The sequence below is a fragment of the Streptomyces sp. NPDC085900 genome, from assembly GCF_044540925.1.
GTDB classification, from domain to species: Bacteria; Actinomycetota; Actinomycetes; order Streptomycetales; family Streptomycetaceae; genus Streptomyces; species Streptomyces gilvifuscus.
On record NZ_JBITSP010000002.1, the window covers coordinates 678,642 to 733,519 of the forward strand.

A 54,878-nucleotide genomic window follows, 5' to 3' on the forward strand; every position below is an offset into this window, starting at 1 on the left:
CTCCGGCATCGGCGCCCTCAACGGCTGGACCATGCTGTGCGCCGAGATGCCGTACGCGGCGGCCCGCGACGGGCTCTTCCCGGCCGCGTTCGCCCGGCTGCGCGGCGAGAACGGCGTCCCGGTCTTCGGCATCGTCGCCTCCACCGTGCTCGCCTCGCTGATCACCGTCTTCAGCTACACCCGCTTCGAGGACGTCTTCACCAAGATCGTCCTGCTGAGCGTGCTGACCGCCGTGATCCCCTACCTGTTCTCCGCGGCCGCCCAGCTCCACTGGCTGCTCGTCCGCGGCCGCGAGGGGCTCGGCCGCGGGCGGCTGATCCGGGACGCCACGGTCGCCGCACTGGCCATGGCCTTCTCGTACTGGTCGATCCAGGGCAGCGGCTACCAGACCGTCTACTACGGCCTGTTCGTGCTGCTTCTCGGCCTGCCGGTCTACCTCTGGCTCAAGCGCGACAGCGGCGGGTACGGCGAGAGCCCGGCCCTGCCCGCCGCAGAGTCCCGCGCGCCGGAGACAGCGCCGCTGAAGCCGGCCCCGCGCATTCCGCGGCAGCGCGGACGGCAAAACGGGAACGTCCTGCGCCACCACGACTGACACCCGGGAGTCACGCCATGACCACGTTCCACGTCGACTCCGAGGCCGGCCGCCCGCGCCAGGTGATCCTGCACCGCCCCGGACCCGGACCGCGCTGCATGAGCTGCCCGATCGAACGCGAACCGGCCGACTGACCGGCAAGGAGACCTCCATGAACATCGACCTGCGAGGCCGCTCCTACCTGAGCGAACTCGACTTCACCTCGGCCGAGGTGCACCACCTTCTCGATCTCGCCGCCGAGCTGAAGAATCCCAGGGGCGCCGGCATCGAGCGGCCCCGGCTCACCGGCCGCCACCTCGCGCTGATCTTCGAGAAGAGGTCCACCCGCACCCGGTGCGCCTTCGAGGTGGCCGCCGCCGACCAGGGCGCCGCCACCACCTGCCTCGGCCCCGGCGACACCCACCTCGGCGGCAAGGAGTCCGTCGCCGACACCGCCCGCGTGCTCGGCAGGATGTTCGACGGCATCGAGTACCGCGGCTCCGCGCAGTCCACCGTCACCCAACTCGCAGGTCACGCCGGCGTACCCGTCTACAACGGGCTGACCGACACCGCCCACCCCACACAGAGCCTGTGCGACGTGTTCACCATGCGCGAGCACAGCCCGAAGCCGCTCACCGACATCAGCTACTGCTACCTCGGCGACGGCGGCAACAACATGGCCAACTCCCTGCTGTCGATGGGCTCCCTGCTCGGCATGGACGTGCGGATCGCCGCCCCCGCCGCGCTGTGGCCCGACCGCGGCCTGGTCGCCGACTGCCGCTGGTTCGGCGAGCGCACCGGTGCGCGGATCACGGTCACCGAGGACGTCGAGACCGCCGTACGCGGAGCCGACTTCCTGCACACCGACGTCTGGGTCTCCATGGGCGAACCCGCCGACACCTGGCGCGAGCGCATCGACCTGCTGCTGCCCTACCAGGTCACCGCCCGGACGCTCGCCGCCACCGGCAACCCTGACGTGCGGTTCATGCACTGCCTTCCCGCGCTGCACGACCACAGCACCCGGCTGGGCCGCCAACTCCTGGACGCCTACGGCCTCGACGGCCTGGAGGTCACCGACGAGGTCTTCTCCTCGCCCGCCTCGATCGTCTTCGACCAGGCCGAGAACCGGCTGCACACCATCAAGGCCGTACTCGTCGCCACCCTGGAGGACTGAACCATGCGCATCGTCGTCGCCCTCGGCGGGAACGCCCTGCTGCACCGGGGCGAGCGCCCCGACGCGCAGGTCCAGACCGCCAACATCGTCCGGGTGGCCACCGCGCTGGCCGCGCTCGCCCAGGAGAACGAGCTGGTGATCACCCACGGAAACGGCCCGCAGATAGGCCTGCTGGCGCTGGAGAGCGCCACGGACCCCGCGCTGACCGCCCCCTACCCGCTCGACATGCTGGGCGCCCAGACCCAGGGCATGATCGGGTCCCTGCTGGTGCGGGCCCTGCACGACGCGCTGCCCGGCCGGAAGATCGCCGCACTCGTCACCCACACCTGCGTACGCGCCGACGACCCGGCCTTCGACCGGCCGACCAAGTTCGTCGGCCAGGTGTACTCGCGGGCGCGGGCCCAGACGCTGGCCCGCGAACGGGGCTGGAGCGTGGCCCGGGACACCAAGGGCTGGCGCCGGGTCGTCCCCTCGCCGGCGCCCGAGTCCTTCGTGGAGACGGACACCATCCACGACCTGCTCGCCGCCGACACACTCGTCGTCTGCGCCGGCGGCGGGGGCGTCCCCGTCGTCGCCGACCCGGACTGCGGCGGGCTGACCGGGGTGGAGGCCGTCGTCGACAAGGACCTCGCCGCCGCCCTGCTCGCCCAGGAGCTCAAGGCCGACTTCCTGCTGATCCTCACCGACGTCCCGTGCGTGTACGCCGGCTTCGGCACCCCGGACCAGCGGCCCGTACTCGACGCCACCCCCATCGAGCTGCGCCGCGGCGGCTTCCCCGCCGGGTCCATGGGACCCAAGGCCGAGGCCGCCGCCCGCTTCGTCGCCCGCACCGGCGGCCTGGCCGCCATCGGGGCCCTGGACGCGGCCTACGAGATCGTCCACGGCCGCTCCGGCACCCTGGTCCGCCCGGACCTCACGGTGGGCTGACCGGCCGTGAGACGCCACCGTCGCCGGATCCGTCGCGAGCACGAGAAGACGCGGCGCCGGGCCCCCGGCCGGAAACCCGGCCCGGGCGCCCGCGTCATGGACGTGAGGAGGCCCGTGCACCGATGTGGTGCACGGGCTCCGCGGCCGCCGGCCGAGTCCCGCCCTGTCGAGCTCGGCGGTGCCGCGCGGAGATGGTCCTCAGCCGCTCCGGAGCGGGGGCGGTCATCCGGTCTTGTGCCCCCAGCGCGGGCCGACCATGGCCCATTCGGTGTCCCATCCGTCGAGACGTCGCCGGTCCAGCCGCCAGCGGACCACGGCCCCGGCGGCGAACACGACGCCGGCGGTCGCCAGCGAGGCCGCCGTGCCCAGCAGACCGGCCTCGAACCCCGCCTCCACGCGGCCGGGCGGCTGGGAGGTGAGCCGGCCCTCGGCGTCCAGCCAGACCGGAACCCGGGCACCGGCCTTCTGCCCGGCGCTCACCAGGGCCCGGCCGGTGTGGGCCGTGCCGTCGGAGGTGGTCCAGCTGACGTTTGCCGATATCCGTTCGGCCGTGTCCCCGCTCGAGGCGGCACTGGGCAGGTCGGTGAGGAGGACGGCCCGGACGGAATGCCGTTCGGCGCGCTGCCGGGCGAGCACGTCGTCGGCCGCGTGAGCGGTGACCAGTCCGGCGATCGCGCCGCCGACGGCGATGACCATCCACATGGCCAGGACGACCCAGGCCTCGACGATGTCGTCGTGCCGGCGCAGTGGGTTGTTCCGCCACCGCCACAGCCGCTTCTTCACGGGCTTGCCGCTCATCGGTCCGCACCTCCTCCTCGTGGTCACGGACAAGACGGTGACACCCTGAAGGGCGCGCCGGGATGGGCCGACCAGGCGCTTTCGGGGGTCCATACGGGACCTGCTGCCCGGCACCTTTGGGCCGTTCAGCCCCCTGCCCCGCCTCGGCCCGCGGCCGGACGGACACCACCGCGGCCGCTGCCCACCGTCGCTCTGCCGCGGCGACCCACCGCGGCAGCCCGCCCGTCCGTCCGTCGGACGGCGACTTCGCGTCGCTGTAGCAGTCGAGGCGCCTCGTCCGCCCGTTGGCCGGCGACCTCGCCGTCCCCGCCGTCGCGGCCGGTCCGCACGTCAATGCCGCGGCCGACGGCCTCGCCTTCCCAGCTCTCGCGGTCTGTCCGGCTCGTGCGCCCGTTGGCCGGCGACCTCCCTTCCTCGCTGTCGGGGCCGGTCCGCACGTCATTGCCGTGGCCGGCGGCCTCGCCCCTTCCTAGCTCTCGCTGTCGGGCCGGCTCGTGCGCCCGTTGGCCGGCGACCTCGCCGTCCCCGCTGTCGGGGCCGGTCCGCATGTCACTGCCGTGGCCGGCGGCCTCGCCCCTTCCTAGCTCTCGCTGTCGGGCCGGCCGGTGCGTCCGTTGGCCGGCGACCTCGCCGTCCCCGCTGACGGGGCCGGCTCGCACCTCAACGCCGCGGCCGGCGGCCTAGTCCTCGCCGCCGGCGTCGGCGCGGTGTGGGCGCTCGCCGCACCATGGCCGGCGATCAGCCCTTCGCGCCGGCCAGGTGCCCCGCGTCCGCCGCAGGGGCGAGGGCCTCGCAGAGTCGGGTTTCGAGGTCGAAGACGCCCGCCAGGCCCACCGGGGGCAGCAGCCGCCGGAACTCGGGGCTGTCCGTGACCAGCCGCAGTCGGCCCTGGTGTGCCATGACACGGTTGCGTGCCCGGCACAGCATGCCCAGTCCTGAGCAGTCGATGAAGGTCACGTCGCGCAGGTCCACGACCAGGTCGGGACATGGACCCGCGGTCAGCTCGTCGAGCCGGGCCGAAAGCGACGGCACCGTGAGCAGGTCGATCTCCCCGCGCAGCACCACGACGGTCCGGCCGGCGACGACGCGTACCGCCGGCGGTGGGGGATCGGAGTGCGTTTCGGCCATGGGAAAAGGCAATCGGGCACACCCGGGGGGCGGGTAGGGCCGTTCGGTCCAGCAGGGTCCTCCCGGGGTGGGCCGTACGGGCACGGCAGGAGCCGAGGACCCGTCCGGCGGGACCCTGGGGGCCGACCGGCCCAAGCGTCCGCCCGGCACGGCCGGACAAGCTGGACCTGCGGGGCAATCCCGGCGCCGTACCGGCTCGCGGCCCTCCCGGACCCCGGGAGCGACAGGCCGAGGAGGGAAGGAACGACATGAAGGGCTTCGTCTACCACGGACTCGGCAAGTCCTCCTGGCAGGAGGTCCCGGACCCCGGCATCCAGGACCCCACGGACGCCGTCGTCCGCGTCGACGCCGTCACCATCTGCGGCACCGACCTGCACATCCTCAAGGGCGACGTCCCCGAGGTCCGCCCCGGCACCGTCCTCGGCCACGAGGCGGTCGGCGAGATCGTGGAGATCGGCACCGACGTGCGCACCGTACGCCCCGGCGACCGGGTACTGGTGTCCTGCATCACCGCGTGCGGCCGCTGCGCCTACTGCCGGCAGGCCATGTACGGCCAGTGCCGGGGCGGTGGAGGCTGGGCCCTCGGCCACCTGATCGACGGCACCCAGGCCGAGTACGTGCGCGTGCCGCACGCCGACCTGTCCGTGCACGCGCTGCCCAGCACGCTGGACGCCAAGGAGGCCGTCCTCCTCGCGGACATCTTCCCGACCGCCTACGAGGTCGGCGTCCTCAACGGGCGCGTCCGCCCCGGGGACACCGTCGCCGTCGTCGGCGCCGGCCCCGTCGGGCTGGCCGCGATCGCCACCGCCCGGCTTTTCAGCCCGGAACGCGTCGTCGCCGTAGACCTGGCCGCCGCCCGCCTGGACGCCGCCAAGGGGCTGGGCGCCGACGCCGTGGCCGACGCCCGCGAGGACCCCGAGCAGCTCGTCGCCGATCTCACCGACGGACTCGGCGCCGACGTCGTCATCGAGGCGGTCGGCACCCCGGAGACGTTCGAGATGTGCACCCGGATGGTCCGCCCCGGCGGGCACGTCGCCAATGTCGGCGTGCACGGCGCTCCCGCGACCCTGCACCTCGAGGACCTGTGGATCAAGAACGTGACCATCACCACCGGCCTGGTCGACACCAGCTCCACGCCGACCCTGCTGCGCATGGCGGCCGCCGGCCGGCTGCCCGCCGGGGCCCTGGTCACCCACACCTTCCCGCTGAACGCCATGGAGGAGGCGTACGACGTCTTCGCCCGCGCCGCCGACACCGGCGCCCTGAAGGTGGTGCTCGGCGAGGAGTCGCACGAGGCCGTCGCCGTCCGGACGACGTGACCGGACCTGACCTTAGGGAGTGACGGGCCATGACCGCACCGATCCCGTCCAACGCGCACGAGACCACGGCCCCGGGCGATCTCGGGCGCCGACTCGCCCGGCGACGCGAAGACCTCGGCCTCACCCGTGAGGAGACGGCCGTCCGCGCCGGCATGGCCCTCGGCTACCTCCAGTACCTGGAGGAGCAGCCGACCGCCGCTCCCGGCACCAGCACGCTGCTCAGGCTCGCCGGGGCGCTGCGCACCACCCTGACCGAACTGACCGGCGGAGAGGTGGAGGTGCCGCCCGGTCCCGCGCGGGCGGCACCCCACGCCGAGTTGACCGAACTCACCCCCCAGCAGTGCCGCGCCCTGCTGGCGACCCACGGCGTCGGACGCATCGCGGTGCCCACCGCCGAAGGACCTCTCGTCGTCCCCGTCAACTACAGCGTGGTCGACGGCGCGATCGTCTTCCGCACGGCCCCCGGCACCCTGCCGGCCCAGGCCGCGGGCTGCCGCGTCGCGTTCGAGGTGGACCGCATCGACGACGTGTTCAGCCAGGGCTGGAGCGTGTTGGTACGGGGCCTGGCGCGGCTCGTGACCGACCCCGCGGCCGTACGCCGGCTGACCGAGCAGGCGCGCGGCGAACCCTGGGCCGGCGGGCGGCGGGACACCTGGGTGCGCATCGAGCCGCTCGCGCTCACCGGACGCCGGATCACCGCCTGAAAGGTCCCTTGGCCCGGCCTGTTCGGGACCGATGGCCCTTAGCCCGCGGTCCCGCCGCGCCAACCATGGAGAGACACATCCCGACCGCCCCGTCCGGGCGGCATACGACGGGCCGAAAGCGACTGGCTGATGTATCCCAATGACGGATTCCGCGAACTCGAACGGCAGGAGTGCCTACGTCTGCTGGCGAAGGCGCCCGTCGGCCGTATCGTGCACACGCGCCAGGCCCTGCCCGCGGTGCTCCCGGTCAACTTCTCCCTGGACACCGACGGTGCGGTGCTGCTGCGCACCTCGGCCACCTCGGAACTGGTCCGCGCGATCGACGGCGCCGTGGTGGCCTTCGAGGCCGACGAGGTCGACGCCGAAGCGCACGCCGGCTGGAGCGTCGTGGTCACCGGCCACGCCGCGATGGTCACCGACCGGGCGGAGCAGGAGCGCCTGGCCCGCACCGGACCCCGCTCCTGGGCGCCCTCCCCGAGGGAGGTCTTCGTGCGCATCGAGCCCGAGCTGGTGACCGGGCGCGAACTGATCGCCGGGCGCAGCCTGTACGGGGTCGATCTGCAGGCCCCCCGCTGAGCGAAGCGCACGCCCCTGCTGAGCGAACGGCACGGCCCCTTGCCGTAGGACCGCACGGCCCTACGGCAAGGGGCCGTCCGGCATCACCGCCGGGTTCGCGCGGTCCCTGCCCCCGGCTCCCGCACGGCACGACCATCGAGGTGATGGCCGTAGCGGGATCCCCGCGAGCCGCACGGCGGCGTACGCGCCCCGGTCCCGGCGGCTCCTTCCCGCCGCACGGGAAGAGCACGGCACAGAAGGGAAACGGGACATGACTCTCCAGCACGTCGTCGTCGGAGTCGACGGCACACTGGTCGCCGTACGCGCCCTGGACCGGGCCGCGGACGAGGCCGCACGACGCGACGCCGAACTGCGCGTCGTCTACGCCGTGCCCGACCGGGACGAGGCCCCGCCGATCCTGGCGTCCGCCGTGGCCCGCGTCCACGCCCGGCGCCCCGGCCTGCGGGTGACGACCCAGGTCGTCCAGGGCAACGCCGTACGGGCATTGACCGACGCGAGCGAGGGCGCCGCCCTCACGGTCGTCGGCACCCGCGGGTTCGGCGGGGTCACCGGCACCCTGTTCGGCTCGGTGAGCCTGCGGCTGGCCGCGCACGTGCACGGCCCGCTGATGGTGGTGCGCGGGGACCACCCCGTCGACCACGCCGCCGAGCCGTTCGACGCCGGCCGGCACGTTCTGCTCGGCCTGCAGGGCGACGGCGACGCGGACGTGGCCGCCTACGCCTTCGAGGAGGCCGAGCGGCGCGGTGTGTGGCTGCACGTGCTGCACTCCTGGAACCACCGGCACGTCGCCCCCGAACTGCCCTCGCTGATCCCCGCGACCAGCCCCGGCCAGGAGCGCCTGGCCCAGCACGACCGGGCGGAGGAGGCCGTACCGCGCTTCAGCCTCGCCCGGCTGCAGGAACGGCACCCCCGGGTGGGCGTCGACGCCCGCACGGTCCGCGGCGGGCCGGCCCACGCGCTGCTGGAGGCCACCGCGGACGCGTCCGTCGTGGTGATCGGCGCGCACCGCCGCACGGGCCGTGTCGGCCCGCACCTGGGCACGGTCGCGCACACCCTGCTGCACCACTCCCACTGCCCCGTCGTGCTGGTGCCGGCGGACGAGTGACGGCCCCCGCCGCCGGGATCCAAGTGGTCCCGTCGGCGGGGACGTTCGGACCGGAGGCCGGGCCCTGCAGCCCATGCGACGACCGTCGCAGGACCGGGATATTTGAAAACGTGACGAGGGCTTGGAAGGCCCCCGTGAGACTCCTTCGAGGGGATGAAGATCATGGCAGTGCACGACCACCCGCAGCGTCACCAGGGATTCCACTTCCCGTCCCTGCGCCGGACCGGAACGGCCCCCCGCACCACGGACACCACGACGGCGGCGGCCGTGACCGGCGCGCACGTCCTCGCCGGGCTGCGCCTGCTGACCGGGTTCGTCTTCCTGTGGGCGTTCCTGGACAAGACGTTCGGCCTCGGCTACGCGACCCCGTCCGGCAAGGGCTGGATCGACGGCGGTTCGCCCACCAAGGGCTTCCTGAGTTCGGTGGCGGCCGGACCGATGGAGTCGACGTTCCACGACTGGGCCGGCGCCGGCTGGGCCGACTGGCTCTTCATGCTCGGACTGCTGGGTATCGGCCTCGCGCTGATGTCGGGCGTGGCGCTGCGCCTCGCCGCCGTCGCGGGCACGCTGATGATGGCTCTGATGTGGATGGCCGAATGGCCGCCGGCCAAGCACCTCTCGGACGGTTCGCCGAGCATGTCGACCAACCCGTTCGTCGACTACCACGTCATCTACGCCGTCGTGATGATCGCCCTGGCGGTCGTGGGCGCCGGCGCCACCTGGGGCCTGGGCAGGCTGTGGGCACGGCTGCCCTTCGTCAGCCGTAACCGCTGGCTGCTCTGACCGCTCGATGCACACCTGGTCAGGGGCGCCGCCGCTGAGGGGATCCGATTCCCGCAGCGGCGGCGCCCTTTCGCGTGCGGCAGGGCGGGACCGATCGGTACCGGACAGGGACTTGTGGACCTTCCCGCCGCGGGCCGCCGCCGACGACAGTGGTCGTGACACGAAGGAGGCTGCACACATGTCCCGAACCCTCACCGTCGGCCTGGACGGCTCGCCCGAAAGCCTCGCGGCCGCCGAATGGGCCGCGCGGGAAGCCCTGTTGTGGCCGGCCGCGCTGCGCGCCGTGTACGCCGGGGACCAACAGCCCTCCAGCTACCGGCCGTTCGCCGGCGAGGCCGTGGCGGCGCCCGGCGAGGACCGGGCCGAGCGCCTGCTGCGGGAGGTCCGCGCCGTGCTGACTCACCGTCACCCGGGCCTGGACGTCACCACGGCACGGCTCGACGGGCGCCCCGCCGCGGCCCTGCTGGAGGCGGCCCGCGAGGCCGACCTCCTGGTGCTCGGCTCCCGCGGACTGGGCCGCGCCGCCGGCCATCTGCTCGGCTCCGTCGCCGCGGCCGTGCTGGACCGGGCGGAACGGCCCGTGGTGCTCGTACGCGCCGCCGACGACACGTCGGACGAGGAGCCGGCGCGGGACCACGCGGGCGCCGTGGACAGGGACGTGGTGCTCGGCCTGGAACTGCACGACCACGCCGACGACGCCCTCCTCGCCTTCGCCTTCGACGCCGCCTCGCGCCGCGGTGCCGTCCTCAGGATCGTCCACGGCTGGCGGCTCCCGGCCTATCCCGACGTGCTGTCCGCCGGCACGGACGAGCTGGAGGTCCTGGACACGCTGCTGCGGCCGTGGCGGGAGAAGTACCCCGCGGTCGAGGTGACCCGCGAGGCGGTCGTCGGAGGGGCGGGACCGCATCTCGTGGACGCCTCGCGGGACGCGGCCCTGGTCGTGGTCGGCCGCCGCAACCGCCGTACGGCGGCCGTCGGTTCACCGATCGGGCCCGTGACGCAGGAGGTCGTCCGGCATGCCGTGGCCCCGGTGGCGGTCGTACCGCACGACTGACCGCGGGCCGCGCCCCCGCCGCGCCCGGCTCAGCCGTCGGCGGGGGCCAGGCGGATCCCGGTCACCAGATCGGGGCGGATGCGCACCGCGTAGTCCATGGCACGGCCGACCCAGGGACGCAGCAGCTCCTGGTAGCGGGCCAGCTGCTGCGGGTCGGTGACCAGATGGGCGTAGCCCGTCACCACCACGCTCCAGCCCAGATGCGTGTCGGGGTCGATGACGTCGGCCTCGTAGGCGACCACCACGCCCTGCCCGTCGGCCTGCCGGGTGCGGGAGGTCAGGGCCGCGCGCTCGTGGGTGCGGATGACGATGTCGCCGTCGTCGAGGACGTGGTTGACCGGGCGGACCGTCGGCAGCGCGTGCTGCGTGAAGACGATCCGGCCGTACGAGACGCTGCCCAGCAGCCGAAGGGCCTCCGCACTGTCGAGCGCGATGCTCTGGCGGGGTCCCGTGGGAACCGGCTGGGCTTGGTCCAGGGCCATGGGCGGATTCCGTAGATTCTCGTCGTTCGGTCGGTCGGTCGTCCGTCGCCGCCTGGCGCGGCTGTGTCCGATCGCGTCATGGAAACCGGTACCGGACATGGCCCGCTAGGGCCGTTCGGGCCCTGTCCCGGCCCCGGTGGACCCTTCCACCGCGGCCGGCCACCCGCGGGCGTCAGCTCTCGCGCGCACCCGTGTCGTCCACCTCGTAGGTGAGGCCGTTGACGACGCCGACGACCCCCTCGATCTTCCACGCCGAGCGGACGGCCGGTGCCGTCTCGCAGCTCCTCGGCACCCGGCCGGTCAGCGTGACCATGCCGTCCCGGACGGTGACGTCGACGGAGTCGCGCGGCAGGCCCAGCACGCCGACGACGATGCCGTCGACGATCTCGCGGCGGATCGTGTCGTCGGTGCGCGCGAAGACCCGCAGCAGGTCGCGCCGCGTGGCGATGCCGATCAGCCGGTCCTCCTCGTCGACGACGGGCAGCCGCTCGATGCCGTGCCGCTCCATCACCCGGGCGGCGTCCGAGACGGCCTGCTCGGGGTGGACGGTGACCGCGGGAGTGGACATCAGGTCTCCGGCGGTGAGCTTGCCGTTCCCCGCGCGCGCCAGATCGGTGCCCGAGACCACGCCGAGGACCTTGTCGTCGTGGTCGACGACCGGCAGCCCGCTGATGCGGTGCCGGTCCAGCAGCCCCACCAGCTCCTGGAAGGGCGTTGTGCGGTGGGCGAGCACGACCTCATTGGTCATCACCTCGCCGATGATGTGCGGTTCCACGGCGCCTTCTTCCTGGTTCCGGCGGATGGCGGGCAGGGTGCCCTGCCCGCCATGGACGTCCTAGCCCTGTCGCTCCTGGCCGGGGCCGCCTCGCCACGGCGGCGGAGTGGCCGTGCGCCGGGCGGTCTCCCAGCGGTCGGCGAGCCGGTCCAGCCGGGTGCGCAGGCGGTCCTGCAGCCGGTCGGCGAGTTCATGTGCGCTCGCCTCGTTCGCGTGGACGACGAGCAGCTCGCCGCCCACCCGGATCTCGGCGCCCGCTGACCAGGGCTGTTCGACATGGTGGGCGGCCGCCTTGGCGACCCGCACCTCTCCGTCGACTGCGGGCAGGCCCGGCCGTTCGAGCGCCGCGGCCACCTTGGTCCGGACGTAGGCCAGAGCCGCCTCGTCCACATCGCCCTCGGCCCGTACCCGCACGGCGAAGGCAGTGGCGGCCTCGGTGCCGATGTCCCTGGGAGTCATGTGCTCCACCCCTTTGATCGTCTGTGAGCAGTTACAGGCTCCCTCCGGTGTCCGCTCCGCCCCAGGGGCCGCCCGGCCCACGAACACGGGCCGGGGGTCCTCACAGTGGCCGAGGTGCGGAGCGCGGTGGTCCCGGGTACCCGCGCGGTACGTGGAAGGGGAGGGAATCAGGGCCGACCGGCCCTGGCCATCGGACCCTTGGGCGAGAAGGATCTCGTGATGGAACCGGTTCCGCGCCCCCGCGGGACGCGGTACGGCGGAACACGACAGACACGGCGAGGAGCATCTGATGGCGGACAGCCGGCGGCCGGGACCCGACGAACCGATTCGGGTCTTCCTGCTGGACGACCACGAGGTGGTGCGTCGCGGGGTGCACGACCTGCTCGACGACGAGCCGGACATCTCCGTGGTCGGCGAGGCGGCCACCGCCGAACAGGCCCTGGTCCGCGTCCCCGCGCTCCGTCCCGACGTGGCGGTCCTCGACGTGCGCCTGCCCGACGGCGACGGCGTCAGCGTCTGCCGCGAACTGCGCTCGCGCATGCCCGAGTTGAGCTGCCTGATGCTGACCTCGTTCGACGACGAGGAGGCCCTCCTCGACTCGATCATGGCGGGCGCCTCCGGATACGTGCTCAAGCAGATCCAGGGCTCCGACCTGGTGTCGGCCGTGCGCACCGTCGCCTCGGGGCAGTCCCTGCTCGACCCCAGCGCCACCACCCGGCTCATGGCGCGGCTGCGCCACGACCAGCGCCAGGAGGAGGAACCGGACGCGCTGCCCGGGCTGACCGACCGCGAGCGGGAGATCCTCGCGCTGATCGGGGAGGGACTGACCAACCGGCAGATCGGCCAGCGGCTCTTCCTGGCCGAGAAGACGGTGAAGAACCACATCTCCCGGCTGCTGGCCAAGCTGGGCGTGGAGCGGCGCATCCAGGCGGCCGTCATCGCCACCCAGGCCCAGGACCGGCTGCGACAGCAGGGCCACTGATCCGGCCGAGCGGGGTCCGATCGGCCCTCGGCCGCCCCCGTACGGCCCATGCCGGACCCGGCCCGCCTCCCGCAGGCTGGCAGTGCAGCCCGGACACCACCGGGCACCCGAGGAGGGACGGACATGAACGTGCGTGTGGGCATCAACGGCTTCGGCCGCATCGGCCGCAACTACCTGCGCTGCGTGCTGGAGCGCGCCGCGGCCGGCAGCGGCACGGGCATCGAGGTCGTCGGTATCAACGACATCACCTCGCCGGCCACGCTGGCCCACCTGCTGGCCTTCGACTCCACGTACGGCCGCATCGGCCGCACCGTCGAGCACGACGACACCTCGATCACGGTCGACGGACACCGCATCGCGGTCACCGCCGAGCGGGACCCGGCCGCGCTGGCCTGGGGCGAGATGGGCGTGGACGTCGTCATCGAGTCCACCGGCCGCTTCCGCACCCGCGAGACGGCCGGGGCACACCTGAGGGCGGGAGCGCGCAAGGTGCTGCTGTCCGTACCGGGCAAGGACGTCGACGCGACCGTGGTGATGGGCGTCAACGAGGGGACGTACGACCCCGAGAACCACCACGTGATCTCGAACGCCTCCTGCACCACCAACTGCGTGGCCCCCATGGTCAAGGTCCTCGACGAGCACTTCGGCGTCGTCAAGGGCCTGATGACGACCATCCACGGCTACACCAACGACCAGGTGGTCCTGGACGGCCCGCACAAGGACCTGCGCCGCGGCCGTAGCGCCGCCGTCAACATCATCCCCACCTCGACCGGCGCCGCCCGCGCCGTCGGCCTGGTCCTGCCGGAGCTGGCCGGGACCCTGGACGGCATCGCCGTCCGCGTGCCCGTAGAGGACGGCTCGCTGACCGACCTGAGCATCGTGCTGGAGCGGGCGGTGAGCGCCGAGGAGATCAACGCCGCCTACCGGGAGGCCGCCGACGGACCGCTGAAGGGCGTCCTCAGGGTCTCCGACGCGCCGATCGTCTCCCGCGACATCGTGGGCGACCCGGCCTCCTGCGTCCTGGACGCCCCGCTCACCCAGGCGCACGGCGAACTCGTCAAGGTCTTCGGCTGGTACGACAACGAATGGGGCTACACCAACCGGCTGCTGGACCTCACCGAGCACGTGATCGCCCGGCTGCCGCGGAGCTGACGGCCCGAAGCGGTCCCTCCCACCCGAGATCCCGTATCGTCCCCTCGCCAGGACCGTTACCGTGGCACATGACGTCGAGGCCGGTCGGCGACACGCACAGGGGATGTGGAGGATCACGGGTGGGACGCTCCGAGGAGCCCGCGGAGGCTCGCATGCGGCTGCCACAGCTCAGGCTCGACGAGCTGCTGGAGGAGCTGCAGGCGCGGCTGGACGCGGCTCGCGGTACCCGCGACCGGGTGCACAGCCTGCTGGAGGCGGTGCTCTCGGTCGGCCGGGAGCTGGAGCTGGAGCAGGTACTGCGCAGCATCGTGGAGGCCGCGGCGCTGCTGGTCGACGCCGAGTACGCCGCACTGGGCGTCATCGGCCCGGACGGCAAGCGGCTGTCGGCCTTTCACACCGTCGGCGTGGGCCCGGAGGAGATCGCCAGAATCGGTCCGTACCCCGAGGGTCACGGCATCCTCGGGGAGCTGATCCGGAATCCCGAGCCGCTGCGGCTGGCGAAGCTCTCCGAGCACCCCGCCTCCTACGGTTTCCCCGCCCACCACCCGCCGATGAACTCCTTCCTCGGAGTGCCCATCCGGGTGCGCGACCAGGTCTTCGGCAACCTGTACCTGACCGAGAAGCGCGGCGGGGCACAGTTCGACGAGGAGGACGAGTCGGTCCTGTCGACGCTGGCCGTGGCGGCCGGCGTCGCGATCGACAACGCCCGTCTGTACGAGGAGTCCCGGCTGCGCGAGCGCTGGCTGCAGGCCAACGCCGAGATCACGCACAGCCTGATGTCGGGCGGTCCGAGCAGCGAGGTCCTCGGGCTGATCGCCGAACGGGCCGGCGAGATCACCGACTCCGCCCTGGCGGCGGTCGCCCTGCCCATGGAGGACACCGACTCCCTCGCCGTGGAGATCGCCTTCGGCCTGGACGCCGACGCCCACCGGGGGCTCGTGCTGCCCTTGGACCGCAGTCTGATGGGGCTGGCCTTCTCCGGCGCCGCCCCCGTCACCAGCTCCGACGCCGCGCACGACCAGCGGATCTCGCCGGAGCCGCGGCGCTTCGAAGGACTCGGCCCCGCCGTGGCCGTACCCATCGGCGCGGGCGAGGAGGGGCCGCGCGGCGTCGTCCTGCTGGCCCGCAAGGAAGGGCGGCCGGTGTACTCGGCCGCGGAGATCGAACCCCTGCAGTCCTTCGCCGCGCAGGCCGCCATCGCGATGGAGCTCGCCGAGCGCCGTCGGGACGCGGAGGAGATCGCGGTGCTCAAGGACCGCGACCGGATCGCCCGTGACCTGCACGACCTGGCCATCCAGCGGCTGTTCGCCACCGGTATGACGCTGCAGAGCGCCGGCCGCTTCATCGAGCACGAGGAGGCCGCCGAGCGCGTGGTCCGCGCGGTCGACGACCTGGACGAGACCATCAAGATCATCAGGTCGACGATCTTCGGTCTGCGGGCCCGAGACGGCGGGGCGGGCACCGGACTGCGCGCCCGCGTCGTCCGGGCGGTGGGCGAGGCCGCCCCGGTCCTCGGCTTCGCGCCCAGCGTGCGGATGGAGGGGCTGGTCGACACGGACGTACCGCAGGAGACCGCCGACCATGTGATCGCCGTGCTCTCCGAGGCGCTGACCAACATCGCCCGGCACTCCGGCGCGCAGCGCGCGGACGTGGCCCTGGAGACCGACGGGCGCGAGGTGCGGCTGACCGTGGCCGACAACGGCAGGGGCATCCCCGCCGGCGGCCGCCGTAGCGGACTGCGCAACATGGCCGAACGCGCCGAACAGCTCGGCGGCTCCCTGCGGATGGACTGCCCCGAGGGCGGCGGTACGACGCTGGTGTGGCTGGTGCCGGTGGAGCGCTGAGGCGGCGCGCGTCGGAGAGTGCCCGCTGAAGTCGGGCCCAGCGGCCGCCCGGCATGCCCGGGTGGCCCCTCCCCGTGAACCCGGCGCCGGGCCAGGCTGAGAGGCGGAACGCGAAGGGACAGCCCCGTCGCGCTCATGTGTCCGGACGGGGTCCGAGCGGCCCTGCCCCGGGGCCCTTCGGCCTCTGCAGGCCGCGCGGCGCACGCCCGAGGCTGGGGTGACCCGACCGGGAGGAAGCCATGCGGGAGGTGCCATGGACGCTTCCACCGCCGCCTCGCTCTCCGCGTCGCGCACCGCGCACGAGCGGTTCATCGCCTTCCCCGGCACGGCACCGGGAACCCGCGGCCTGGTGGCCGAGTCCTGGCGGCGGTGCGCGCAGTGCGCGGTACGCCCCGACGGCAGCCGGCTCCCGCCGCTGCTGAGGACCACGGAGGAGCTGCGCGCCTACCGCACCGCCCACCCGCTCGCCGCCGCCCTGCCCATGCTCCGCGAGGTGCTGGGCACCGGGGCCGCCGACGACGGGCACGTGTTCGCCGTCGGTGACGCCGACGGAACCCTGCTGTGGGTCGAGGGCGACACCAAGGCCGTCGGGCGCGCCGAACGCATGCACTTCGTGGCGGGCGCCGGCTGGTCCGAGCGGCAGGCCGGCACCAACGCGCCCGGAACGGCACTGGAGTTGGGGCGCGCCGTGCAGATTGTGACGGGCGAGCACTACAGCGCCGCCGTGCACGGCTGGTCCTGCGCCGCCGCACCCGTCCGCGACCCGCGGACCGGCCGCGTCGTGGGCGTCGTCGACCTGTCCGGCGGGCCCACCATCGCCACCCCGCCGGCCCTCGCGGCGGTGCGGGGCGCCGCACTGGCCGCCGAGGCTGAACTCGCCCGCCTGCGAACGCCCCAGGGGGACCCGATGCGCCTGTACGCGCTGGGCCGGGACAGTGTCCTGCTGGAGGGCGCCGGACGGATGCACCGGCTCAGCCCCCGGCACAGCGAGATCGTCCTCGCGCTCGCCCTCGCCGGCCACGGTGCGACCGGTGAACGGCTCGCGGTGGACCTGTCCGAGCGGGAGGTGCCCGCCTCCACCCTGCGGGCCGAACTGACGCGGCTGCGCGCCGTGCTGGGCCCCGAACTGCTCGGCTCACGGCCGTACGCCCTGCTGCGCCCCGTACGCACCGACTTCGGCGACGTGGCGGAACTCCTCGCCGAGGGCCGGGTGGCCGAGGCCCTCGCCCACTACGCCGGCCCGCTGCTGCCCCGCTCCGACGCACCGGTGATCGTGGAGCAACGCCGCTGCCTGGAACAGCAGTTGCGCGGCGCCGTCCTGGCCAGCCGGGACGCCCGGCTGCTGCGCCGCTGGGTCGACGCCGGCTGGGGCGGAGACGACGCCCCCGCCTGGTCGGCGCTCGCCCACACCCTGCCGGGCGGCTCCCCGCAGCGCGCCGCGGCGGCCGCCAGGGCCCGCGCCCTCGGCCTGGAGAACGGAGTGGTCCCGCAGGCCGGACGGCATGCAGCGGTATTGCAGCGTCCCCGTTCCTAGCGTGTCGAGCATCAGCAGATCGTCGTCATCGAAAGGGGACGGTCATGAAGTACGAGTCTCCGGGCAGGCCCGGCAGTCCGGTCGACGTGGCGCCACGCTACGAGAACTTCATCGGAGGGAAGTGGCAGGCGCCCACCACGGATCAGTACTCGGTCAACCTGTGCCCGGCCACCGCCAAGCCCATCTGTGAGATCCCGCGCTCGGGGGCCGCCGACATCGAACTCGCCCTCGACGCCGCCCACGCCGCCCAGGGCAAGTGGGGCGAGGCCTCCACCGCCGAGCGGGCCGCGGTGCTGAACAAGGTCGCCGACGCCATCGACGCCCACCGCGAGGAACTCGCGGTCGCCGAGAGCTGGGACAACGGCAAGCCGGTCCGCGAGACCCTGGCCGCCGACATCCCCCTCGCCGCCGACCACTTCCGCTACTTCGCGGCCGCGATCCGCGCCGAGGAGAGCGAGATCACCGAGATCGACAAGAACCTGATCGCCTACCACTTCCACGAGCCGCTGGGCGTGGTCGGCCAGATCATCCCGTTCAACTTCCCGCTGCTGATGGCCGCGTGGAAGCTCTCCCCGGCACTCGCCGCCGGCAACGCCACCGTCATCAAGCCGGCCTCGCCCACCCCGTGGTCGATCCTGAAGCTGATGGAGGTCGTCGGCGACCTGCTCCCGGCGGGCGTCCTCAACGTCGTCAACGGCCCCGGAGCCGAGATCGGCAAGGCCCTCGCGACCAGCAAGCGCATCGCCAAGGTCGCCTTCACCGGCGAGACCTTCACCGGCCGCCTGATCATGCAGTACGCGGCGGAGAACATCATCCCCGTCACCCTGGAGCTCGGCGGCAAGTCGCCGAACATCTTCTTCAACGACGTGGCCGCCCACGACGACGACTTCCTCAACAAGGCCGTCGAGGGACTCGTCCTGTACGCGTTCAACAAGGGCGAGGTCTGCACCTGCCCCTCCCGCGCGCTCATCCAGGAGGACATCTACGAGGAGTTCATGGCCCGTTGCCTGGAGCGCATCCGCGCCATCAAGCAGGGCGACCCGCTCGACACCGGCACCATGATGGGGCCCCAGGTCTCCAAGCAGCAGATCGAGAAGATCGCGTCCTACGTCGAGATCGGCCTGAAGGAGGGCGCCGAGCTTCTGGTCGGCGGCCACCGGCCCACCATGGAAGGCGAGTTCGAGGACGGCTACTTCTTCGAGCCGACCGTCCTCAAGGGCCCAAACAGGATGCGGGTCTTCCAGGAGGAGATCTTCGGACCCGTCCTCGCGGTCACCACGTTCAAGGACGAGGCGGAAGCCCTGGAGATCGCCAACGACACGCTGTACGGCCTCGGCGCCGGCGTGTGGAGCCGCGACACCTCCCGCACCTACCGGATGGGCCGCGCGATCAAGGCAGGCCGCGTCTGGACCAACTGCTACCACCAGTACCCCGCGGGTGCCGCGTTCGGTGGCTACAAGATCTCCGGCATCGGCCGCGAGACCCACAAGATGATGCTCGAGCACTACAGCCAGACCAAGAACCTCCTGGTCAGCTACAGCGACAAGCCGCTCGGGCTGTTCTAGGAGGGGTACGGCGACATGTCCGAGAAGGTGGAAAGCGGCACCGCCGGGCGCGTCACCGCCACGCGTGCGGCGCGCAGGGCGATCGCGGCCCTGTGCGCCGCCCACGGCGGGCCCGTGATGTTCGTCCAGTCGGGCGGCTGTTGCGACGGCAGCGACCCGATGTGCTTCGAGGGCGGCGAATTCGCCCTGGGAGGCGGCGACATGCTCATCGGCGTCGTCGACGGCTGCACCTTCCACATGAACGCCGACCAGTACCACGCGCTCGGCCGCCCCTTCTTCGTCCTGGACGTCGAAGAGGGCGCACCGGGCGGATTCTCCCTCGCAGCCGGGGACGGGCTGCACTTCGTGACCCGGGTCAAGGTGCCCGGCGAGCAGACCAGTTGAGGAGCAGATCGATGAAGGCAGCAGTCGTCACCGACTTCGGCAAGCCCCTGGAGATCCAGGAGCTGCCCGTCCCCGAGCCCGGACCCGGCCAGGTACTCGTGAAGATGGAGGCCTCCGGCCTCTGCCACACCGACATCCACGCGGCGCACGGCGACTGGCCGGTCAAGCCCCGGCCGCCGTTCATCCCCGGCCACGAGGGCATCGGCCCCGTCACGGCCGTCGGCGCCGGCGTGCCCGCCGACCTCGTCGGCAAGCGGGTCGCCGTGCCGTGGCTCGGCTCGTCCTGCGGCACCTGCCGCTACTGCGTCTCCGGCTGGGAGACCCTGTGCGAGTCCCAGGTCAACTCCGGCTACAGCGTGGACGGTTGCTACGCGGAGTACGCCGTCGCCGACGCGAGCGGGATCGTCCATGTGCCCGACGGGGTCAGCTCGTTCGACGCCGCGCCCCTGACCTGCGCCGGCGTCACCACGTACAAGGCGATCAAGGTCGCCCGCGTGGTCCCCGCCGAGCGGGTCGCCGTCTTCGGCATCGGCGGCCTCGGCCACCTCGCCCTGCAGTACGCGTGTCTGGTCGGAGGCCTGGTCACCGCCGTCGACCTGGAACCCGACAAGCTGGGCCTGGCCCACCGGCTCGGCGCCGACGAGATCGTCAACGCCCGCACCCACGACCCGGTGGAGGAGATCAAGAAGGCCGGCGGCGCGGACGTCGCCGTCGTGCTCGCCGCGGCCCCCAAGGCCTTCGAGCAGGCGTTCAGGTCGCTCAACCGCGGCGGACGCCTCGTCATGGTCGCGCTGCCCGCCGACAACGCGGCGATCAATGTGCCCATCTTCGAGACCGTCCTCGGCGGCATCTCCGTCATAGGCTCGATAGTGGGCACGCGCCAGGACCTGGCCGAGGTCTTCGCCCTGCACGCCGCCGGCCGCACCCAGGTCATCGCCGAGACCCGGCGCCTGGACCAGGTCAACGACTCCTTCGACGAGGTCCTCGGCGGACGGGCCGAAGCCCGGCTCGTCTTCGAGTTCTGAGGCCCGGGAGACCCCCGCGGCCCAGGAGAGAGGCAGCAGATCATGCCAAACGTCACCGTGGGTGCCGTACGGGAGCGGGCGCCCGGCGAACGCCGTGTCGCCCTGGTCCCCGAGGCGGTCACCCTGCTCACCCGGGCCGGCATCGACGTCCTGGTCGAGACCGGGGCCGGCTCCGGCGCCTGGTTCACCGACGCCGACTACACCGAGGCGGGCGCCGGCGTCGTACCGGCGGACGAGCTGTACGCGCGCGCGGACGCCGTGCTGTGCGTGGGCCCGCCGGACGCCGAGACCGCACGGTCGCTGCGCGCCGGACAGACCCTGATCGGCCTGCTCGAACCACTGCGCCACCCCGTGCTCGTGCGGGAGCTGGCCGAGCGCGGAGTGCGCACGGTGAGCCTCGATCTGCTGCCGCGCACCCTCAGCCGCGCCCAGTCCATGGACGCGCTGACCTCCCAGGCCAATGTCGCCGGCTACAAGGCGGCCGTTCTCGCGGCCGACTCCTACGACCGGTTCTTCCCGATGCTGACCACCGCGGCGGGCACCATGCGCCCGGCGCAGGTCCTCGTCCTGGGCGCCGGAGTGGCCGGGCTGCAGGCGATCGCCACCGCCCGCCGCCTCGGCGCCGTAGTCACGGCGTACGACGTGCGCCCCGAGTCGCGAGGGGAGGTGGAGTCGCTGGGCGCCCGGTTCCTGGACATCCAGAGCCAGGCACCAGGGGAGGAACCGGGCGCCGGACAGGGCGGCTACGCACGGGAGCTGACCGAGGAGGAGCAGCGGGCCCAGCGGGCGGCACTGGACGCGCACATCGCCCGCACCGACATCGTCATCACCACCGCCCAGGTCCCCGGGCGGAAGCCGCCGTTGCTGGTCACCGCGGCCGCGGTGCGGGCCATGAAACCCGGCTCGGTCGTCGTCGACCTCGCCGCGAGCGACCTCGGCGGCAACGTCGAGGGATCCGAACCCGACAAGACGGACGTCCTCGACAACGGCGTCACCGTCATCGGCGCCGGCCGGCTGCCGTCCGCCATGGCGACCGCGGCCTCCACGGCCTACGCCCGCAACCTCGCCGCGCTCCTGCGCCACCTCGTGCGCGACGGCGAACTCGTCCTCGACCCGGCCGACGAGATCACGGCCGCGCTCCTGGGCGAAGCGTCACCGAAGGGAGGGGCGACGTCATGAACGAGCTCGACCTCCTCACCGCGATCACCGTGTTCGTGCTGAGCGTCCTGGTCGGCGTCGAGGTCATCAGCAAGGTCCCAGCGACCCTGCACACGCCGCTGATGTCCGGCTCGAACTCCGTGCACGGCATCGTCGTCATCGGCGCCATGCTGATCGCCGCCGAGTCGCACACCTGGCTCGGCTACGTCCTCGCCTTCGTGGCCATGGTGTTCGGCGCGATGAACGTCGTCGGCGGATACGTCGTCACCGACCGGATGCTGGAGATGTTCAAGGCACGGCCCAGCGAGAAGAAGAAGGACGTGTGAGCGCCATGGACACCGTCTCCAACGCCGTCCACTACATCTTCCTCGCCACCGCGGCCTGCTTCGTGCTCGGCCTGCACCTGATGAACCACCCGCGCACCGCCCGCCGCGGCAACGCGATCTCCGCCGGCGCGATGGCCGTCGCGATCGCCGCCACCGTGTGGCTGGTGATCCACGAGGGCACGATCACCACGACCGGCTGGCTGGTGCTCGTCTCCGGCGGCCTCATCGGCGCGGCGCTCGGCCTGTACGCCGCGCGCGAGGTCAAGATGACCGCCATGCCCCAACTGGTCAGCCTGTTCAACGCCGTCGGCGGCGGGGCCGCCGCCCTCATCGCGGTCAACGACCTGCTCCAGGCCGACCATCCGGCCGCCCTCGGCGCCCGCGTCTCCCTGCCGGGAGCCCTGGACATCGTCATCGGCGCGGTCACCTTCTCCGGATCGCTCATCGCGGCCGGCAAGCTCCAGGGCGTCGTCTCCGGCGCTCCGGTCGTCTTCCCGGGAGCACGGCTGCTCAACGTGCTGCTGCCGGCGTCCTTCGTCGCCGGCACCGTCTGGCTGGTGCTGTCGCCCGACTCCCTCGGCGCCCTCTACGGGCTGGTGGCCGTCGCCCTGCTGTTCGGCGTGACGATGGTGCTGCCCATCGGCGGCGCGGACATGCCGGTCGTCATCGCCCTGCTGAACGCCTTCACCGGATCCGCGGTCGCGATGGCCGGCTTCGTCCTGAACGAGACCGCGCTGATCATCGCGGGCATGCTGGTCAGCTCCTCCGGTGGCATCCTCACCAAGCTGATGGCCGACGCCATGAACCGGTCGATCGCCAACATCGTGATCGGCGGCTTCGGCACCGGGGACAGTGCCCCGGCGGCTGTCGCCGGAGGCACAGCGGCCCAGGTGCGGTCGGTCTCCGCGGACGACGTGGCGATCCAGCTGGCGTACGCGAGCAAGGTCATCTTCGTCCCGGGCTACGGCCTGGCCGCCGCCCAGGCCCAGCACGAGCTCGGCGACCTCGCCAAGCTGCTCACCGACAACGGCGTGGACGTCAGCTACGCCGTCCACCCGGTCGCGGGCCGCATGCCCGGTCACATGAACGTGCTGCTGGCCGAGGCCAACGTCCCCTACACCCAGCTGAAGGAGATGGACGACGTCAACCCCGAGTTCCCGCAGGCCGACGTCGCGCTCGTCATCGGCGCCAACGACGTCACCAACCCGATCGCCCGCAAGCCCGGCAACGCGATCTCGGGCATGCCGATCCTGGACGTCGACAAGGCCAAGAGCATCGTGGTCATCAAGCGCTCGATGGGCCACGGATACGCGGGCATCGACAACGAGCTCTACACCGATCCCAAGACCGGGATGTTCTTCACCGACGCGAAGAAGGGACTGAGCGAACTGAAGTCGGCGGTCGGCGAGTTCGTCGGCTGAACCGGACGTGCGAGGAGGCCCCCGCGTCGGGGGCCTCCTCGTGTCCGCGTCCGAAGCAGCCCTTCACTCCTCCGGCACCATCTCGATCGCCCCGCAGGGACACTCGGCCGCGCAAAGCCCGCAGCCCTTGCAGTAGTCCAGGTCGACGGCGAAGCCCTTGCCCGGGCCCAGCTTCCGGATGGCGTTGTCCGGGCAGACGCCGTAGCAGTTGTCGCACTCGAAGCAGTTGCCGCAGGACATGCAGCGCCGGGCCTCGAACAGCGCGGTGGACTCGTCGAGTCCCTGCACGACCTCGTCGAACGTCGAGACCCGGCGGGCCAGTTCGAGGCGCGGCCGCACCGACGCCGGGGCGTCGGAGTAGTACCAGGTGTTGAGCAGGTCGAAGTCGGCCGGAGCGTGCTTGGCGCCCGGGTCGTAGGTGGTGCCGCGCAGATACGCGTCGATGTGCCGCGCCGCCTTCTTGCCGTGGCCCACGGCCACTGTCACGGTGCGCTCCGCGGGCACCATGTCGCCGCCCGCGAAGATGCCCTGATGACCCGTCATGAGACCGTCGGCCACTTGCACCATGCCGTGGTCCACGGCCAGTTCCGGCACGTCCCGCAGCAGCGACAGGTCCGAGTCCTGGCCCAGCGCCAGCACCACGCTGTCCGCCTCCAGTTCCTCGAACTCCCCGGTGGGCTGCGGGAACCCGGTCTCGTCGAGCTCCATCCGCTCGATGGTCAGCCGGTCCTCGTCGGCGTGCTTGATGGTGGAGAGCCACTTGATGCGCACGCCCTCCTCCAGCGCCTCCTGGACCTCGACGTCGTGCGCGGGCATCCGGTCCCGGGTGCGCCGGTAGACCACCACGGCGTCGGTGGCGCCCAGCCGGCGAGCGGTGCGGGCGGCGTCCATGGCGGTGTTGCCGCCGCCGTAGACGGCGACCCTGCGGCCCAGCAGCGGCGGGCCGGCGTCCTCCATGCTGCCCAGCAGCGACACCGCGTCGAGGATGCGGGCGCTGTCCCCGGCGGGAATGTAGGCGCGCTTGCCGATCCCCGCGCCCACAGCCAGGAACACGGCGTCGAAGCCGCCGTCCGCCTGCGCGGCGAGCACGTCGTCGACCTTGGCGCCCAGTTCCAGCGTGACGCCCAGTGCCGTGATCCGGTCGATCTCCGCGTCCAGCACCTCACGCGGCAGCCGGTAGCGCGGGATGCCGTACCGCATCATGCCGCCGGGCCGGTCCTGCGCCTCGCGGACGGTCACCTCGTGGCCGAGCAGACGCAGATGGTAGGCGGCCGACAGTCCGGCGGGTCCGGAGCCGATCACCAGCACGCGCTTGCCGCTCGTCGCCGGCGGGGCCTCGACGCTCCAGCCCCGCCTGATCGCCTCGTCGCCCAGGAACCGCTCGATCGAGTTGATGCCGACGGCGTTGTCGACCTGGACACGGTTGCAGGCGGTCTCACAGGGGTGGTAGCAGACCCGGCCCATCACGGCGGGCAGCGGGTTGTCCCGCATCAACTGCCGCCACGCGGACTCGTAGTCGCCGCTCTCCGCGTGGAACAGCCACTGCTGGATGTTCTCGCCGGCCGGACAGGCCTGGTTGCACGGCGGCATCCGGTCGACGTACTGGGGACGCTCGGTGCGCCAGGCCCCGGTCCGGTTGGCGAGGCTGGAGCCCACGTCCAGGGTGATCGCGAACGGCTTCTCCTTCACGACGTCGCCTCCTCCTGCGCCAGCAGCCCGAAACGGTCGATGTTGCGGTCGGCCACCCGTTGCAGACGGGCGATGACATCCGTACGGAGCTCCGGCCGGAAGAGGTGCGCGTACCGCTTCTGCGGCCGCAGGTACTCCTCCACCGGCACGCGCCGCCGGATCGGTGTGACGTCGGTGACCACCCCGCCGGTGGCCTCGAACACCGGGAAGAGCCCGGTCTGTTCGGCCAGCCGCGCGATGCGCAGCGTGTCGTGCGAGGCCGTGCCCCAGCCCAGCGGGCAGGGCACCAGCACGTGCAGATAGCGGGCGCCGCGTATCCCCATCGCCCGGTGCACCTTCGCCTCCAGGTCACGCAGACCCGCCACGGTGGCGGTCGCGACGTAGGGGATCTCGTGCGCCATCGCGATCAGCGGCAGGCTCTTGCCCTGCCCGAAGGGGGCGCCGGGCTGCTCGCCGACCGCCTGGGTGGTGGCGGTGCGCGCGGTTGCCGGAGTGGCCCCGGAGCGCTGCACACCGGTGTTCATGTACGCCTCGTTGTCGTAGCAGATGTACAGCACGTCGTCGTTGCGCTCGAACATGCCGGACAGGCAGCCCAGGCCGATGTCGACCGTGCCGCCGTCCCCGCCCTGCCCGACCACCCGGACGTCCGTGCGGCCCTTGGCGCGCAGCGCGGCGGCCACCCCGGCCGCGACGGCGGGCGCGTTGCCGAACAGCGAGTGCAGCCACGGCAGTTGCCACGACGTCTCCGGATACGGCGTGGAGAAGACCTCCAGGCAGCCGGTCGCGTTGACGGCGATGACCTTGCCGCCGGCCGCCCGCTGGGCGGCGTCCAGGGCGTAGCGGGCGCCGAGCGCCTCACCGCAGCCCTGGCAGGCGCGGTGGCCGCAGGTCAGCGCGTTGGAACGGCCCGGGTCGGCCTGGTCGGACTGGGCCTCGGGCCCCAGCAGCCGGTTTCCGGCGGCGAAGCTGCCCACCTGGTAGAACTTGACCTGCGGTGCGGCACTCATCGGTTGCTCCCCACATCGCGCAGGATGTTCTCCGCCGACGGACCCGACCGCCTGGTCTTCGCCATCCGCGCGAGCTCCCGCTCCACCAGTTCGGTGTTGAGGTCGAGGAAGGTCAGCGGCTCCAGCCGTCCGGCGACCGCGTCGTCGAACAGCCGGTGCAGGGACTCCTTGGTGATCGGCCGCCCGCCGAGCCCGGCGATCACGGTGTGACCGGCGAGCTGGATCCCGGACAGCGCGGTGCGCACGTTCGCCGACACGATCCCGCCGATGCCGACCGCCAACGCCCGCTCCAGCACGACGACCTGACGCGCACCGCCGAGCACCGTGCGCACCGCCTCCAGCGGGAACGGCCGGAAGGAGGTGATCGCCAGCGCCCCGATCCGCACCCCGCGCTCGCGCATCTCGTCGACGACGTCGCACACGGTGCCGAACACCGAGCCCAGCACCACCACGATCGTCTCGGCGTCCTCACAGGCGTAGGGATGCACCAGACCGCCCGAGGAACGCCCGAAGACCTCCCGGAACTCCTCGGCGATGCGCGGGATCGCCTCCAGCGCCTGCATCTGCTTGGCGTGCGCCAGATAGCGCACCTCGGTGAAGGCGTCCGGGCCGACCATCGCGCCGATCGACACCGGCTCCTCGGGGTCCAGCACCTGCCTCGGCTCGTACGGCGGCAGGAACGCGTCGACCTCCGTCTGCTCCGGCACCTCGATCCGCTCCCAGGCGTGGGTGAGCACGAAGCCGTCCATGCACACCATCACCGGCAGCGACAGCTCCTCGGCCAGTCGGAAGGCCTGCGGGTGCAGGTCGGCGGCCTCCTGGTTGTCGCGGGCGTACAGCTGGATCCAGCCGGAGTCGCGCTGGGACATGGTGTCGCTGTGGTCGTTCCAGATGTTGATGGGGGCGCCGATGGCCCGGTTCGCCACCGTCATCACGATGGGCAGGCCCAGACCGGAGGCGTTGTACAGCGCCTCCACCATGTACAGCAGCCCCTGGCTGGCGGTCGCCGTGTAGGTGCGGGCACCGGCCGCGGAGGCGCCGATGCACATGGACATCGCGGCGAACTCCGACTCGACGTTGACGTACTCGCAGGGCTTGAGCGCACCGGACTTCACCAGGCGGCTGAGCTCCTCCACGATGTGGGTCTGCGGTGAGATGGGGTAGGCGGCGATCACCTCGGGACGGCAGTACGCCACCGTCTCCGCGACCGCGCGCGAGCCCTCAGTCTGCTTGAGCATGGACGAGCTCCTCACGCTCGGCGCGGACATGGTCGAACGCCTCCCGGGCCGCCGCGGCGTTGGCCGCGCCCAGCTCGCCGGGGAAACGTTCCTGGATCGCCGCGGTCAGCGAGTCGATCCGCACGCACCCGGTGAGCGCGGCCAGACCGCCCAGCAGCACGGCGTTGGGCACCGGACGCCCGAAGTGGCGCAGCGCGAGCGCGGTGGCCGGCACGGTCAGCACGACGGCGTGCGGCACCGTCTCGGCGAGATCGGCGAGGCCCAGCTCCTCGATCGGGCGCGGCGAGTTGATCAGCACGGCGCCCTCCGGGTGGAGGCCCTCGAAGACGTTGACCTGGTGCAGGAGCGTGGCGTCCTGGACGACCAGGGCGTCGGGCCGCATCACGGGCTCGCGCACCCGGATGGGGCGGTCGTCGATACGGCAGAACGCCATCACCGGCGCGCCCGTGCGCTCCGAGCCGAAGCTCGGGAACGCCTGCGCGTGACGGCCCTCCAGAAACGCCGCCACCGACAACAACTCCGCGGCCGTCACGGCACCCTGCCCGCCGCGACCGTGGATGCGTACCTGGAACACGGCGCCCTCCTCCCGGAGCCTTGTCTCCAGTCGTACCTCCGCCCCACCCCGACCTCGCAGGGGCCGAAGGTCCCCGGGCGGGGGCCGAGGGGGTAGCACGTGCGCGGTCCCTGGGCGGGCCGGACATTGACAACTGGAGGGGGCGTTCGGGCCTGGCCCGAAGGCCGGAGTCCCCGTTGCGGAGCCCCGGGGACGGTAGCGGGGGCGGGATCAGCCGCCGGCATGTGACGCGTCGGAGCCGGAGTCCGAGTCCGCCTGGGTCGGCCAGTTGTCCCGCCGTTCCTGTGCCACCGCCGCGCGGGTGCCGACCCGGTTTCCGTTGGAGCCGACCCGTTCTCCGCTCAGGGGGAAGGCGGGCGCGGTGGGTGGGGCAGAGGCGATCAGTTCGGGCAGTTCCGGGTGTTCCTGGCGCTCCGGGCGTTCGGGGAGCGCAGGGCGCGGGATGCTTCGGTGGATGGATTCGCCGTCGGTCTCCCGGCTCTGGTGCTCGAAGAAGCGGAGCATCTCCACCGGGAACGGCATGACCAGCGTGCTGTTCTTCTCCGCCGAGACGTCCACCACGGTCTGCAGCAGGCGCAGTTGGAGAGCGCCCGGGGTGTCGGCCATGGCCGCCGCGGCGTCACTCAGCCGTTGGGACGCCTGGAACTCACCGTCGGCGGCGATGACCCGGGCACGGCGTTCACGCTCGGCCTCGGCCTGCTTGGACATGGAGCGCATCATCGACTGCGGAAGGGCGATGTCCTTGATCTCCACCCGCTCGATGCGCAGCCCCCAGGGTTCCTCGGTGGGGGCGTCCATCACCTTCTTGAGTTCCGTGTTGATGTGGTCACGGTCGGACAGGAGCGTGTCGAGATCCGCCCTGCCGATGACCGCGCGTAGCGAGGTCTGGGCGATCTGGGACACGGCGCTGGGGTAATTGCGGACGTTCACCAGGGCTTTGACCGGATCGATGACCTTGAAGTAGACGACCGCGTCCACGGTGAGTGTCACGTTGTCGGCGGTGATGGATCCCTGCGGCGGGATGCCGAGCACCTCGGTCTGGACGGACACCTTACGCATCCGGTCCCCGATGGGCCGGATGACGCGCAGGCCGGGCCCGCGGATGTTCGGCAGCAGCCGCCCGAAGCGGAACACCACGCCCTTCTCGTATTGCTGGACGTTGCGCACGCTCAGCGCGAGCAGGACCAGCCCGGCCACGGCGAACACCACCAGCACGGTGATCAGAACACCCATGGTTCTCACATTCCTTACGTCGATGTCGTCCCCGGACCCGAGCGGCCCGGGAAGCACCCGGCACGGGAGGACCCCGGCCGGTGTCCGTTGAGCGGCCGGGGTCCGGGGCTGCTGTCGAGGCTCTGCCACGTCGGCCCGGCTCAGCCGGGAGAACTCCGCGGTCATTCGCGCCTGCCGGCCCTGGCGATGCCGGTGGCGGCAGGAGTCCGCTCGTCGACGACGGGGTCCAGGCATGCCGTCGGGCGCGGTGAGGAGACCCGACAGCTGGATCTTGAGATCGCGTGTCCGCGCTCACCACGCGCCGTCGAACGTCCCCGTGGGCCCGGTTGTCGTCTCCATCCGCAGGACCGCGGTGGCGGGAGGCACCGGCTCGCGCACGACGTCTGTCAGAAGCCCGACGGCCTGTGCGGTGGGGAGCATGGCGACTCACTTCCCGTCGCCCGGGTCCGGCGCCGTGGCTCGTGACCGACGTGCGCAGCGCGTCGCCCACGGCGGCTGTCGGCCCACGTGGCCGAGACGCGAGTCGTCTGCCGGTCGAGCAGGGCAGTCGATGGGGGAGGGGCCGCCCCCGGATAACAGGAACGGTGCCACCAGGCGCCGTCCGGCGGAGCCGGAACCGAACCGGTGAGAGCCGACGACACGCGCAGATACGAAGCGGAGCGCCGGTCTTCGATCGTCGGCGCGTACGAAACGGTCGCAGTCACGATGCGAGCCCTTGCTCCGGGCCGGTCGCACCGGCCCGGTGTCGTGAATCGCCGAAAACGGCAGAGGCGTGGAGACCGGTGCTCGAAATACTCTCGGTAACACCAGCGTACTCCTCCGGCCGACCGTTCCGCGGAATCCGCGGCGGCAGTGCATCCTCTCCTGGCGGACTACCGGCTCCTGCACCGCCGGGGCCCCCACATGACCAAGCCGGCGAGGGCAGGCCACCGGGATGCGCTGGACGGCGAGTGCGGGAGGGGGGCCTCGCTCGGTCCCGCGGAAGGCTCCGGCACCGCTGCGCGAGGTACGTCTGTGGAGGTCAGGGTGATCGACCGGGCCAGGGGTTCAACTCCCCCCGCTCCTCCAGCTCTTCGCGATCCACGTCTTCGCACGTGTCGCGCTCGGCCGGGGCAGACAGCTATCCGGGCCGTTGGGTCCGGTCATTGTGCGCGAGGCCGTCCGGATGCTCCGTCGTGCGCTCTCCGAGGGAGAGAAGCAGTACGCACAGGGTGGCCGGGGGACGGTGGATCTGGCCCACCTCCTGCCAGCCCCACGCCTCCAAGGCGGCGCGGGCCGAGCGGTCGGACCGATCCGGCAAGGTGACCCCGAGGGAGGCCTGATGGTCGTCGAGCAGGCGCTCCTGGAGCCGCCGGGCGAGCCCACGGGCGTACTGGTGCGGATGGACGACGGTTTCGAGGATCGCGAAGACGTGTCCGGACGCGGTGAGTTGTTCCAGGTTCTGCGGCAGCGGCCCGCCGAACCCCTGCCACCAGAAGCCGTCACGTGGCACGGGGACTCCGAAGACGCAGCCGGTCAGTGACCGGGCCTCAGCGACCAGCATGTCGAATCCCGGCCGTTTCACGCCGTCCGCCAGACGGAGCAGGAACTCCTGCCGGCCACGGAACTCCTCGCCCGGCGGGGTGGTGGTGGACTCCACGTACAGATCCGCCAGGTCCTCTCGCAAGCTCTCGGCCTGCCAGCGGTTCAGCCGACGCAGCCGCACCGTGTCCATGGCGGACGGCTTGGGACTTTCCGGTTCGGGGGGTTGCCGCGGAGTGCGCATGGGGCGCCTCGGTTCTGGAGACCGGCAGATGGGCGGGAGCGCCATCGTGAACGGTGTGCCGTGCGGCGCCGGGGCCCGGGGCGTCTGTGCATCAGCATAGCTCCGGATCGGTGCCGCGCCGGGGCCGGTTGGGGGCACGGTGACACGGTGGCCCGAGCGGCGGCCCGGCCGACCACCAGGTCGTCCAGGTCATGGCGCGATCCCTTCGACCAGGTGTTCCGCGGGTGCCGGCCATCGGCTTCGGCTGTACGAGCCCGCCGTCACGGCCAGGGAAAACGGTGCACCGAGTGGCCGTCGATCGCATGTCGCGTCCGGGATCGGCCCGGGGGGCGGGCGACACCGCCGTCGCAGTTGCCGGGAGTTGACACGGGACGAGCATACGTAGGCCCTGTTCCGCCGCTCCTGAATCTGTTCTAGGCTGCACGCAGGGAAGACGGGACTGCGACCGTGTCAGGTACCAGCGAGTCTCCCCATTCAGGCTCCCTGCCCCCGAGTCGGAAACCAGGCCCGGCCGGAGCCGCATCGCCGGACAGCGCGGCTCCAGCCCCAGTCCTCCCGGCATTTTCCAGACGGGGTGTTCCCATCAGTCCCGCCGCCGTGGAGGACAGCGCGCGAGGAATCGGCGGAGGGGGGCCTCCCGTCCTCGCGCTCCGGACGGTCGCCATCGCGTGACGGCGGCGGCCGTCCGGACCACCCCCCGGCGCAGGAGCGGCTTGCCAAGCGCGCGGGCCGTGGCGGGGAACGGATCAGGCTTCCAGACCGGCAAGGGGTTCGGAGCCGTCGATGAAGGCGCGGGCCACCTCGGCCAGGCGCCGGTTGTGGGAACGGGCGTAGCCGCGCAGCGCACTGAACGCCTGCTCCATGTCGATGCCCTGGCGTTCGGCGAGCTTCCCCTTGGCCTGTTCGATGAGCACCCGGCTGTTCAGCGCCGTCTGCAGCTGCTCGTTGAGCGCCGTGCTGCGGTGGGCGGTGCGTTGTTGCAGCAGGCTGATGGTGGCGACGTCGGCCAGCGCCTGGGCGACGAGGGTGGCGGCCGGGTCGAAGGGGCCGGGCGCGGCGCGGAAGAGGTTCAGCGCGCCCACCGTTTCCTCCCGCAGGCGCATGGGCAGGGCCTGGACGGCCCCGAATCCGCTGCGATGGGCAGCCGTGACGAAGCGCGGCCAGCGGTCTATCTCCCGGGTCAGGTCGGGGACGATCACGGGTGCACCGGTGCGGAAACACGTGAGGCAGGGGCCCTCGTCGTTCTGGAGCTGGAAGAGCTCCAGCAGGCGCACCTGTTCGTCGGAGGCGGCCATGACGCGGAGTTTGCCGTCCCGGTCGGCGAGCAGCACGCCGGCGGCGCTCGCGTCGAGCATGCCGACGCAGCGGTCGGTCAGCAGGCGCAGGAAGTCCATGAGGTCGAAGTCGGCGACCAGGTTGTCGGCCAGTTCGACGAAGGTCTTGGCCAGAAGTTGTTGATTCATCGTGGACACCCTCGGTTGCGATGAGTCCCGGCCCGAAGGAGCGGGAAATGCGGCGCGTTTCTCGATTGGCACCATTGCGTCATTGCGTCAGGTGTCCTCCCCGGCCTGGTCCGGCTCCGCGTCCGGTGGGAGGCGAAGGCGATGGGCCACCACGTCAGCGGCCACGTCGGCGAGCCGGCGACCCTGCGCGTAGGCGTGGGCGCGGAGGCGGACGAAGGCGTCTTCGATGCCGACGCCGAGCTGGACGGTGAGCATCCCGCTGGCCTGGTCGATCTCCGCCCGGTACGCGCCCAGGTCTTCGACGAGGCCCCGGCGCGGCCCGCCCGTCTCGCTGATTCGCGTGTCGAGCAGCACCAGCGTGGCGAGGTCGGCGAACGCCAGCGCGTCCGCCAGTTCCTCCCCGTCCAACCGGATCGGAACGCGGGCGTACAGGTCCAGAACTCCCGGGCTGATCGCTCCCATCTGCAGGGGGAGCGCGAACACCGCGCGGGCCCCGGCCTCCAGTGCCGCCTCGGCGAACACCATCCAGCGGTCCTGCAGGTCACGGCGGAGCAGATCGGGTGTCAGGACGGCCGAGCCATGCAGGAAGGCGTCCACACAGGGCCCCTCGCCCATGGTGAGCTGGAGCTCTTCCAGTCGCTCGCTGATGTCGTCGGTGCTGCACAGCGGGTGGCTCGGCGCGGTTCTGGACATGGCCGACAGCCCGGCCCCGCCGACCGGCAGCGCGGCCACGGCCGCGGTGCACACGTCCACCACAGCGATCCGTGCACGGCGTCGGGCCGCCTGCTCGGCCACGAGCAGATGGATGCGCGCCGACCTGCTCTCAGGGCCCACCCGGGCCACCGCCGCCCGACGTGGTGACAAGACCCTCCAGCCTCGCCGAGGTATGTTCCCCGGCGGGAAACACCAGCGCGCGGAAGGCGGTGTTACCCAGTGGCCTGCGAAGCTCTCCCACATCCCGCCACCCCCACGAGTGGAGCGCGGCGAGAGCAGGGTGATCGGCCCCGTCCACCAAGGTGGCGCCGAGCAACGCCTGGTGATCGGCCAGGAGCCGTTCCTGCACACGACGGGCGAGGCGCCCGTCCTGCGGGTGCGGGCGGATCAGGATGTCACCGAACGCGAATGCCCTGCCGGACACCGTGAGATAACCGACGCTGCGCGGGAGTGCTCCGTCGAAACCGAGCCACCACGAGCCGTCACCGCGTACCGGGAATCCGAAAGCGCATCCCATGAGGCGGTCCGACTCGGCGATCACCATGGCGAATCCCGGTCGGCCCATGTCCGCGGCGACACGGCTCAGGAAGTCCTGACGGCCGGGACGGCGGTACGTATCGCCCGGCGCCGCTGCGCGGGAGTCGACATACAGATCCGCCAGATCCCCGAGCAGGTCCTCCACCAGCCCTTTGTTCAGCCGGCGCAACCTCACCGGCGCCGCTGCGGGCAGTTCGCCGTCCCCCGGCTTCCGTGCCTTTCCCCACCCGGGTCCGGCCGTCATCGCACATCACCCGAGAGAACGGACCCAGGTGGGACAGACCGGTGCGGCGGGGCTGGGCGGGGGGCGGCCGCGGTGTCGCCGGCGGAAGGTGGCAGGGGGACGGACCGGGACCCGGCGAACAGGAACTCGCAGTCGGCGATGCGGACGATATGCGTGAGCATCGGCGGTGGGTGGTGCAGTCGCAGGGTTCCGCCCGCGACGGTGGTCTGCCGCGCGGCGTGGAGGAACGTGTTGAGTCCGCTGCAGTCGCAGAACGTGACGAGGGTGAGGTCGACGTCGATGGTGCGAGTGCCGTCGCGCAGGCACCACTCCAGGGACGCGTGCACCATGGGCGCCGATTCCAGGTCGATCTCACCGACCAGCGTGATCAGCGTTCGTGTCCTTCGGTCATGGCGGTGGACAATGAGCTGCGGCAGGGGCATGACGCCTCGGTTCGAGAGACCATCCGGCAGCGGCTCCGGTGGCGCCGGACTTCCGGCTACGAGGGCGCTGTCGGCAGTGGCGTACGTTCGGGGGAGGCAGAGCCAGGCCGGTCCGAAAGCCTGCACGGCAGGCCGGAGGATCACCTGGTTCCCTCGAGGGATGCGCCGGATGACGGACTGCGAGTCCGCTCCCCGCGCCATCTGTGTCGAGCAACGACAAGCCGCCGGGGTCTGGGACGTCCTTACGGCAGCATAGTCTCCGCAGTGGTCCGGTGGGGTTTTGGTGCCCTGGCTGTTCCCGGCGCCTTTGCCGTGACCCCGATGCGATGCCGTACGTGGGCATGTCCTACGCGTAGCGCGGTACTGGGCAAGCGGCGCGAAACGCGGCGGCCGACGGCCGCCGGCACGTCATTCCGCGCACCACCCGAGGAGGTGGCTTCGCATGACGGAACCGAACGGTTCGACACTGCCCGAACCCGGCCCCGGGGGGTTCAGCACCGACCAGAACGTCAAACACCCCCGGCTTCAGGAATCGCCGGAGACCCGCGGCCGGACGACCATCGCCGACGGGGTGGTGGAGAAGATCGCCGGCATCGCCGCACGGGAGGTCCCGGGAATCCACGCCCTGGGCGGCGGGTTCACCCGCACCATGGGCGCGATGCGCGACCGTGTTCCCGGCGGGCAGGCGAGCGCGGGCCGCGGCGTCAAGGTGGAGGTCGGTGAGAAGCAGACCGCCATCGACCTCCAGGTCGTCGTCGAGTACGGGGTGAGCATCACCGACCTCGCCGCAGAGGTCCGTGAGAACGTGATCGCGGCGGTGGAACGCATGACAGGTCTGGAAGTCGTCGAGGTGAACATCGCCGTCAACGACGTGTACCTGCCGGACGAGGACACGCAGGAGCCCCGTGAGGAGCGGGTGCGTTAGGGCCTTGCCCGGGCACACGCTGACGCCGTTGCCCGGGCCGGCCTCCGGATGCCGGCGGACGGCCGGCACTCGGCAATCCGGGCCTACCTGATCGGTTCATCGGCCAATGACGAGCACTCCCGGTCCTCCGTGTGAAGGCGGCGCAACGCGCGCCGCAACGCCTGCTGCATCCGCGCCGGGAGCGGCGTGCCCTCCCAGGCGGCGACGACGGCCTCGGCCACCCTCGGAAGTCTCGTGTCGCACTGGCGCGAGATGTCGACCAGCAGGCTTCTGGCCGTCCCGCGGCTGCAGGGGGTCAGGACCATCACCATGCCGCGGGCCTGGTCGACGATCGCACGGCCGGCCAGCGCCCGCCGCAATCTGTCGTTCTCGGCGCGCAGGGCGACCAGATCCTCTCCTGCTGCCGCATTCCCCCACGTGGCTTCCGCCCGCAGCTTCCACCAATCCTCTTGGAGCACGGTCGTTCGATGCATGTCATGCGCCTCTCAAATGGTTACTGCGACGTGTGCGGACCGGCCGAAGCCGTCCCGGCACCCATGCCGACAGTCGCGCCCCGCGTCACCCGTGGGGCTCGTGGTCCCGCCGGTTCTCGCGCCGCCGGCGCGCCTGGTTCTGACGGTCGTAACGCCGGTCCCAGCGTTCCCTGCGGTCGCGGTAGTCGCGGTAGTCCCGGTAGTCGCCGGGATCGTAACCGCCGCCGCGGCCTCGGCCTCTGCCCCGATCGCGGCCGCGGCGGGTCGACCCGTAGATCAGCACCGCCGCCGCCACCCACCAGACGGGGTGAAGGAAGCCGGAGCCGAACAGGACGGCGATGAGGACGAGAAGCAGGATGAACACGGTCGGCCTCCCCGGGGAGCGGGACACGGCATCGATACCGGGGACTTGGGCCTCATACCACAGCGTAGTCCTGTCGACACGTCAGGTATACCGTCGGGCGTCGGCACTTCCCGCCGAGCACGGATGCGCCGCTTCACACCCCTTGCGCTGACGGCCGCTCGGCACCTGTCGGGAAACCTCGGCCAGGGCTAGTGTGCGGCATGCCGCCCCGGCCCCCGGCAGCGTCGCACCGCCAAGGCGCTCCCCACCGGGCGCCCTCTCGCATCGGTGCCGGAACCCGCCGTGTCACAGGCCCGGCCGTTCCCGCACACGCTCGTCGTCACGAGATCGCGGCGAAGCGCGATGCGCCTCAAGCGGGCAGCGATCTGCCGCCCGCCGCGTCGCACGCATCCCATACCAGGCGGTACACATGTACGCGCTGATCGTCCCTGTTTTGACCCCATTCGTCCTGCTCGCCGCCGTCATGGCCCTCTCCTGGTGGGAGGACCACATCCTGCCGTCGCTGCCGACCGAGCCGGCCGAGTCCCCCGCCGAGGCTCCCCTTGCCTCGGCGGCCCCGGCACAGCTCCCAGAACCCGCCCATGTCGGCACCACGTTGACAGGGGAGGTCGCCCGGCGTTGACTGGCAGCACGGCGCAGGGCCATGCCACTCCCGGATCACCGGGCGCGGCATTCGACCTCCCCGCTTCGCCCGGACCCCGCGGAATCAAGGAAATCCCCGCGATCCGGAGGCCCGGCAATGATTCTTTGGATCCTTCTCCTGCTGTTGATCCTGGTGGTCTTCGGGTTCGGCTTCACGATGCAGATCCTGTGGTGGGTCACCCTCGTTCTGCTGGTCCTCTGGATCGCCGGTTTCGTGATGCGCGGCCGCCGCGGCGCCCGCCACCGCTAGGCCCTGTCGTCAAATTCCCGTCGTCCGCCCGCAGGGACGACCTCCCGTACGGCGATCACGCGCGACCCCACTCACTCACCGACCGGGAGGCCGTCCATGAGTGTCGGACAGACCATCAGGCACAAGACGCAGGCGTTGAAGGGCCGAATCACCGAACGCATCGGTCGGACCACCCACAACAGGCGGCTGCAGCGGGAAGGCAGGACCGACCGTGTCGCAGGAGACCTGAAGCAGTCCGGCGACAGCGTCAAGGACGCCTTCAGGCGGCGGAGGCGCTGAAGGCCGCCCCGACCCCGAGTACGCCCGCACGGTCGCGGCGCGCCGGTGAAGGAGCACGGTTCCCGCGCGCCCGGCGAGCGGATCGCGGTTTCCCGACGGCGAAAGGTTCCCACGACCGGATCGCCGGCCGGATCACGTGTGCGGGACGATGGCGACCGGGCAGTGCACGTGGTGCATCACCGCGTGGGCCACCGGACCGGTGTGCGTGCCGAGCCTGCCCGCGCGGGCCCTGCGGCCGACGACCAGCAGACCGGCCTCGGTCGTCGCGTGCAGCAGCTCCTGCGCCGGACGCCCGTTCTCCACCAGCTCCCGCACCTCGACCGCCGGGAACTTCTCCCGCCATGGCCGCACCAGGGCGGCCAGCTCCTGCTCGGCCACCGCCTGCGCCGCGGCGTTCGCCTCCTCGTCGGCCGGGCGGGACAGCCGCGGCTGCTGCCACAGGTGCACCACCAGCAGCGGGGCCACCCGCAGGGCCGCGCTCTCGAAGGCGAACCGCAGGACCTCCTCGCACGGATGCCCGGTGTCCACCCCCACGACGACCTCGCGGTACGGCTCCCGCCTCGACGGCCGCCCCGCCGGGTCCGGGACGTGCTCGTCCTCGGAGGCCTGATCGGCCCGCACCAGCACCACGGGCCGCGACACGTGCGCGACCGTCGCCAGCGCCACGGACCCGGCCATGAAGCCGCCGAAGCCGCTGAACGCACGGCTGCCCAGCACCAGCAGCTCCGCCTGCGCGCCCGCCCTGACCAGCGCCTCCGCGGCGGGCCGGGCGATCTGCTCGGAACTCAGGCGGACCTGCGGATACTGCTCGTTCAGCCGGTCCAGGGCGGCGCGCAGGATCCGACCCGCCCAGTAGCGGGGTGCCTGCAGCTCCGGCAGGTCCGACGCGTCGGACGGCAGCCCCTCGTACGCGTGCACAAGCCGCAGCGGCAGCCCGCGCCGCAGCGCCTCCCTGGCAGCCCAGTCGGCGGCGGCGAGGCTCTCACGTGAACCGTCAAGTCCCACGACAACGGGGCGAAGCACGGCCAACACCTCCCCGGATCGGTGCCCGCGCGGTCCGCTCCGGCACGGGTCATGCAACCAGAGTCGGCGCGCGCACGGCGGCCCGGGCAGGGGCTGGCCGTCCTCGGCACCAGGCCGAACGGCCCTGCTCCCCGCCCGGGCCGCCCCGGGATCAGTGGGCCGCGCCGACCGGCGCCCGCCGGGTCAGTGCCCGCCGCACCTCGGTGCCGGTGAAGACCAGCGCCACCGCGGCCACCGCCGCCAGCAGCAACAAGCCGACCGCGTAGGTGCCGTAGGAGCCGTAGAGCGAGCCCATCACCAGCGGCGGGACGAAGCCGCCCAGACCGCCGGCGGCGCCGACGACGCCGGTGACCGAACCGGTGCGCTGCGGCGGGGCGAGCAGGGCCACGAAGGCGAAGGTCGCGCCGCTGCCCGCGCCGAGTGCGGCCGCCATGGCCAGGAAGGCGATCGTGCCCATCGGCGCCAGCGTCGGCGTCGCCGACTGCACCAGCGCGCCGGTGACGACGAGGGCCAGCGAGCCGGCCAGCACGCGCACCGGGCCGACGCGGTCCGACAGCCAGCCGCCGACCGGCCGCATCGCCACCGCCAGCAGCACGAACCCGGCCATGCGGTTCGCCGCGTCGGCCTGGGTGAGCCCGTAGCCGTTCTTCAGGTAGGTGGGCAGGTACACGGAGAAGGCGACGTAACCGCCGAAGGCCACCGCGTAGAGCGCCGAGGCCTGCCAGGTGATGCCGAGCCGCAGGGTCGCCGCGAGCCGGGTGCTCAGCGGCTCCGTCGGCACGACACGGTCCGGCGCGTCCCGCAGGACCAGCGCGGCCACGACCGCGTACACCACGAGGACCGCGGCGGTGATCAGGAACGGCGTCTCGACACTGTGCGCCTTGACCAGCTTGACCGTGCTCAGCGCGCTGATCGCCGTGCCGCCCATGCCCATGCCGAACAGGCCGATGGCGAGCCCGCGCCGCTCGGGCGGGAACCAGGCATTCACGAAAGGCACGCCCACGGCGAAGGCGGTACCGCCGACGCCGAGGAAGAAGCCCCCGACCAGGAGCGCCGTGAGCGAGGAGTGCCCGGCGAGCCCGAGGTACAGCACGGGCACCACGGTGATGAGGGACACCAGCGGGAACATCACCCGTCCGCCGTAGCGGTCGGTGAGCGCGCCCACCGGTATGCGGCCCAGCGAGCCGACGACGACCGGCACCGCCACCAGCAGCGACTGCTGGAAGGAGGACAGCCCGAGGGAGTCCTTGAACCGGGGGCCGAGCGGGCTGAGCAGTGCCCACGCCCAGAAGTTGACGGCGAATCCGACGGTGGCCAGCGCCAGCATCAGCCAGGCCCGCCCTGGGATCGGTGCCGGCGGCGCCTGTTGCGGGTTCCTCGACGGCTGGAGCATGGCACTGGTCCCTTCTGCGGGTGAACGACTGAGGCAAGAGTTGAGGGTCACTCCCTCCACTGGCGTGGGCCGAAGGACCTCGGCATACGGCCGGTCGGGACCCGCCCGGGGACGTTCGGCCCACGGTGGGGCGGTCGGCGTCCCGCATAGCGTCCCGGTCCATGGAGAACGACAGGACCGCTCGCCCCGACCGGCGCGCCGCCGCCGAGCCCGGGGCCGTTCTCCCGGACCGGGTCACCGGAGCACGAACGGTGACCCCGGGCGGCCCGCCCGGCTTCCGGTGGGGGGAAGCCGGGCGGGACCGCCGGAACCCCGAACCCGGCGCGGAACCAGGGCAGTCGGATTCGTCGCCGTCGGCCGGGGCCCCCGCCCCGCGCCGGCACGAACGGCGCCTGAGCCGCCGCCCCTCGCCGCTCCACGACCGGAGGCCGTCCGTGAGCCCGCTGCCCGCCACCATCCCGGCACCCGTGCGCACACGCATCCGCGCGGACGCCCGCCGCCGCACGGTGCCGACCCCCGACGCGGCCGAGCGCCGCGCCCTGCTGCTGCGGCTGCTCTCACTGCTCCTGCGGTACCCGGACCACCAACTGACCGACGGCAGGCCCCGGTTGACGGCCGCGGTGGCCGCCCTGCCCCCGTCGCGGGCCGGCGCCGAACTCGCCGCCTTCATGGCGTGGTTCACGGCCGAGGAACCCGAGGAACTGCGGCGGCACCACGCCGGCACGTTCGATCCGCGGCATGACAGCAGCCTCCAACTCACCCACTGTCTGAACGGCGACCTCCGCCGCCGCGGCATGGCCCTGCTCGCCCTGAAGCAGCGCTACCGCGCCGCCGGTTGGGAGCCCGAGGGTGCGGAACCGCCCGACCACCTCCCGGTGGTCCTGGAGTTCGCCGCGCTCGCCGGTCCCGGCCGGGGCGAGGCACCGCTCCGGCAGCACCGGTGCGGACTGGAGCTGATCCACCGCACCCTCATCGACATCGGCTCGCCCTACCACCACATCCTCGCCGCCCTGCGCACCTTGCTGCCGCCGCCCACCGAGGACACCGAACCGTCGCCGGGCGCCGGCGCTCACCCCGAGGCGGAGCGGTGATCGTCGCGGTCGGGCACGATGATCTGACCGCCGCCACGCTCAAGTTGGTCGAGGAGGAACTGCGGGACCGGCTGGAACGCATGGGCGGCGGCGCGGGCCTGGTGCGTGCCGGGACCGGACTGCCGGTGGCGTTCGGGCGGGCGGTGCGCGCGTCCGGCAGGCGGCTCGTGGTGCTCCTGCCCGCCCGGCACTCGGTACCCGCGGTGCTCCCCGGCAAGGACCGGGAGGGGGCGCGCGAACTGCTCCTCCTGGCCGAGGAGGTACGCCTGGCGGAGTTCGACCCCACCGACCGCGGCGCTCGCGTCGGCGCCGACGAACGGCTCGTCCGCTCCGGCGGCACCGTCCTCGCGGTGTGGGACGGCTCCCCCTCCGACGGCTGTGACGCCACTGCCCACCTGGTGGCCTACGCGCGTGCCCGCGGCATCCCGGTGGACGTCGTCTGGCCCGAGGGAGCGGCCCGGACGGAGCCGTTCACGGCCTGAGCCGTCCATTGCCCGTCCGAGCCGTTCACGGCCCGTCCGAGCCACTCACAGCCTCAGCGTGAACCACGTCGTCTTGCCCTCGTCGGTGGGCCGTACGCCCCAGGTGTCGGCGAGGGCCCGTACCAGTAGCAGGCCCCGCCCGGACTCCTCGTCCTCCGCCGCCAGACGCGGCTGGGGGAGGTGCGGGCTGCGGTCGCTGACCTCGACGGTCAAATCCGTGGCGGTGCGGTGCAGATGCAGGCCGATGGGGCCCTCCGCGTGCTGCACGGCGTTCGTCAGCGTCTCCGACAGCAGCAGCAGGGCATCGAGGGCGCTCGGCGTGCAGTTCCACGAGGTGAGCGCCTTCTGCAGGAACGCCCGCCCCTCCGGCACCGAGGACGGCACGGCCGGCAGCTCTATGCCGAGGGCCGCCAGCGGCGCGGCCGGCAACTGCGCCAGCAGGAGCGTCACGTCGTCGTTGTGGCTCTCCGGGTCGGGCAGCAGACTCGCCAGCACATGATCGGCCGCGGCCTCCAGACAGGGCGTGCCGACGAAGAACTCCTCCAGCACGACGGAGAGTTCGCCCACCCGCTCCTCGATGTCGCTGCCCGGCGTCTCGATCAGCCCGTCGGTGTAGAGCACGAGGGTCGCGCCCGGCGGGATCGCCGTGCAGGACTGTTCGTACAGGACGCCGCCCACGCCGAGCGGCGCGTTGACGGGGGAGGACAGGCTCCCCACGCCCTGGTCGACGCCCGCGATGAGGATCGGCAGATGACCGGCCGAACACACCGTCACCGTCCCGGTGTCCGGCGCGATGACCAGGTAGCAGCAGGTGACGAGCTGGTCGGGTACGTCCAGGTCGGCCACGCAGGTGTCCAGGGCCTGCATCAGCTGGCGGGGCTGCATGCCGGTCTTGGCGAGGGCGTGCGCCGCCGAGCGCAGCTGGCCCATGACGGCGGCGGCCTCCAGACCGCGGCCCATCACGTCACCTATGAGCACCCCGACCCGGTCGGCGCCCAGTGGGATCAGGTCGAACCAGTCGCCGCCCACCCCGGCGCCCTGCGTGGCCGGGCGGTAGCGGCTGGCGGTGGCCAGACCGGGCAGCGAGGGCGGGGCGCCCATCAGGCTGCGCTGCAGGGTGAGGGCGATGTGGCGCTGCTGCTCGTACAGTGCGGTGAGCTCGGCCTCCGCCTTCTTGCGGTCGCTGATGTCCCGCACGATGGCGCACGCCCCGACCACGGTGCCGGCGGTGTCCCGGGTCGGCCACAGGGTGACGTCGACGTCCAGCAGGTCCCCGGACCTGGTGACCCGCAGCGTCTCGAAGTGCTCCACCTTCTCGCCGTCCCGCAGCCGCCCCAGCAGCTTGCTGACCTCGTCGCGCAGGGCCGCGGGGGCCAGGAGGGAGACGTGCCGGCCGATGACCTCCTCGGCCGTGTAGCCGTAGAGGTCCTGCGCGGCCGCGTTCCAGTAGGTGATGTAGCCGTCGAGGGTCTTGGCGAGGATCGCGTCCTGCGAGGACTCCACGAGCGCGGCGAGTTCGTTGATGCGGGCCTCGGCGGCCTTGCGGTCGCTGACGTCCCGGACCGCCGCGGACACCAGCAGGCCGTCCGAGGTCTCCAGCGGGCTGAGGCTGATCTCCACGGGGAACTCGGTGCCGTCCTTGCGCAGCCCGTGCAGATCGAGTCCCGCCCCCATGGGGCGCACCTGGCGGTTGTCGGTGTAGCCGCCGCGGTGCCGGGTGTGCTGGCCGCGGAACCGATGCGGCATGAGCAACTCCACCGGATGCCCGAGGAGTTCCTCGCGCCCGTACCCGAAGAGAGCCTCGGTCTGGGCGTTGACGAGCTTGATGATCCCGGTGTCGTCGACGATGACCATGGCGTCCGGTGCCGCCTCCAGCAGCCCCCGGAACCTTTCTTCCGCGCCCCCGGGAGCACCCTCCCGGACCGCCGTCGCACAGCGGCAACCATCGCGCGCCCCGGCACTGGGCTGCAGCTCCGTCTCGACGAAGTCGGCCACCTGCGCCTCACCTCCACCCCCAGGGACGATCCGGCCATCACACCTCCTCGACGCCCGCGCCACACCGTGATGTCGCTTACTGTCCGCACACTGTTCGCTCCTGTCCGTTGTCTTGCCTGCATGTGGCCGCGTCGCGGCAGAAGTGCCCGTCGGGGTCCGGTACTCGTGCCGTTCGGCCCATGCGATCCGCCGCCCGGAGGCCGAACCTGAAAGCAAGGGGTTCGTTCCCGAGCGGGCGCGACCGTGCGCCCGGTCCGGCCGGAGGACATCATGTACGGCACTCCGCACACCGTGAGCGATGTGATGACCCGCACCGTCGTGGCCCTGGCGGCCGAAGCGCCGTTCAAGGACATCGTCAGGGCGATCCGCCAGTGGCAGGTCAGCGCCCTGCCCGTGCTCGACGAGAACCGGCGCGTCCTCGGTGTCGTCTCCGAAGCCGACCTGCTGCCGAAGGAGGAGTTCCGCGACCGGACCCCCGACCGGTACACCCGGATGCACCGCGGCGGCGACCTCGCCAAGGCCGGCGCGCGCACGGCGGGCGAGCTGATGACCGCGCCCGCGCTCACCGTCCGGGCCGACGCCACCCTCGCCCAGGCGGCCCGCACGATGGCCCAGTACGGGGTCAGGCGGCTGCCGGTCGTGGACGAGACCGGCGTGCTGCGGGGCATCGTCAGCCGCTCCGACCTGCTCCAGGTGTTCCTGCGCGAGGACGCCGACATCGAGGAGGAGGTGCGCCGTGAGGTGATCGCCCCGCTCTTCCCGGCCCCCCTCGAACCGATCCGGGTCCAGGTGCGCGACGGTGTCGTACGGATCACCGGCCGGGTCGCGGACACCGCCTTCGTGCCCGTCGCCGTCCGCCTGGCGCGCGCGGTGGAGGGCGTGGTCGACGTCGACTGCCGGCTGGTGGGCCCGCCGCGCCGGGTCGACCTCGACGCGGACCTGCCCGACGTCCCGGAAGCCGAAGCCGAAACCTATGGGGACCCCACGGGCCCGGACGAGGTCCGGATGTCCCCGTGACGACCCCGGTCGGCCCCTGACCTGCGACGGCCGTGCATGAGACGTTGCCCTTGGGGAATCGAGGACCGTTCTCGGCGGACGCGAAAAGAGGCGTCGACGATGAAACAGCAACGCCGGACCCGGCCGGCCAGAGTGCGGTTCTGGCGGTGGCGGCACAACACGCTCCTGCGCCGCAGCGACCGTGTGCAGGGCTGGGTCCTCCTGGCCGCCTGGACCCTCGCCCTGCTGGGCGGCCTTTTCGCGGGGCTCGCCGCCGGCACCTGGGCGGCGCACGACCTCGCCGCACGACGGGCCTCGGTGCACTCCGTGTCCGCCGTCCTCCTCCAGGACGCGCCCAAGACCGCGGTCGTCAGCCCCTACGGCTCCGACGGCACCGTGTGGGCCAAGGTGCGCTGGACCGACGGGGCCGGCACCGCGCACACCGACCTGGCCAAGGTCGAACCCGGCGGAACCACGGGCGGCCGCGTCACCGTGTGGCTCGACCGCGACGGCACCCCGGTCGTCGAACCCGCCGGCCCCACCGTGGCCGGCGCCCAGGCCGTCCTGCTGGCCGTACCGACCGGACTCGCCGCGGGCGCCCTCGTCCTGCTCGGCGGCCGGCTGGTGTGCAACCGCCTGGACCGCCGCTGCTACGAGGCGTGGGCGGCGGAGTGGCGGCAGGTCGGCCCCCAGTGGCGCAAGCGGATGCTCGGCTGACAGGGCCCACCGGGTCCGTCGGGGGGCCGGACGGCCCACGCATCCGTCCGCCGGCAGCGCCACGCTGGAAGCAGGAAGCGAAGAGGAGGGCGAGATGAGCGGCATGATCGAGCGGTTCCCGGGCTGGCCCGACCTGTTCGGCTGGGTCGAGGGCGGATTCCCGGCGACGCACACCGCTCCCGGGACGCACGGCATTCGCATCGAGGAGCAGCTGAAGGACGGGACGTACGTCCTGCGGGCCGAGCTTCCGGGCGTCGACCCGTCGAAGGACGTCGAGATCACCGTCGCGGAAGGCATTCTGACGCTGCGCGCCACGCGCACCGAGGAGACGACCGACAAGCACCACACCGAGTTCCGCTACGGCACCTTCACCCGCTCCCTGCGGCTGCCCGCGGGGGCCCAGGGCGACGAGGCGACGGCGGAGTACAAGGACGGAGTGCTGACCATCACCGTCCCGGTGCCCGAGAAGAAGACGGACACCCGGACCATCCCCGTGCGGCACGTCTGAGCGCCTGTCACGGCGCCGAGCCGCACCCCGTGCGCGACCGGTGATCCGCCGGCCGCGCACTTCGGCGCCCGGGGCGTCCCCCCCCCGCACTCCGGGAACAGGCACACGAGGGGAGGAGCGAGTCATGGGCATCGGCGGAGACTGGTACAGCGAGAACGGCTCGCACATGAGGATCACGGCAGACCCGACAGGCGGCCTCAGGGGCACCTACGTCTCGGCCAACGGCCACGCCCCGGGCAGCTACCCGCTGGTCGGCCGCTACGACAGCGCCGCCCTGCCGGACCACGGCACCACCCTCGGCTGGACGGTCGCCTGGCACAACGGGCAGTCCGACGCCGGCTCGGTGACCAGCTGGAACGGTCAGTACCACAAGGAAGGCAAGGAACGGATCCGCGCCACGTGGCTGCTCACCGCGTCCGCGAACCCGGCCAACACCTGGGAGGCCACGGCCGTCGGGCAGGACGTCTTCACCCGCGACCGGCCACCCCAGGAGCCGATCGACGAACAGCTGCGGTACGCGCAGTGACGGATGTCCGCGTACGGCGCACCGGGCGGGCTCGGGGCGGAGCCCGCCCGGTGCGCCGACACCGTCGCCGACCGTCGGCCTCACACCGGTCGGCCGGACGACGCTCCGGCGGACGGACGGGCGAGGTGGCCCGTGAACCAGTCGCAGGCCAGCTCGGCGACCATGGCCAGGGCGCCCGGTTCGGGGAAGAGATGCGTCGCGCCGGGCACCACGGCGATCCGGTGCTCGCAGCGCATCCAGTCGGCGGCGAGCCGGTTCAGGCCGAGGACCCGGGTGTCCGCGGAGCCCACCACGAGCAGCGTCGGCGCGTGCACGTTCGCCAGGGCGGCGGGCGTCGCCAGATCGGGGCGGCCGCCGCGCGAGACGATCGAGACGACGTCGGCGTCGGGAGCGGCGGCGGCCTCCAGAGCGGCCGCGGCGCCGGTGCTCGCCCCGAAGTAGGCCACGTACAGGCCCGTTTCACGCCGCAGCCACAGGGCCGCGGCGTGCAGACGCTGGGCGAGCATGCGGATGTCGAAGACGTTGTGCCGGTTCTCCTCCTCTTCCGCGCTGAGCAGATCGAGCAGGAGCGTGCCCAGGCCGGCCCGGTTGAGGGTGTCGGCGACATAGCGGTTGCGGGGGCTGTGCCGGCTGCTTCCGCTGCCGTGCGCGAACGCCACGACCGCCGGGGCCGCCCCGGGCACCGACAGACGCGCCGGGAGCCGGACCCGGCCGGCGGGCACCTGGATCTCGCCGTCCCCGGGCGGGTCCGCGAAGCGGCCGGCCCCGGACAGGGCGAGCAGGTCCGTCACCTCGGAGTCCGAGACCTGCGTGAAGTCGTGGTACCAGACGCCGACCGAGCCGAAGGGGCGCGGCTGGTGCAGGACGACCGTCCGATCGGCGGCCTCCCGCAGCCGGGCGAGCGCGGCCGGAGGCGCGATCGGCACCGCGAGGACGACCCGGGCGGCATGCCGGCCGCTGACCAGCCGGCAGGCGGCCTCCGCGGTGGCGCCGGTGGCCAGCCCGTCGTCCACGATCACGACGGTGCGCCCGGCCACCGGAACGGGTGCACGCCCGCCGCGGTAAAGGCGTACCCGCCGGTCCAGTTCGGCCCGTTCGGCCTGCTCGACGACGGCCAGGTCGTCGCGCTCCAGACCGGTTTCGCGTATCACGTCGTCGTTGAGGACCCGTACTCCGCCCTCGCCGATCGCGCCGAAGCCCAGCTCCGGCTGCCAGGGCACGCCCAGCTTGCGCACCACCAGCACGTCGAGGGGAGCGCCGAGCGCGTGGGCGACCTCGTGGGCCACCGGCACACCGCCGCGCGGCAGCCCCAGCACCACCACGTCCTGTCCGCGCAGATACTCCAGACGCCGGGCCAGCCGTCGACCCGCCTCCTTGCGATCCCGGTAACGCATGGGCCACCTCCTCATGCGCGCACCGCGGCGGCGACACCGCCGCTCCGTCCGAACGCGAGATTCCGCCTTCCTTCCATTCGACCCCCGGTCCGGGGGGTCCGGCAGGGGCACATCGGTCCCGACCCCGGACCCCTTCGGCCCATGCCGACGCCTTCGCGCCCCCGCACGCTGGTAGGGGAACCAGGGGAGGGAGAGGACGCATGGCCGCCTCCACCCGTGCCGGGACCGTCGCACTCGCCGGGTGCGGCGGCGGCCACGGGCACCCGGCGCGCCCGAGGGAGGGCACGCAACCCGCTGCCGTCGTCGCGTCCGTCCGGCCGGACGGCGGCATCCGCCGCCGAGGCCGGCGTGCGGGCACGACGGAGCGGGAAGGACCCATCCGCTTCTCGCGGATCCTGATTGCGCGGTGCGCGGCTCGGGTCCGCTGCTCCGCGTCTTCGCCAGGTCCTTCCCGTCACATCCAGCACACCACGCCCGCCGGGCGGGCGCCAGGGCCGATGGGCCCTCATCCGCGAAGGAGACCGTGGTCATGACCACTCCGCCCGTACGCACCGACGACCGGCCACAGACGGGGAGCCGGCCCGCACTGCTGACCTTCCTCGGGGGAGTGGGGACGGTCACCGGCAGCAAGTTCCTGGTGGAGAGCGACCACGCCCGCGTGCTCGTCGACTGCGGCCTGTTCCAGGGCATCGCCGACCTGCGCAGGCGCAACTGGCGCGAACTGCCCTGCGACGGCGCCGACATCGAGGCCGTCGTGGTCACCCACGCCCACCTCGACCACTGCGGATACCTGCCCCGCCTGGTGCGCCACGGCTTCCGCGGCCGTGTGGTGACCACGGAGTTCACCGCCCGGCTGATGGAGATCGTGCTGCGCGACAGCGCCAAACTGCAACTGGAGACGGCCCAGCACGCCAACGAGCACGGCTGGTCCAAGCACCGGGTGGCGCAGCCTCTTTACGACGACTCCGACGTCGACCGCACCATGAAGCTCGTGGAGGCCGTCCCCTACCAGGCGCCGGTCGACATCGCCGCGGACACCCGGCTCACCCTGCACCCAGCCGGGCACATCCTGGGCTCGGCCTGGGCCCGCCTCACCCTGGAGGACGGCCGCACCCTCGCCGTCAGCGGCGACATGGGCCGCCCCGGCCACCCGTTGCTGAGCCCGGCCGAACCCTTCTCCGGAGCGGACGTGCTGCTGATGGAGTCGACCTACGGCAACCGGCGCCACGATGAGCGGGAGGCCCGGACCAACTTCGCCGACGTGCTCACCCGCACCCTGGCCCGCGGCGGCACCGTCGTCATCCCGGCCTTCGCCCTCGACCGCACCGAGGTCGTCCTGCACGAGCTGGCCGAACTGCGCCGGGAGGGCCGCCTCCCTGCCGCCGTACCGGTGTACGTCGACAGCCCGATGGCCCTGGCCGCCCTGGACGTCTACCGGGACGCCCTGCTCACCCGCGCCCCCGACCTGCGGCCGGACGTCACCGCCACCGGCACGGCGGTGCTCAGCCCCGAACCGTTCCGGGCCGTGCGCTCTCTCCAGGAGTCCCTCGAACTCGGCCGCGCCGGCGGGCCGGCCGTCATCGTCTCGGCGTCCGGCATGGCCACCGGCGGACGTGTCCTGCACCATCTGCGGCGGCTGCTGCCCGATCCGCGCAACGCCGTCGTGGTGGTCGGTTTCGCCGCCCAGGGCACCCGGGCCCGCGACCTCGTCGACGGCGCCACGGCGATCAAGATGTTCGGCGAGTACGTCCCCGTACGGGCCCAGATCGCCGACGTGCCGCACTTCTCGGCGCACGCCGACGCGGCGCAGATCGTCGACTGGCTGCGCGGCGCTCCCGCCCCGCACGTCACCTACCTGGTGCACGGGGAGCAGGAGGCTGCCGAGGCCCTGCGCGAGCGCATCGACCACACCCTGGGCTGGACCGCAGTGGTCCCGCGTTCCGGGGAGCGGGTGCTGGTGCGCTGAGGACCGCCCCTCAGTAGGGCATCGGCCGCCCGGAGGGCGTGCGCAGATCCTGCGGCTGCGGCCGGCTCGGCGATCCGGGGCGCCTGGTCTGCTGAATCCGCCTCATGACCGTCGCCTCCCGGGTCGTCGTCCGCGGTCCGGAGTCCCCGGCGCCGCGTTTCACCCCACCCTCGTCCGCCGCGCACCACCCGCCCATGAGGCGACCTTCCCCACGCCGTGGGCCACCCCGCACCCCGGGCCGGGGGCCGACCGGCTCATGCGGCACCGGCGGGACGGGTCCGGCGCAAGGGCCGCTCCAGGCCTCTCTTCGGGACGTAGGACTCATGTGCCGGGCGGCGCAGGGGAGTTGGCTGCAAGGGAAGGAACCCAACGCCTACCCGAGAGGAGGGAGGACAGTGGGTACGACCCTGACACCGGAATTCTGGGAGCGGTTCGCCGTGCTGCTGGTCGCCGCGATGGCCGTGACCTTCGTCCTCGCCGCACTGTTCGACACGCTCTTCGTGCGGCTGACGAACCGCCGCGGACACCGGCCGCCGGCGCCGCCGGCCGAGGCCGCGTACCGGCCGACGCCCCGGCACCACCGTACGCCCGTCCGCGGTTGAGCGGCGACGCGGCGTCAGCCGCCGTACGCCCTCGCGATGCGCCGCCGTGGATCCGCGCCGTTTCCACACCGCGGCGGCCCGCCCGGCCGTGAACGACGGCACCGCGAAGGACGGCACCCGCAGAGCGTGCGTACACGAACGGAACCCACAGATCCTGCGTACACGAACGCGACCGCGGTCCCCGAGGGACTGCGCGGCCGCGATCACCTGTGCGGCCTCAGGCGGCGCCGCTGTGCGAGAGCGCCCCTCCGACGCTCCGCAGGGGAGCCGTGGCCCGCTCGGGCACGGGCACCGTCACCACCGGCACCGGGGCGTGCCGCAGACACTCACGGCCCACCGCGCCCAGCGCCGGCATGTCCCACCGCCCGTGATCGCCGCGACCCAGCGCCAGCAGCGCGGCGCCACGCGCCTGCCGCAGCAGCACCCGCGCGGGCGGCCCCTCGACCAGGACCGCGTGCACGCCGGTTCCGATCCGGGCCCCGAACGCCTCGCGCACGGTAGAGGCGAGCAGCCCGGCAGCCGCCTCGCGCTGCTCGGCCCGCGTCGGCCGGCCGGACGCCGGAGCGTAGGGGGCCAGGCCGACGGCCGGTTCCCACGCGTGCACGGCGAGGACCCCGGTGCCCAGCGCCCGCGCCTGCTCCCCGGCCCAGCGCAGCGCGGCCACCGACGCCTCGGAGCCGTCCACACCGACCACGACGGGACGGCCGGCGGTGTTCTCGGTCATGGCTGCCTCCCGAGCTGCCTCCCGATGTGACTTTGCGTTCACGGTGCCCCGGCCCGGAAGGCCGAGGCGTGGGCCGGGCGGCCGTGCACAGGTGCCGAACGGTCCCTTACGGACCGGGCCGGCCGCGCCGGATTCACATGTGGTGGTGACGCCTGTCGTCACGCTCGCCCGTGCCCATGTAGTGGCGTTCCTCGATGACCGTCCCGCTCTCGCCGGGACGCTTCACCATGCCCCGCGTGGACAGGAACATGATCAGACCGAGAATGCCGACGGCCATCAGGGCGAGCCCGACCACGGCCTGGCTGTAACCGAACACCATGCAGGTGCCCACGACGGCCGCGGCCACCAGCAGGAGCGGAAGATACATGGCTGCCCTCCTTCGGTCCTCCGCACACGGGCGGAGACCGGTACCGACGAGCCTGACCGGGACGGCCGGCGGCCTCTCCCCTGCGGCTCATCTCCAGCGTCTCCACCGGCGCGGCCGCATTCCAAGGGCTGAACGGGCAGGCGGCAGGTCCGAATGGCCCCTCACCTGCGGGAATCCTTGGACGCAGAGGCGCTCACCAGCCCCGCGGGCCTTCTGCCGTGCCGCCACCGGGGGCCGAACGTCCCGGTCCGGGGCCGAACCACCCATCGCGCGGGGCGCGTCCGGGTGCCACGGTGAACTCGGAGACCTGCGCTGCCGGGGGCTCCGCGGCCCGACGAAAGGTGGTGGGAACGATGGAGCTGCCCCTGGTCGTGGGTGTCGACGGTTCGGAGTCCAGCCTGGCGGCGGTCGACTGGGCGGCGGACGAGGCGGCCCGGCATCACCGGCCGCTGCGCCTGGTGTACGCCTCCCTGTGGGAGCGCTACGAGGGCGCCGTGCCGTCCGGCGGCCTCACCCGCTCGTCGGGGCAGGTGATGGCGGAGATTATCGTCGGAGCCGCCGTGGAGCGGGCCCGCCGCGCCGCACCCGAGGTGCCGGTGTCCGGCGAGGCGGTGCCCGAGGACGCCGCGGACGCGCTTCTGCGCGAGGGCCACAACGCCTTCGCCCTCATCACGGGCTGCCGTGGCCGCAGCGAACTGGCGGGACTGCTGCTCGGGTCGGTCGGCCTGACCGTGGCCGCCCGCGCCCACTGCCCCGTCATCGTCGTCCGCGGCGACAAGGCGGGCCTGGGGGGCACCCATGAGCGGATCCTGCTCGGCGCGGGCGAACCCGCCACCAGCGGGGAGGCCGCGCGGTTCGCCGTCCGGGAGGCCGAGGCACGCGGCTGCGGCCTGGACGCCGTACGCGCCTGGCGCTGCCCGGAACGCGAGAGCGCGGCGGAGTTCGGCGCGGGCACGGACCAGGCCCGCTATCACGAACAGCGGGCGTCGGCCCTGCTGGACGCCGTCCTGCACGACGCCGCCGCCGACCACCCGGCCGTCCGGGTACGCCGGTTCACGGTGGAGGGCCCGGCCCGGCAGGTGCTGCTGAACCGGTCGGCCGCCGCCGACCTCGTCGTCATCGGGGCGCGGCGCCGCCACGGGCACTTCGGGCTCCAGCTCGGCCGGGTGGGACACGCGCTGCTGCACCACGCGGAGTGCCCGGTGGCCGTCGTACCGCAGCAGATGTGACCGGCCACGGTGCCGACGGGGACGACGGGAGGACCGGCGACGTGACGGACCAGGTCTGGGAGTACGAGGGGTACGCCCCCGAGGACGAGCGGCTGCGCGAGTCCCTGTGCGCGCTGGGCAACGGCTACTTCGCCACCCGCGGCGCACTGCCCGAGTGCGCCGCGGACGAGGTGCACTACCCGGGCACCTACGTCGCCGGCTGCTACAACCGGCTCACCTCCGAAGTGGCCGGCCGCGGCGTCGAGAACGAGGACATGGTCAACCTGCCGAACTGGCTGCCCCTGCGCTTCCGCCTGCCCGGCGGCCCGTGGCTCACCCCGGACACGGCGACCGTGCTCGACCACCGCCAGACGCTGCACCTGACGTCGGGAATGCTGGAACGCCGCACCCGGTACGGACTCGGCGAGGGCCGGGCACTCGTGGTGCGCCAGGAACGGCTGGTGCACATGGGCGACCCCCATGTGGCCGCGCTGCGCACCGAGTTCACCGCCGAGGGCTTCGACGGCACGCTCGAGGTGGAGGCCGCTCTCGACGGCACCGTCACCAACGCCGGCGTGCCGCGCTACCGCGACCTCGACGGCCGCCACCTCACCCATGTGCACACCGGCGCCGCCGACGGCACCGTGTGGCTGCGCTGCCGCACCCGCACCTCGGACATCCGCGTCGGCATGGCCGCCCGGCTCAGCGCCGACACCCCCGTCACCGTCCGGACCGACGGGCCCCGCCCCGCCCAGCACACCGTCCTGCGCCTGACCGACGGCCGCCCCGTCACCGTCGACAAGACGATCGCCCTGCACACCTCCCGCGACCCCGCGATCAGCGACCCGCTGTACGCCGCCGTCGACCGGGTCGGCCGGGTGCCCGGCTTCGACGTCCTGCTCGACGACCACATCACGGCGTGGGACCAGCTGTGGCGGCGGGCCGACCTCGAAGTACCCGGCGAACCGGGGCGCATCCTGCGGCTGCACCTCTTCCACGTCCTGCAGACCCTCTCCCCGCACACCGCCGACCTCGACGTCGGCGTGCCCGCCCGGGGACTGCACGGCGAGGCCTACCGCGGGCACGTCTTCTGGGACGAACTGTTCGTCCTGCCCTACCTCAACCTGCACTTCCCCGAGGTCTCCCGCGCCCTGCTGCGCTACCGCCACCGCCGCCTCGAACAGGCCTGCACCGCCGCCCGGGAGGTCGGCCGCAGGGGCGCGATGTACCCCTGGCAGAGCGGCAGCGACGGCCGTGAGGAGACCCAGCGGCTGCACCTCAACCCCAACTCCGGCCGCTGGCTGCCCGACCACTCCCGCCTCCAGCACCACGTCGGCTCCGCGATCGCCTACAACGTCTGGCAGTACTGCCAGGCCAGCGGCGACGCCGAGTTCCTGCAGACCAAGGGCGCCGAGATGCTGCTGCAGATCGCCCGGTTCTGGGGGGACGCGGCCGTCTACGACGAGGACCTGGGCCGGCACCGCATCAAGGGCGTCGTCGGCCCCGACGAGTACCACGACGCCTACCCCGGCGCCGAACTGCCCGGCCTCGACGACAACACCTACACCAACGTCACCGCCGCCTGGGTGCTCGCCCGCACCCTGGAGGTCCTGGACGACCTGCCCGAGTCGCGCCGCCGTGAACTCGTCGAGCGCACCGGCCTGGACGGCGGCGAACTCGAACAGTGGGAGGACGTCTCCCGCACCCTGCACGTGCCCCTGCACGCGGGCGTCATCAGCCAGTTCGAGGGCTACGGCGACCTCGAGGAACTCGACTGGGACGGCTACCGCAGGAAGTACGGCGACATCCGCCGGCTGGACCGGATCCTGGAGGCGGAGGGCGACACCGTCAACCGCTACCAGGCGTCCAAACAGGCCGACGTCCTCATGCTCGGCTACCTGTTCTCCCCGGCCGAACTCGCCGGCCTGTTCCGCCGGCTGGGGGTGGCCGTCGACGACGAGACCTGGTCGCGCACCGTCGACCACTACCTGACCCGCACCAGCCACGGCTCCACCCTCAGCGGCCTGGTGCACGGCTGGGTGCTGGCCCGGGCCCGGCGTGCCGAGGCCTGGAAGTTCTGCCAGGAGGCCCTGCAGGGCGACGTAGCCGACCTCCAGGGCGGCACCACCGGGGAGGGCATCCACCTCGGCGCCATGGCCGGCACCCTCGACTTCGTCCAGCGCGGGCTGACCGGCCTGGAGACCCGCGCCGGCGCCCTGTGGCTGGATCCGGTGCCGCTGCCGGAGCTGTCGTCGTACGGCTTCGTCCTGCGCTACCAGGGCCACTGGGACGTACGGCTGCGCCTGAGCCGCGGCCGGCTGGAGATCGCCGTACCCGAGTCCGAGGGGTCGCCGATCGAGGTGCGGCTGCCGGACCGGTCGGTGAGCCTGCGGCCCGGCGAGTCCGGCCACCTGCTGCTGGTCGGCTGACGGGCGGAAACGGCGGGGGGCCTGATGGGCCACCGCCGAGACCCGATGGCCCCTACCCCCGGCGGGCCGGCCGGGGCGAGGCTTTTCCAATAGAGCGGTCCGAGCGAGAGGAAGGGGCCGCCATGAACGGGAACCACGGCTCCGAGCCCGGAAGGACGCACCCCGGGCTCGCGCGACCACTGGACACCACGACGGTCACGGCCCTGGTGGCCGCGGCCACGGCCGCCCCGTCCCTGCACAACGCCCAGCCCTGGCGGTTCCGGCACGTCGCCGGCGGCCGCACGCTCGACCTGCGGGCCGACCTCGAGCGGACGATGCCGCGGTTCGACCCCGACCTGCGCGGCCTGCACCTGGGCTGCGGCGCCGCCCTGTTCAACCTGCGCGTCGCCGCG

The 54,878-nt window shown here is 72.7% G+C and carries 57 protein-coding genes (2 of these 57 cut by a window edge); 34 read left to right on the forward strand and 23 right to left on the reverse strand.

Annotated features, from left to right (window positions below; all coding sequences use genetic code 11):
- The 3 genes from ACIGDI_RS07815 to ACIGDI_RS07825 all read left to right on the forward strand — a co-directional run.
- A protein-coding gene (locus ACIGDI_RS07815) for an APC family permease (protein WP_399892985.1) crosses the window boundary here: on the forward strand, nucleotides 1-592 show its end. The gene continues 797 nt to the left of window position 1, outside the view; 592 of the gene's 1,389 nt are visible here — the last part of the coding sequence; the start codon falls outside the window, past its left edge; it ends in the stop codon at nucleotides 590-592.
- Between the two features lie 151 nt (nucleotides 593-743).
- Nucleotides 744-1,745: an ornithine carbamoyltransferase gene (gene argF, locus ACIGDI_RS07820; protein WP_399892082.1), complete on the forward strand. Its 1,002-nt coding sequence runs from the start codon at nucleotides 744-746 to the stop codon at nucleotides 1,743-1,745.
- A gap of 3 nt (nucleotides 1,746-1,748) precedes the next feature.
- Entirely contained in the window at nucleotides 1,749-2,672 is a 924-nt protein-coding gene (locus ACIGDI_RS07825; protein ID WP_399892085.1) for a carbamate kinase, read from the forward strand.
- Nucleotides 2,673-2,894: 222 nt separating this feature from the next.
- Here ACIGDI_RS07825 and ACIGDI_RS07830 read toward each other — a convergent pair whose 3' ends face one another.
- Both ACIGDI_RS07830 and ACIGDI_RS07835 read right to left on the reverse strand, forming a co-directional pair.
- Nucleotides 2,895-3,470, reverse strand: a complete 576-nt coding sequence (locus ACIGDI_RS07830; RefSeq protein WP_399892088.1) for a hypothetical protein — start codon at nucleotides 3,468-3,470, stop codon at nucleotides 2,895-2,897.
- Nucleotides 3,471-4,208: 738 nt separating this feature from the next.
- Nucleotides 4,209-4,598, reverse strand: a complete 390-nt coding sequence (locus tag ACIGDI_RS07835) for an STAS domain-containing protein (protein WP_399892091.1) — start codon at nucleotides 4,596-4,598, stop codon at nucleotides 4,209-4,211.
- A 248-nt stretch (nucleotides 4,599-4,846) separates the two neighbouring features.
- Here ACIGDI_RS07835 and ACIGDI_RS07840 point away from each other — a divergent pair, with 248 nt between their 5' ends.
- The 6 genes from ACIGDI_RS07840 (at nucleotide 4,847) to ACIGDI_RS07865 (ending at nucleotide 10,139) form a co-directional block, all read left to right on the forward strand.
- On the forward strand, nucleotides 4,847-5,917 hold the full coding sequence (locus ACIGDI_RS07840; RefSeq protein ID WP_399892094.1) for a zinc-dependent alcohol dehydrogenase family protein: 1,071 nt from the start codon (nucleotides 4,847-4,849) through the stop codon (nucleotides 5,915-5,917).
- 29 nt (nucleotides 5,918-5,946) lie between these two features.
- Nucleotides 5,947-6,621 (forward strand): helix-turn-helix domain-containing protein, encoded by a 675-nt coding sequence (locus tag ACIGDI_RS07845; RefSeq protein WP_399892097.1) that lies wholly within the window; start codon nucleotides 5,947-5,949, stop codon nucleotides 6,619-6,621.
- 129 nt (nucleotides 6,622-6,750) lie between these two features.
- Nucleotides 6,751-7,197 carry a pyridoxamine 5'-phosphate oxidase family protein gene (locus ACIGDI_RS07850; protein WP_200702115.1) on the forward strand — a complete coding sequence of 149 codons (447 nt, stop codon included), beginning with the start codon at nucleotides 6,751-6,753 and terminating at the stop codon, nucleotides 7,195-7,197.
- A 250-nt stretch (nucleotides 7,198-7,447) separates the two neighbouring features.
- A complete protein-coding gene (locus ACIGDI_RS07855; protein WP_399892100.1) occupies nucleotides 7,448-8,302 on the forward strand; it encodes a universal stress protein in 855 nt (284 codons plus the stop codon).
- Between the two features lie 162 nt (nucleotides 8,303-8,464).
- Nucleotides 8,465-9,085, forward strand: coding sequence for a hypothetical protein (locus tag ACIGDI_RS07860; protein WP_399892103.1), 621 nt, complete (start codon nucleotides 8,465-8,467; stop codon nucleotides 9,083-9,085).
- A gap of 178 nt (nucleotides 9,086-9,263) precedes the next feature.
- A complete protein-coding gene (locus ACIGDI_RS07865; protein WP_399892106.1) occupies nucleotides 9,264-10,139 on the forward strand; it encodes a universal stress protein in 876 nt (291 codons plus the stop codon).
- Between the two features lie 29 nt (nucleotides 10,140-10,168).
- On the opposite strand, the gene ACIGDI_RS07870 is transcribed toward ACIGDI_RS07865, so the two are convergent.
- From ACIGDI_RS07870 to ACIGDI_RS07880, 3 genes are all read right to left on the reverse strand, one after another.
- A complete protein-coding gene (locus ACIGDI_RS07870) occupies nucleotides 10,169-10,621 on the reverse strand; it encodes a pyridoxamine 5'-phosphate oxidase family protein (RefSeq protein WP_272174926.1) in 453 nt (150 codons plus the stop codon).
- Nucleotides 10,622-10,793: 172 nt separating this feature from the next.
- The gene (locus ACIGDI_RS07875) at nucleotides 10,794-11,396 is read right to left on the reverse strand and encodes a CBS domain-containing protein (RefSeq protein ID WP_399892110.1); all 603 of its coding nucleotides are present in this window, start codon (nucleotides 11,394-11,396) and stop codon (nucleotides 10,794-10,796) included.
- A gap of 60 nt (nucleotides 11,397-11,456) precedes the next feature.
- The gene (locus ACIGDI_RS07880; RefSeq protein WP_399892113.1) at nucleotides 11,457-11,855 is read right to left on the reverse strand and encodes a hypothetical protein; all 399 of its coding nucleotides are present in this window, start codon (nucleotides 11,853-11,855) and stop codon (nucleotides 11,457-11,459) included.
- 289 nt (nucleotides 11,856-12,144) lie between these two features.
- Between ACIGDI_RS07880 and ACIGDI_RS07885 the strand changes: the two genes are divergently transcribed.
- From ACIGDI_RS07885 to ACIGDI_RS07930, 10 genes are all read left to right on the forward strand, one after another.
- Nucleotides 12,145-12,837 carry a response regulator gene (locus tag ACIGDI_RS07885; RefSeq protein ID WP_399892116.1) on the forward strand — a complete coding sequence of 231 codons (693 nt, stop codon included), beginning with the start codon at nucleotides 12,145-12,147 and terminating at the stop codon, nucleotides 12,835-12,837.
- Between the two features lie 123 nt (nucleotides 12,838-12,960).
- A complete protein-coding gene (gap, locus tag ACIGDI_RS07890) occupies nucleotides 12,961-13,989 on the forward strand; it encodes a type I glyceraldehyde-3-phosphate dehydrogenase (RefSeq protein ID WP_399892119.1) in 1,029 nt (342 codons plus the stop codon).
- Between the two features lie 152 nt (nucleotides 13,990-14,141).
- On the forward strand, nucleotides 14,142-15,833 hold the full coding sequence (locus ACIGDI_RS07895) for a GAF domain-containing protein (protein WP_399892988.1): 1,692 nt from the start codon (nucleotides 14,142-14,144) through the stop codon (nucleotides 15,831-15,833).
- A 253-nt stretch (nucleotides 15,834-16,086) separates the two neighbouring features.
- Nucleotides 16,087-17,367: a transcriptional regulator gene (locus tag ACIGDI_RS07900; protein ID WP_399892122.1), complete on the forward strand. Its 1,281-nt coding sequence runs from the start codon at nucleotides 16,087-16,089 to the stop codon at nucleotides 17,365-17,367.
- 44 nt (nucleotides 17,368-17,411) lie between these two features.
- Entirely contained in the window at nucleotides 17,412-18,932 is a 1,521-nt protein-coding gene (locus ACIGDI_RS07905; protein WP_399892125.1) for an aldehyde dehydrogenase family protein, read from the forward strand.
- A gap of 15 nt (nucleotides 18,933-18,947) precedes the next feature.
- Nucleotides 18,948-19,316 carry a DUF779 domain-containing protein gene (locus ACIGDI_RS07910; RefSeq protein ID WP_399892128.1) on the forward strand — a complete coding sequence of 123 codons (369 nt, stop codon included), beginning with the start codon at nucleotides 18,948-18,950 and terminating at the stop codon, nucleotides 19,314-19,316.
- Nucleotides 19,317-19,327: 11 nt separating this feature from the next.
- A complete protein-coding gene (locus ACIGDI_RS07915) occupies nucleotides 19,328-20,341 on the forward strand; it encodes a zinc-dependent alcohol dehydrogenase (RefSeq protein WP_399892132.1) in 1,014 nt (337 codons plus the stop codon).
- A 42-nt stretch (nucleotides 20,342-20,383) separates the two neighbouring features.
- A complete protein-coding gene (locus ACIGDI_RS07920; RefSeq protein WP_399892135.1) occupies nucleotides 20,384-21,520 on the forward strand; it encodes an NAD(P) transhydrogenase subunit alpha in 1,137 nt (378 codons plus the stop codon).
- Complete coding sequence (locus ACIGDI_RS07925; RefSeq protein ID WP_200702132.1) at nucleotides 21,517-21,825, forward strand: NAD(P) transhydrogenase subunit alpha; 309 nt, start codon at nucleotides 21,517-21,519, stop codon at nucleotides 21,823-21,825. Before ACIGDI_RS07920 ends, ACIGDI_RS07925 begins: the two co-directional genes overlap by 4 nt.
- 5 nt (nucleotides 21,826-21,830) lie before the next feature.
- A complete protein-coding gene (locus tag ACIGDI_RS07930) occupies nucleotides 21,831-23,246 on the forward strand; it encodes an NAD(P)(+) transhydrogenase (Re/Si-specific) subunit beta (protein ID WP_399892992.1) in 1,416 nt (471 codons plus the stop codon).
- Between the two features lie 63 nt (nucleotides 23,247-23,309).
- Here ACIGDI_RS07930 and ACIGDI_RS07935 read toward each other — a convergent pair whose 3' ends face one another.
- The 10 genes from ACIGDI_RS07935 to ACIGDI_RS07980 form a co-directional block, all read right to left on the reverse strand.
- Nucleotides 23,310-24,935, reverse strand: a complete 1,626-nt coding sequence (locus ACIGDI_RS07935) for an NAD(P)-binding protein (RefSeq protein ID WP_399892139.1) — start codon at nucleotides 24,933-24,935, stop codon at nucleotides 23,310-23,312.
- A complete protein-coding gene (locus ACIGDI_RS07940; protein WP_399892142.1) occupies nucleotides 24,932-25,942 on the reverse strand; it encodes a thiamine pyrophosphate-dependent enzyme in 1,011 nt (336 codons plus the stop codon). Before ACIGDI_RS07940 ends, ACIGDI_RS07935 begins: the two co-directional genes overlap by 4 nt.
- Nucleotides 25,939-27,180, reverse strand: a complete 1,242-nt coding sequence (gene porA / locus ACIGDI_RS07945) for a pyruvate ferredoxin oxidoreductase (protein ID WP_399892145.1) — start codon at nucleotides 27,178-27,180, stop codon at nucleotides 25,939-25,941. Before porA ends, ACIGDI_RS07940 begins: the two co-directional genes overlap by 4 nt.
- Entirely contained in the window at nucleotides 27,164-27,754 is a 591-nt protein-coding gene (locus tag ACIGDI_RS07950) for a 2-oxoacid:acceptor oxidoreductase family protein (protein ID WP_399892148.1), read from the reverse strand. Before ACIGDI_RS07950 ends, porA begins: the two co-directional genes overlap by 17 nt.
- 210 nt (nucleotides 27,755-27,964) lie before the next feature.
- A complete protein-coding gene (locus tag ACIGDI_RS07955) occupies nucleotides 27,965-28,987 on the reverse strand; it encodes an SPFH domain-containing protein (RefSeq protein ID WP_399892152.1) in 1,023 nt (340 codons plus the stop codon).
- Nucleotides 28,988-30,107: 1,120 nt separating this feature from the next.
- Nucleotides 30,108-30,701 (reverse strand): hypothetical protein, encoded by a 594-nt coding sequence (locus ACIGDI_RS07960; RefSeq protein ID WP_399892155.1) that lies wholly within the window; start codon nucleotides 30,699-30,701, stop codon nucleotides 30,108-30,110.
- Between the two features lie 797 nt (nucleotides 30,702-31,498).
- Nucleotides 31,499-32,215 (reverse strand): ANTAR domain-containing protein, encoded by a 717-nt coding sequence (locus tag ACIGDI_RS07965; protein WP_399892158.1) that lies wholly within the window; start codon nucleotides 32,213-32,215, stop codon nucleotides 31,499-31,501.
- Between the two features lie 87 nt (nucleotides 32,216-32,302).
- A complete protein-coding gene (locus ACIGDI_RS07970; protein WP_399892161.1) occupies nucleotides 32,303-33,049 on the reverse strand; it encodes an ANTAR domain-containing protein in 747 nt (248 codons plus the stop codon).
- On the reverse strand, nucleotides 33,039-33,611 hold the full coding sequence (locus tag ACIGDI_RS07975; RefSeq protein WP_399892165.1) for a hypothetical protein: 573 nt from the start codon (nucleotides 33,609-33,611) through the stop codon (nucleotides 33,039-33,041). The genes ACIGDI_RS07970 and ACIGDI_RS07975 overlap by 11 nt, the downstream gene beginning before the upstream one ends.
- Before the next feature lie 95 nt (nucleotides 33,612-33,706).
- Entirely contained in the window at nucleotides 33,707-34,132 is a 426-nt protein-coding gene (locus ACIGDI_RS07980; RefSeq protein ID WP_399892168.1) for an STAS domain-containing protein, read from the reverse strand.
- 442 nt (nucleotides 34,133-34,574) lie between these two features.
- On the opposite strand from ACIGDI_RS07980, the gene ACIGDI_RS07985 reads away from it, so the two are divergent.
- Entirely contained in the window at nucleotides 34,575-35,057 is a 483-nt protein-coding gene (locus tag ACIGDI_RS07985) for an Asp23/Gls24 family envelope stress response protein (protein WP_399892171.1), read from the forward strand.
- 83 nt (nucleotides 35,058-35,140) lie between these two features.
- Here ACIGDI_RS07985 and ACIGDI_RS07990 read toward each other — a convergent pair whose 3' ends face one another.
- Together ACIGDI_RS07990 and ACIGDI_RS07995 are read right to left on the reverse strand one after the other, a co-directional pair.
- A complete protein-coding gene (locus ACIGDI_RS07990) occupies nucleotides 35,141-35,530 on the reverse strand; it encodes an ANTAR domain-containing protein (protein WP_399892174.1) in 390 nt (129 codons plus the stop codon).
- An 85-nt stretch (nucleotides 35,531-35,615) separates the two neighbouring features.
- Nucleotides 35,616-35,894: a hypothetical protein gene (locus ACIGDI_RS07995; protein WP_399892177.1), complete on the reverse strand. Its 279-nt coding sequence runs from the start codon at nucleotides 35,892-35,894 to the stop codon at nucleotides 35,616-35,618.
- Between the two features lie 433 nt (nucleotides 35,895-36,327).
- Between ACIGDI_RS07995 and ACIGDI_RS08000 the strand changes: the two genes are divergently transcribed.
- The 3 genes from ACIGDI_RS08000 to ACIGDI_RS08010 all read left to right on the forward strand — a co-directional run bounded on the left by ACIGDI_RS08000 (nucleotide 36,328) and on the right by ACIGDI_RS08010 (nucleotide 37,065).
- The gene (locus ACIGDI_RS08000; RefSeq protein WP_399892180.1) at nucleotides 36,328-36,516 is read left to right on the forward strand and encodes a hypothetical protein; all 189 of its coding nucleotides are present in this window, start codon (nucleotides 36,328-36,330) and stop codon (nucleotides 36,514-36,516) included.
- Between the two features lie 117 nt (nucleotides 36,517-36,633).
- Nucleotides 36,634-36,786, forward strand: a complete 153-nt coding sequence (locus ACIGDI_RS08005; RefSeq protein WP_399892183.1) for a hydrophobic protein — start codon at nucleotides 36,634-36,636, stop codon at nucleotides 36,784-36,786.
- Between the two features lie 96 nt (nucleotides 36,787-36,882).
- Nucleotides 36,883-37,065: a CsbD family protein gene (locus tag ACIGDI_RS08010; RefSeq protein ID WP_399892186.1), complete on the forward strand. Its 183-nt coding sequence runs from the start codon at nucleotides 36,883-36,885 to the stop codon at nucleotides 37,063-37,065.
- 132 nt (nucleotides 37,066-37,197) lie between these two features.
- Here ACIGDI_RS08010 and ACIGDI_RS08015 read toward each other — a convergent pair whose 3' ends face one another.
- A complete protein-coding gene (locus ACIGDI_RS08015; protein ID WP_399892189.1) occupies nucleotides 37,198-38,088 on the reverse strand; it encodes a universal stress protein in 891 nt (296 codons plus the stop codon).
- Nucleotides 38,089-38,239: 151 nt separating this feature from the next.
- Entirely contained in the window at nucleotides 38,240-39,481 is a 1,242-nt protein-coding gene (locus tag ACIGDI_RS08020; protein WP_307825717.1) for an MFS transporter, read from the reverse strand.
- Between the two features lie 434 nt (nucleotides 39,482-39,915).
- Here ACIGDI_RS08020 and narJ point away from each other — a divergent pair, with 434 nt between their 5' ends.
- Entirely contained in the window at nucleotides 39,916-40,572 is a 657-nt protein-coding gene (gene narJ / locus ACIGDI_RS08025) for a nitrate reductase molybdenum cofactor assembly chaperone (protein ID WP_399892193.1), read from the forward strand.
- Nucleotides 40,569-41,054 carry a hypothetical protein gene (locus tag ACIGDI_RS08030; protein WP_399892196.1) on the forward strand — a complete coding sequence of 162 codons (486 nt, stop codon included), beginning with the start codon at nucleotides 40,569-40,571 and terminating at the stop codon, nucleotides 41,052-41,054. The genes narJ and ACIGDI_RS08030 overlap by 4 nt, the downstream gene beginning before the upstream one ends.
- A gap of 45 nt (nucleotides 41,055-41,099) precedes the next feature.
- Here ACIGDI_RS08030 and ACIGDI_RS08035 read toward each other — a convergent pair whose 3' ends face one another.
- Nucleotides 41,100-43,049 carry a PAS domain S-box protein gene (locus ACIGDI_RS08035; RefSeq protein ID WP_399892199.1) on the reverse strand — a complete coding sequence of 650 codons (1,950 nt, stop codon included), beginning with the start codon at nucleotides 43,047-43,049 and terminating at the stop codon, nucleotides 41,100-41,102.
- Between the two features lie 270 nt (nucleotides 43,050-43,319).
- Between ACIGDI_RS08035 and ACIGDI_RS08040 the strand changes: the two genes are divergently transcribed.
- The 4 genes from ACIGDI_RS08040 to ACIGDI_RS08055 all read left to right on the forward strand — a co-directional run bounded on the left by ACIGDI_RS08040 (nucleotide 43,320) and on the right by ACIGDI_RS08055 (nucleotide 45,796).
- Nucleotides 43,320-44,066, forward strand: a complete 747-nt coding sequence (locus ACIGDI_RS08040) for a CBS domain-containing protein (RefSeq protein WP_399892202.1) — start codon at nucleotides 43,320-43,322, stop codon at nucleotides 44,064-44,066.
- Nucleotides 44,067-44,165: 99 nt separating this feature from the next.
- Nucleotides 44,166-44,762 carry a hypothetical protein gene (locus tag ACIGDI_RS08045; protein ID WP_399892205.1) on the forward strand — a complete coding sequence of 199 codons (597 nt, stop codon included), beginning with the start codon at nucleotides 44,166-44,168 and terminating at the stop codon, nucleotides 44,760-44,762.
- Between the two features lie 94 nt (nucleotides 44,763-44,856).
- A complete protein-coding gene (locus ACIGDI_RS08050; RefSeq protein ID WP_399892208.1) occupies nucleotides 44,857-45,270 on the forward strand; it encodes an Hsp20/alpha crystallin family protein in 414 nt (137 codons plus the stop codon).
- Nucleotides 45,271-45,394: 124 nt separating this feature from the next.
- Entirely contained in the window at nucleotides 45,395-45,796 is a 402-nt protein-coding gene (locus ACIGDI_RS08055) for an avidin/streptavidin family protein (protein ID WP_399892211.1), read from the forward strand.
- 80 nt (nucleotides 45,797-45,876) lie between these two features.
- On the opposite strand, the gene ACIGDI_RS08060 is transcribed toward ACIGDI_RS08055, so the two are convergent.
- Nucleotides 45,877-47,190: a phosphoribosyltransferase family protein gene (locus tag ACIGDI_RS08060; protein ID WP_399892213.1), complete on the reverse strand. Its 1,314-nt coding sequence runs from the start codon at nucleotides 47,188-47,190 to the stop codon at nucleotides 45,877-45,879.
- 529 nt (nucleotides 47,191-47,719) lie between these two features.
- Between ACIGDI_RS08060 and ACIGDI_RS08065 the strand changes: the two genes are divergently transcribed.
- Nucleotides 47,720-49,156 (forward strand): MBL fold metallo-hydrolase RNA specificity domain-containing protein, encoded by a 1,437-nt coding sequence (locus ACIGDI_RS08065; protein ID WP_399892215.1) that lies wholly within the window; start codon nucleotides 47,720-47,722, stop codon nucleotides 49,154-49,156.
- 395 nt (nucleotides 49,157-49,551) lie between these two features.
- Nucleotides 49,552-49,758: a hypothetical protein gene (locus tag ACIGDI_RS08070; RefSeq protein ID WP_399892218.1), complete on the forward strand. Its 207-nt coding sequence runs from the start codon at nucleotides 49,552-49,554 to the stop codon at nucleotides 49,756-49,758.
- A gap of 217 nt (nucleotides 49,759-49,975) precedes the next feature.
- Here ACIGDI_RS08070 and ACIGDI_RS08075 read toward each other — a convergent pair whose 3' ends face one another.
- On the reverse strand, nucleotides 49,976-50,482 hold the full coding sequence (locus ACIGDI_RS08075) for a universal stress protein (RefSeq protein WP_399892221.1): 507 nt from the start codon (nucleotides 50,480-50,482) through the stop codon (nucleotides 49,976-49,978).
- 133 nt (nucleotides 50,483-50,615) lie between these two features.
- On the reverse strand, nucleotides 50,616-50,849 hold the full coding sequence (locus ACIGDI_RS08080; RefSeq protein ID WP_399892224.1) for a hypothetical protein: 234 nt from the start codon (nucleotides 50,847-50,849) through the stop codon (nucleotides 50,616-50,618).
- Nucleotides 50,850-51,202: 353 nt separating this feature from the next.
- Between ACIGDI_RS08080 and ACIGDI_RS08085 the strand changes: the two genes are divergently transcribed.
- The 3 genes from ACIGDI_RS08085 to ACIGDI_RS08095 all read left to right on the forward strand — a co-directional run.
- Nucleotides 51,203-52,078: a universal stress protein gene (locus tag ACIGDI_RS08085; protein WP_399892227.1), complete on the forward strand. Its 876-nt coding sequence runs from the start codon at nucleotides 51,203-51,205 to the stop codon at nucleotides 52,076-52,078.
- 41 nt (nucleotides 52,079-52,119) lie between these two features.
- A complete protein-coding gene (locus tag ACIGDI_RS08090; protein WP_399892230.1) occupies nucleotides 52,120-54,486 on the forward strand; it encodes a glycoside hydrolase family 65 protein in 2,367 nt (788 codons plus the stop codon).
- Between the two features lie 122 nt (nucleotides 54,487-54,608).
- Nucleotides 54,609-54,878, forward strand: the beginning of a protein-coding gene (locus tag ACIGDI_RS08095) for an Acg family FMN-binding oxidoreductase (protein ID WP_399892233.1). 771 nt of this gene lie beyond the right edge of the window; the window shows 270 of its 1,041 coding nt (coding positions 1-270); the start codon lies at nucleotides 54,609-54,611; its stop codon lies beyond the right edge, outside the window.

Excerpts from the sequence above, each read along its gene's own strand:
- ACIGDI_RS07830 (WP_399892088.1), bottom strand. The coding sequence starts at position 3,470 with ATGAGCGGCAAGCCCGTGAAGAAGCGGCTGTGGCGGTGGCGGAACAAC.
- ACIGDI_RS07870 (WP_272174926.1), bottom strand. The coding sequence starts at position 10,621 with ATGGCCCTGGACCAAGCCCAGCCGGTTCCCACGGGACCCCGCCAGAGC.
- ACIGDI_RS07980 (WP_399892168.1), bottom strand. The coding sequence starts at position 34,132 with ATGCCCCTGCCGCAGCTCATTGTCCACCGCCATGACCGAAGGACACGA.
- ACIGDI_RS07985 (WP_399892171.1), top strand. The coding sequence starts at position 34,575 with ATGACGGAACCGAACGGTTCGACACTGCCCGAACCCGGCCCCGGGGGG.
- ACIGDI_RS07865 (WP_399892106.1), top strand. The coding sequence starts at position 9,264 with ATGTCCCGAACCCTCACCGTCGGCCTGGACGGCTCGCCCGAAAGCCTC.
- ACIGDI_RS07990 (WP_399892174.1), bottom strand. The coding sequence starts at position 35,530 with ATGCATCGAACGACCGTGCTCCAAGAGGATTGGTGGAAGCTGCGGGCG.
- ACIGDI_RS08010 (WP_399892186.1), top strand. The coding sequence starts at position 36,883 with ATGAGTGTCGGACAGACCATCAGGCACAAGACGCAGGCGTTGAAGGGC.
- argF (WP_399892082.1), top strand. The coding sequence starts at position 744 with ATGAACATCGACCTGCGAGGCCGCTCCTACCTGAGCGAACTCGACTTC.
- gap (WP_399892119.1), top strand. The coding sequence starts at position 12,961 with ATGAACGTGCGTGTGGGCATCAACGGCTTCGGCCGCATCGGCCGCAAC.
- ACIGDI_RS07855 (WP_399892100.1), top strand. The coding sequence starts at position 7,448 with ATGACTCTCCAGCACGTCGTCGTCGGAGTCGACGGCACACTGGTCGCC.
- ACIGDI_RS07925 (WP_200702132.1), top strand. The coding sequence starts at position 21,517 with ATGAACGAGCTCGACCTCCTCACCGCGATCACCGTGTTCGTGCTGAGC.
- ACIGDI_RS07940 (WP_399892142.1), bottom strand. The coding sequence starts at position 25,942 with ATGAGTGCCGCACCGCAGGTCAAGTTCTACCAGGTGGGCAGCTTCGCC.
- ACIGDI_RS08085 (WP_399892227.1), top strand. The coding sequence starts at position 51,203 with ATGGAGCTGCCCCTGGTCGTGGGTGTCGACGGTTCGGAGTCCAGCCTG.
- ACIGDI_RS07845 (WP_399892097.1), top strand. The coding sequence starts at position 5,947 with ATGACCGCACCGATCCCGTCCAACGCGCACGAGACCACGGCCCCGGGC.
- ACIGDI_RS07885 (WP_399892116.1), top strand. The coding sequence starts at position 12,145 with ATGGCGGACAGCCGGCGGCCGGGACCCGACGAACCGATTCGGGTCTTC.
- ACIGDI_RS07880 (WP_399892113.1), bottom strand. The coding sequence starts at position 11,855 with ATGACTCCCAGGGACATCGGCACCGAGGCCGCCACTGCCTTCGCCGTG.
- ACIGDI_RS07965 (WP_399892158.1), bottom strand. The coding sequence starts at position 32,215 with ATGAATCAACAACTTCTGGCCAAGACCTTCGTCGAACTGGCCGACAAC.
- ACIGDI_RS08005 (WP_399892183.1), top strand. The coding sequence starts at position 36,634 with ATGATTCTTTGGATCCTTCTCCTGCTGTTGATCCTGGTGGTCTTCGGG.
- ACIGDI_RS08020 (WP_307825717.1), bottom strand. The coding sequence starts at position 39,481 with ATGCTCCAGCCGTCGAGGAACCCGCAACAGGCGCCGCCGGCACCGATC.
- ACIGDI_RS08045 (WP_399892205.1), top strand. The coding sequence starts at position 44,166 with ATGAAACAGCAACGCCGGACCCGGCCGGCCAGAGTGCGGTTCTGGCGG.
- ACIGDI_RS08040 (WP_399892202.1), top strand. The coding sequence starts at position 43,320 with ATGTACGGCACTCCGCACACCGTGAGCGATGTGATGACCCGCACCGTC.
- ACIGDI_RS08080 (WP_399892224.1), bottom strand. The coding sequence starts at position 50,849 with ATGTATCTTCCGCTCCTGCTGGTGGCCGCGGCCGTCGTGGGCACCTGC.
- ACIGDI_RS07905 (WP_399892125.1), top strand. The coding sequence starts at position 17,412 with ATGAAGTACGAGTCTCCGGGCAGGCCCGGCAGTCCGGTCGACGTGGCG.
- ACIGDI_RS07910 (WP_399892128.1), top strand. The coding sequence starts at position 18,948 with ATGTCCGAGAAGGTGGAAAGCGGCACCGCCGGGCGCGTCACCGCCACG.
- ACIGDI_RS08075 (WP_399892221.1), bottom strand. The coding sequence starts at position 50,482 with ATGACCGAGAACACCGCCGGCCGTCCCGTCGTGGTCGGTGTGGACGGC.
- ACIGDI_RS08055 (WP_399892211.1), top strand. The coding sequence starts at position 45,395 with ATGGGCATCGGCGGAGACTGGTACAGCGAGAACGGCTCGCACATGAGG.
- porA (WP_399892145.1), bottom strand. The coding sequence starts at position 27,180 with ATGCTCAAGCAGACTGAGGGCTCGCGCGCGGTCGCGGAGACGGTGGCG.
- ACIGDI_RS08060 (WP_399892213.1), bottom strand. The coding sequence starts at position 47,190 with ATGCGTTACCGGGATCGCAAGGAGGCGGGTCGACGGCTGGCCCGGCGT.
- ACIGDI_RS07840 (WP_399892094.1), top strand. The coding sequence starts at position 4,847 with ATGAAGGGCTTCGTCTACCACGGACTCGGCAAGTCCTCCTGGCAGGAG.
- ACIGDI_RS07900 (WP_399892122.1), top strand. The coding sequence starts at position 16,087 with ATGGACGCTTCCACCGCCGCCTCGCTCTCCGCGTCGCGCACCGCGCAC.
- ACIGDI_RS07860 (WP_399892103.1), top strand. The coding sequence starts at position 8,465 with ATGGCAGTGCACGACCACCCGCAGCGTCACCAGGGATTCCACTTCCCG.
- ACIGDI_RS07825 (WP_399892085.1), top strand. The coding sequence starts at position 1,749 with ATGCGCATCGTCGTCGCCCTCGGCGGGAACGCCCTGCTGCACCGGGGC.
- ACIGDI_RS07930 (WP_399892992.1), top strand. The coding sequence starts at position 21,831 with ATGGACACCGTCTCCAACGCCGTCCACTACATCTTCCTCGCCACCGCG.
- ACIGDI_RS07895 (WP_399892988.1), top strand. The coding sequence starts at position 14,142 with ATGCGGCTGCCACAGCTCAGGCTCGACGAGCTGCTGGAGGAGCTGCAG.
- ACIGDI_RS08065 (WP_399892215.1), top strand. The coding sequence starts at position 47,720 with ATGACCACTCCGCCCGTACGCACCGACGACCGGCCACAGACGGGGAGC.
- ACIGDI_RS07955 (WP_399892152.1), bottom strand. The coding sequence starts at position 28,987 with ATGGGTGTTCTGATCACCGTGCTGGTGGTGTTCGCCGTGGCCGGGCTG.
- ACIGDI_RS07960 (WP_399892155.1), bottom strand. The coding sequence starts at position 30,701 with ATGGACACGGTGCGGCTGCGTCGGCTGAACCGCTGGCAGGCCGAGAGC.
- ACIGDI_RS07920 (WP_399892135.1), top strand. The coding sequence starts at position 20,384 with ATGCCAAACGTCACCGTGGGTGCCGTACGGGAGCGGGCGCCCGGCGAA.
- ACIGDI_RS07850 (WP_200702115.1), top strand. The coding sequence starts at position 6,751 with ATGTATCCCAATGACGGATTCCGCGAACTCGAACGGCAGGAGTGCCTA.
- ACIGDI_RS07835 (WP_399892091.1), bottom strand. The coding sequence starts at position 4,598 with ATGGCCGAAACGCACTCCGATCCCCCACCGCCGGCGGTACGCGTCGTC.
- ACIGDI_RS07915 (WP_399892132.1), top strand. The coding sequence starts at position 19,328 with ATGAAGGCAGCAGTCGTCACCGACTTCGGCAAGCCCCTGGAGATCCAG.
- ACIGDI_RS08050 (WP_399892208.1), top strand. The coding sequence starts at position 44,857 with ATGAGCGGCATGATCGAGCGGTTCCCGGGCTGGCCCGACCTGTTCGGC.